The sequence below is a fragment of the Micromonospora sp. WMMD712 genome (assembly GCF_029581295.1).
Taxonomy (GTDB): Bacteria; Actinomycetota; Actinomycetes; order Mycobacteriales; family Micromonosporaceae; genus Micromonospora; species Micromonospora carbonacea.
Genome location: NZ_CP120743.1, coordinates 4,465,602 through 4,520,513, shown reverse-complemented (window position 1 = coordinate 4,520,513; position 54,912 = coordinate 4,465,602). Strand labels below are relative to the sequence as shown.

General features: G+C 72.4%; 56 protein-coding genes, 2 tRNA genes and 1 riboswitch (1 of these 59 cut by a window edge). Of the genes, 23 read left to right on the top strand and 35 right to left on the bottom strand.

The genetic code is table 11. The features are described from left to right. Positions 1-777 precede the first annotated feature (777 nt). On the bottom strand, positions 778-933 hold the full coding sequence (locus O7633_RS19565; protein ID WP_282323458.1) for a hypothetical protein: 156 nt from the start codon (positions 931-933) through the stop codon (positions 778-780). A gap of 70 nt (positions 934-1,003) precedes the next feature. Here O7633_RS19565 and O7633_RS19560 point away from each other — a divergent pair, with 70 nt between their 5' ends. After that, positions 1,004-1,465, top strand: a complete 462-nt coding sequence (locus O7633_RS19560; RefSeq protein WP_282323457.1) for a hypothetical protein — start codon at positions 1,004-1,006, stop codon at positions 1,463-1,465. Positions 1,466-1,964: 499 nt separating this feature from the next. After that, positions 1,965-3,797: an NHL domain-containing thioredoxin family protein gene (locus O7633_RS19555; RefSeq protein ID WP_282323456.1), complete on the top strand. Its 1,833-nt coding sequence runs from the start codon at positions 1,965-1,967 to the stop codon at positions 3,795-3,797. 95 nt (positions 3,798-3,892) lie between these two features. On the opposite strand, the gene O7633_RS19550 is transcribed toward O7633_RS19555, so the two are convergent. The 3 genes from O7633_RS19550 to O7633_RS19540 are packed head-to-tail and all read right to left on the bottom strand — an operon-like array spanning position 3,893 to position 6,256. Then, complete coding sequence (locus O7633_RS19550; RefSeq protein WP_282323455.1) at positions 3,893-4,642, bottom strand: 5-oxoprolinase subunit PxpA; 750 nt, start codon at positions 4,640-4,642, stop codon at positions 3,893-3,895. Continuing rightward, the gene (locus O7633_RS19545; RefSeq protein ID WP_282323454.1) at positions 4,626-5,597 is read right to left on the bottom strand and encodes a biotin-dependent carboxyltransferase family protein; all 972 of its coding nucleotides are present in this window, start codon (positions 5,595-5,597) and stop codon (positions 4,626-4,628) included. Before O7633_RS19545 ends, O7633_RS19550 begins: the two co-directional genes overlap by 17 nt. Next, the gene (locus tag O7633_RS19540) at positions 5,594-6,256 is read right to left on the bottom strand and encodes an allophanate hydrolase subunit 1 (protein WP_282323453.1); all 663 of its coding nucleotides are present in this window, start codon (positions 6,254-6,256) and stop codon (positions 5,594-5,596) included. Before O7633_RS19540 ends, O7633_RS19545 begins: the two co-directional genes overlap by 4 nt. 106 nt (positions 6,257-6,362) lie before the next feature. Here O7633_RS19540 and O7633_RS19535 point away from each other — a divergent pair, with 106 nt between their 5' ends. Next, on the top strand, positions 6,363-7,040 hold the full coding sequence (locus O7633_RS19535; RefSeq protein WP_282323452.1) for a hemolysin III family protein: 678 nt from the start codon (positions 6,363-6,365) through the stop codon (positions 7,038-7,040). A gap of 114 nt (positions 7,041-7,154) precedes the next feature. On the opposite strand, the gene O7633_RS19530 is transcribed toward O7633_RS19535, so the two are convergent. Beyond that, positions 7,155-7,442, bottom strand: a complete 288-nt coding sequence (locus tag O7633_RS19530) for a DUF6458 family protein (RefSeq protein ID WP_282323451.1) — start codon at positions 7,440-7,442, stop codon at positions 7,155-7,157. A gap of 116 nt (positions 7,443-7,558) precedes the next feature. On the opposite strand from O7633_RS19530, the gene O7633_RS19525 reads away from it, so the two are divergent. Beyond that, positions 7,559-8,089 (top strand): histidine phosphatase family protein, encoded by a 531-nt coding sequence (locus O7633_RS19525; protein ID WP_282323450.1) that lies wholly within the window; start codon positions 7,559-7,561, stop codon positions 8,087-8,089. A 138-nt stretch (positions 8,090-8,227) separates the two neighbouring features. Here the strand turns inward: O7633_RS19525 and O7633_RS19520 are convergent, their stop codons facing one another. The 4 genes from O7633_RS19520 to O7633_RS19505 form a co-directional block, all read right to left on the bottom strand. Next, complete coding sequence (locus O7633_RS19520; protein ID WP_043961115.1) at positions 8,228-8,497, bottom strand: DUF6458 family protein; 270 nt, start codon at positions 8,495-8,497, stop codon at positions 8,228-8,230. 287 nt (positions 8,498-8,784) lie between these two features. Then, entirely contained in the window at positions 8,785-10,641 is a 1,857-nt protein-coding gene (locus tag O7633_RS19515) for an acyl-CoA dehydrogenase (protein ID WP_282323449.1), read from the bottom strand. 194 nt (positions 10,642-10,835) lie between these two features. Further along, a complete protein-coding gene (locus tag O7633_RS19510; RefSeq protein WP_282323448.1) occupies positions 10,836-11,963 on the bottom strand; it encodes a PP2C family protein-serine/threonine phosphatase in 1,128 nt (375 codons plus the stop codon). A gap of 122 nt (positions 11,964-12,085) precedes the next feature. Next, a complete protein-coding gene (locus O7633_RS19505) occupies positions 12,086-12,742 on the bottom strand; it encodes a septal ring lytic transglycosylase RlpA family protein (RefSeq protein WP_282323447.1) in 657 nt (218 codons plus the stop codon). 229 nt (positions 12,743-12,971) lie between these two features. Between O7633_RS19505 and O7633_RS19500 the strand changes: the two genes are divergently transcribed. Next, positions 12,972-13,532 carry a phosphoribosyltransferase family protein gene (locus tag O7633_RS19500; protein ID WP_282323446.1) on the top strand — a complete coding sequence of 187 codons (561 nt, stop codon included), beginning with the start codon at positions 12,972-12,974 and terminating at the stop codon, positions 13,530-13,532. A gap of 34 nt (positions 13,533-13,566) precedes the next feature. Continuing rightward, positions 13,567-14,628, top strand: a complete 1,062-nt coding sequence (locus tag O7633_RS19495) for a questin oxidase family protein (RefSeq protein ID WP_282323445.1) — start codon at positions 13,567-13,569, stop codon at positions 14,626-14,628. Positions 14,629-14,638: 10 nt separating this feature from the next. Here O7633_RS19495 and O7633_RS19490 read toward each other — a convergent pair whose 3' ends face one another. Continuing rightward, complete coding sequence (locus tag O7633_RS19490) at positions 14,639-15,172, bottom strand: alpha/beta hydrolase (RefSeq protein ID WP_282323444.1); 534 nt, start codon at positions 15,170-15,172, stop codon at positions 14,639-14,641. A gap of 287 nt (positions 15,173-15,459) precedes the next feature. On the opposite strand from O7633_RS19490, the gene O7633_RS19485 reads away from it, so the two are divergent. Further along, entirely contained in the window at positions 15,460-15,849 is a 390-nt protein-coding gene (locus tag O7633_RS19485; RefSeq protein ID WP_282323443.1) for an ASCH domain-containing protein, read from the top strand. Between the two features lie 71 nt (positions 15,850-15,920). Here the strand turns inward: O7633_RS19485 and O7633_RS19480 are convergent, their stop codons facing one another. After that, positions 15,921-16,817 carry an LLM class flavin-dependent oxidoreductase gene (locus O7633_RS19480; protein ID WP_282323442.1) on the bottom strand — a complete coding sequence of 299 codons (897 nt, stop codon included), beginning with the start codon at positions 16,815-16,817 and terminating at the stop codon, positions 15,921-15,923. Positions 16,818-16,908: 91 nt separating this feature from the next. On the opposite strand from O7633_RS19480, the gene O7633_RS19475 reads away from it, so the two are divergent. Further along, the gene (locus O7633_RS19475; protein ID WP_282323441.1) at positions 16,909-17,553 is read left to right on the top strand and encodes an SAM-dependent methyltransferase; all 645 of its coding nucleotides are present in this window, start codon (positions 16,909-16,911) and stop codon (positions 17,551-17,553) included. A 286-nt stretch (positions 17,554-17,839) separates the two neighbouring features. Here O7633_RS19475 and O7633_RS19470 read toward each other — a convergent pair whose 3' ends face one another. Continuing rightward, positions 17,840-18,160 (bottom strand): hypothetical protein, encoded by a 321-nt coding sequence (locus O7633_RS19470; RefSeq protein ID WP_282323440.1) that lies wholly within the window; start codon positions 18,158-18,160, stop codon positions 17,840-17,842. A 423-nt stretch (positions 18,161-18,583) separates the two neighbouring features. On the opposite strand from O7633_RS19470, the gene O7633_RS19465 reads away from it, so the two are divergent. Together O7633_RS19465 and O7633_RS19460 are read left to right on the top strand one after the other, a co-directional pair. Next, on the top strand, positions 18,584-20,890 hold the full coding sequence (locus tag O7633_RS19465; protein ID WP_282323439.1) for a P-loop NTPase fold protein: 2,307 nt from the start codon (positions 18,584-18,586) through the stop codon (positions 20,888-20,890). A gap of 151 nt (positions 20,891-21,041) precedes the next feature. After that, a complete protein-coding gene (locus tag O7633_RS19460) occupies positions 21,042-21,401 on the top strand; it encodes a tyrosine-type recombinase/integrase (protein WP_282323438.1) in 360 nt (119 codons plus the stop codon). Positions 21,402-21,408: 7 nt separating this feature from the next. Here O7633_RS19460 and O7633_RS19455 read toward each other — a convergent pair whose 3' ends face one another. Then, positions 21,409-21,663 carry a hypothetical protein gene (locus O7633_RS19455; RefSeq protein WP_282323437.1) on the bottom strand — a complete coding sequence of 85 codons (255 nt, stop codon included), beginning with the start codon at positions 21,661-21,663 and terminating at the stop codon, positions 21,409-21,411. 67 nt (positions 21,664-21,730) lie between these two features. Beyond that, positions 21,731-21,804: transfer RNA gene (locus O7633_RS19450), tRNA-Gly, on the bottom strand. Between the two features lie 243 nt (positions 21,805-22,047). On the opposite strand from O7633_RS19450, the gene O7633_RS19445 reads away from it, so the two are divergent. Next, positions 22,048-23,031 (top strand): zinc metalloprotease, encoded by a 984-nt coding sequence (locus tag O7633_RS19445; RefSeq protein WP_074475662.1) that lies wholly within the window; start codon positions 22,048-22,050, stop codon positions 23,029-23,031. Positions 23,032-23,102: 71 nt separating this feature from the next. Here the strand turns inward: O7633_RS19445 and O7633_RS19440 are convergent, their stop codons facing one another. Continuing rightward, complete coding sequence (locus O7633_RS19440) at positions 23,103-23,708, bottom strand: pyridoxamine 5'-phosphate oxidase family protein (RefSeq protein ID WP_278130541.1); 606 nt, start codon at positions 23,706-23,708, stop codon at positions 23,103-23,105. A 126-nt stretch (positions 23,709-23,834) separates the two neighbouring features. Between O7633_RS19440 and dcd the strand changes: the two genes are divergently transcribed. Further along, positions 23,835-24,413, top strand: coding sequence for a dCTP deaminase (gene dcd, locus O7633_RS19435; protein WP_074475664.1), 579 nt, complete (start codon positions 23,835-23,837; stop codon positions 24,411-24,413). 129 nt (positions 24,414-24,542) lie between these two features. Here dcd and O7633_RS19430 read toward each other — a convergent pair whose 3' ends face one another. The 6 genes from O7633_RS19430 to O7633_RS19405 form a co-directional block, all read right to left on the bottom strand. Next, positions 24,543-25,583 carry an NlpC/P60 family protein gene (locus O7633_RS19430; RefSeq protein ID WP_282323436.1) on the bottom strand — a complete coding sequence of 347 codons (1,041 nt, stop codon included), beginning with the start codon at positions 25,581-25,583 and terminating at the stop codon, positions 24,543-24,545. A gap of 12 nt (positions 25,584-25,595) precedes the next feature. Beyond that, positions 25,596-25,736, bottom strand: a riboswitch (cyclic di-AMP (ydaO/yuaA leader). 215 nt (positions 25,737-25,951) lie between these two features. Next, on the bottom strand, positions 25,952-26,968 hold the full coding sequence (locus tag O7633_RS19425; protein ID WP_282323435.1) for a C40 family peptidase: 1,017 nt from the start codon (positions 26,966-26,968) through the stop codon (positions 25,952-25,954). Between the two features lie 209 nt (positions 26,969-27,177). Further along, a complete protein-coding gene (locus O7633_RS19420; protein ID WP_074475666.1) occupies positions 27,178-28,179 on the bottom strand; it encodes a hemolysin family protein in 1,002 nt (333 codons plus the stop codon). After that, the gene (locus O7633_RS19415) at positions 28,172-29,482 is read right to left on the bottom strand and encodes a hemolysin family protein (RefSeq protein ID WP_074475757.1); all 1,311 of its coding nucleotides are present in this window, start codon (positions 29,480-29,482) and stop codon (positions 28,172-28,174) included. Before O7633_RS19415 ends, O7633_RS19420 begins: the two co-directional genes overlap by 8 nt. A 104-nt stretch (positions 29,483-29,586) precedes the next feature. Then, positions 29,587-31,782, bottom strand: coding sequence for a (Fe-S)-binding protein (locus O7633_RS19410; protein ID WP_282323434.1), 2,196 nt, complete (start codon positions 31,780-31,782; stop codon positions 29,587-29,589). Between the two features lie 319 nt (positions 31,783-32,101). Then, positions 32,102-32,365 carry a cell division protein CrgA gene (locus O7633_RS19405; RefSeq protein WP_178062765.1) on the bottom strand — a complete coding sequence of 88 codons (264 nt, stop codon included), beginning with the start codon at positions 32,363-32,365 and terminating at the stop codon, positions 32,102-32,104. A 228-nt stretch (positions 32,366-32,593) separates the two neighbouring features. Here O7633_RS19405 and O7633_RS19400 point away from each other — a divergent pair, with 228 nt between their 5' ends. The 4 genes from O7633_RS19400 to O7633_RS19385 are packed head-to-tail and all read left to right on the top strand — an operon-like array spanning position 32,594 to position 36,094. Further along, positions 32,594-33,400 carry a DUF881 domain-containing protein gene (locus O7633_RS19400; RefSeq protein ID WP_074475669.1) on the top strand — a complete coding sequence of 269 codons (807 nt, stop codon included), beginning with the start codon at positions 32,594-32,596 and terminating at the stop codon, positions 33,398-33,400. Then, entirely contained in the window at positions 33,397-35,160 is a 1,764-nt protein-coding gene (locus tag O7633_RS19395; protein ID WP_282323433.1) for a class E sortase, read from the top strand. Before O7633_RS19400 ends, O7633_RS19395 begins: the two co-directional genes overlap by 4 nt. A gap of 2 nt (positions 35,161-35,162) precedes the next feature. Next, a complete protein-coding gene (locus tag O7633_RS19390; protein ID WP_074475670.1) occupies positions 35,163-35,441 on the top strand; it encodes a hypothetical protein in 279 nt (92 codons plus the stop codon). Between the two features lie 2 nt (positions 35,442-35,443). Beyond that, positions 35,444-36,094, top strand: a complete 651-nt coding sequence (locus tag O7633_RS19385) for an aminodeoxychorismate/anthranilate synthase component II (protein ID WP_282323432.1) — start codon at positions 35,444-35,446, stop codon at positions 36,092-36,094. Positions 36,095-36,115: 21 nt separating this feature from the next. Here the strand turns inward: O7633_RS19385 and O7633_RS19380 are convergent, their stop codons facing one another. The 8 genes from O7633_RS19380 to O7633_RS19345 are packed head-to-tail and all read right to left on the bottom strand — an operon-like array spanning position 36,116 to position 45,532. Continuing rightward, positions 36,116-36,457 (bottom strand): hypothetical protein, encoded by a 342-nt coding sequence (locus O7633_RS19380; RefSeq protein ID WP_282323431.1) that lies wholly within the window; start codon positions 36,455-36,457, stop codon positions 36,116-36,118. Positions 36,458-36,489: 32 nt separating this feature from the next. Then, positions 36,490-38,307, bottom strand: coding sequence for a Stk1 family PASTA domain-containing Ser/Thr kinase (gene pknB / locus O7633_RS19375; RefSeq protein WP_282323430.1), 1,818 nt, complete (start codon positions 38,305-38,307; stop codon positions 36,490-36,492). Continuing rightward, complete coding sequence (locus O7633_RS19370) at positions 38,304-39,779, bottom strand: serine/threonine-protein kinase (protein WP_282323429.1); 1,476 nt, start codon at positions 39,777-39,779, stop codon at positions 38,304-38,306. Before O7633_RS19370 ends, pknB begins: the two co-directional genes overlap by 4 nt. A gap of 1 nt (position 39,780) precedes the next feature. After that, positions 39,781-41,286, bottom strand: a complete 1,506-nt coding sequence (locus O7633_RS19365) for a penicillin-binding transpeptidase domain-containing protein (RefSeq protein ID WP_282323428.1) — start codon at positions 41,284-41,286, stop codon at positions 39,781-39,783. After that, complete coding sequence (locus tag O7633_RS19360) at positions 41,283-42,776, bottom strand: FtsW/RodA/SpoVE family cell cycle protein (RefSeq protein WP_282323427.1); 1,494 nt, start codon at positions 42,774-42,776, stop codon at positions 41,283-41,285. The genes O7633_RS19365 and O7633_RS19360 overlap by 4 nt, the downstream gene beginning before the upstream one ends. A gap of 30 nt (positions 42,777-42,806) precedes the next feature. Next, entirely contained in the window at positions 42,807-44,240 is a 1,434-nt protein-coding gene (locus O7633_RS19355) for a PP2C family serine/threonine-protein phosphatase (protein WP_282323426.1), read from the bottom strand. Beyond that, complete coding sequence (locus O7633_RS19350) at positions 44,237-44,725, bottom strand: FHA domain-containing protein (RefSeq protein ID WP_074475676.1); 489 nt, start codon at positions 44,723-44,725, stop codon at positions 44,237-44,239. Before O7633_RS19350 ends, O7633_RS19355 begins: the two co-directional genes overlap by 4 nt. Before the next feature lie 6 nt (positions 44,726-44,731). Further along, a complete protein-coding gene (locus O7633_RS19345; RefSeq protein WP_043961072.1) occupies positions 44,732-45,532 on the bottom strand; it encodes a DUF3662 and FHA domain-containing protein in 801 nt (266 codons plus the stop codon). Between the two features lie 207 nt (positions 45,533-45,739). Here O7633_RS19345 and O7633_RS19340 point away from each other — a divergent pair. The 4 genes from O7633_RS19340 to O7633_RS19325 all read left to right on the top strand — a co-directional run bounded on the left by O7633_RS19340 (position 45,740) and on the right by O7633_RS19325 (position 48,525). After that, positions 45,740-45,825, top strand: a tRNA-Leu gene (locus tag O7633_RS19340). Between the two features lie 127 nt (positions 45,826-45,952). Then, complete coding sequence (locus O7633_RS19335) at positions 45,953-47,026, top strand: NAD-dependent epimerase/dehydratase family protein (RefSeq protein ID WP_278130528.1); 1,074 nt, start codon at positions 45,953-45,955, stop codon at positions 47,024-47,026. Beyond that, the gene (locus O7633_RS19330; RefSeq protein ID WP_074475759.1) at positions 47,023-47,829 is read left to right on the top strand and encodes a WecB/TagA/CpsF family glycosyltransferase; all 807 of its coding nucleotides are present in this window, start codon (positions 47,023-47,025) and stop codon (positions 47,827-47,829) included. Before O7633_RS19335 ends, O7633_RS19330 begins: the two co-directional genes overlap by 4 nt. A 93-nt stretch (positions 47,830-47,922) precedes the next feature. Next, positions 47,923-48,525 carry a hypothetical protein gene (locus O7633_RS19325; RefSeq protein ID WP_282323425.1) on the top strand — a complete coding sequence of 201 codons (603 nt, stop codon included), beginning with the start codon at positions 47,923-47,925 and terminating at the stop codon, positions 48,523-48,525. Here the strand turns inward: O7633_RS19325 and O7633_RS19320 are convergent. The 3 genes from O7633_RS19320 to O7633_RS19310 form a co-directional block, all read right to left on the bottom strand. After that, the gene (locus tag O7633_RS19320) at positions 48,490-48,906 is read right to left on the bottom strand and encodes a hypothetical protein (RefSeq protein ID WP_178062755.1); all 417 of its coding nucleotides are present in this window, start codon (positions 48,904-48,906) and stop codon (positions 48,490-48,492) included. The two genes, O7633_RS19325 and O7633_RS19320, sit on opposite strands and share 36 nt — an antisense overlap. A 194-nt stretch (positions 48,907-49,100) precedes the next feature. Then, the gene (locus tag O7633_RS19315; protein WP_043961068.1) at positions 49,101-49,322 is read right to left on the bottom strand and encodes a DUF397 domain-containing protein; all 222 of its coding nucleotides are present in this window, start codon (positions 49,320-49,322) and stop codon (positions 49,101-49,103) included. Continuing rightward, positions 49,292-50,173: a helix-turn-helix transcriptional regulator gene (locus tag O7633_RS19310; protein ID WP_074475679.1), complete on the bottom strand. Its 882-nt coding sequence runs from the start codon at positions 50,171-50,173 to the stop codon at positions 49,292-49,294. The genes O7633_RS19315 and O7633_RS19310 overlap by 31 nt, the downstream gene beginning before the upstream one ends. Before the next feature lie 634 nt (positions 50,174-50,807). On the opposite strand from O7633_RS19310, the gene O7633_RS19305 reads away from it, so the two are divergent. After that, positions 50,808-51,098 carry a hypothetical protein gene (locus O7633_RS19305; RefSeq protein ID WP_074475680.1) on the top strand — a complete coding sequence of 97 codons (291 nt, stop codon included), beginning with the start codon at positions 50,808-50,810 and terminating at the stop codon, positions 51,096-51,098. Positions 51,099-51,199: 101 nt separating this feature from the next. Further along, complete coding sequence (locus tag O7633_RS19300; protein ID WP_282323424.1) at positions 51,200-51,658, top strand: hypothetical protein; 459 nt, start codon at positions 51,200-51,202, stop codon at positions 51,656-51,658. 12 nt (positions 51,659-51,670) lie between these two features. Here the strand turns inward: O7633_RS19300 and O7633_RS19295 are convergent, their stop codons facing one another. Both O7633_RS19295 and O7633_RS19290 read right to left on the bottom strand, forming a co-directional pair. Continuing rightward, positions 51,671-52,345, bottom strand: coding sequence for a PASTA domain-containing protein (locus tag O7633_RS19295; protein ID WP_282323423.1), 675 nt, complete (start codon positions 52,343-52,345; stop codon positions 51,671-51,673). 96 nt (positions 52,346-52,441) lie between these two features. After that, entirely contained in the window at positions 52,442-53,134 is a 693-nt protein-coding gene (locus tag O7633_RS19290; RefSeq protein ID WP_282323422.1) for a PASTA domain-containing protein, read from the bottom strand. Positions 53,135-53,245: 111 nt separating this feature from the next. Between O7633_RS19290 and O7633_RS19285 the strand changes: the two genes are divergently transcribed. Further along, entirely contained in the window at positions 53,246-54,592 is a 1,347-nt protein-coding gene (locus O7633_RS19285) for a hypothetical protein (protein WP_282323421.1), read from the top strand. Between the two features lie 87 nt (positions 54,593-54,679). Here the strand turns inward: O7633_RS19285 and O7633_RS19280 are convergent, their stop codons facing one another. Further along, positions 54,680-54,912: the 3' portion of a glutamate--cysteine ligase gene (locus O7633_RS19280; protein WP_282323420.1), read on the bottom strand. It continues 1,246 nt past the right edge of the window; 233 of the gene's 1,479 nt are visible here — the last part of the coding sequence; the start codon falls outside the window, past its right edge — the gene reads right to left on this strand; its stop codon occupies positions 54,680-54,682.

The window sequence follows — 54,912 nt, the reverse complement described above, 5'->3', positions numbered from 1 at the left end:
GCGCCGACAGCAAAGCGCCCGCCCGATGAGGGGACGGGCGCTCCCGCGCGTCTGCGATCGGTTAGCTCCGAATTCGGAACAGGTCGGCCAGCGCCCGCAGGACAGCCGGCAACCTTTCTGGCGGGACCTTGAACAACGCGACCAAGGCGACGATAAGGCGAGGCACTGCGTAGGCGACCAGGACAGCGATTAGGGCCCATGGTCCAGCGTTGGTGAAGAGCTCTAGTGCGGGCACGGCGAAGCAACCCCCCTCGGGGTCATCCTCGCGGCGGCCAAGGCGCGCGAGTCAGGTTCGCCGATCCCGGTCAGGCATCATGTTTTGCGGTCAGAGTACCGCAGCACGGCAACCTACTCGGCGACGCGCGCCCAGGTCGGAGCGCCGAGGGGAACCTGGCGAATGACGCCGATGTCGGGCAACAGCAAAAGGCCCGTGCGGCAGCGCGAGCAAACGGCTACTGCCGAATAGGCAACGTCGCCCGGACGGCGCGGGAGAGGAACGGCGCGGGGAGGGCGCCGCCCCGGCTCGATCGGGCCGCTAGAGGGCTGGCCGGGACGGTTCACGGGCCCTCGGCCGCTAGGCGTCCAGAGCCAGACCTGGCCGCCCTCCCCGGCGTATAGGACGGCGATGGTGGTGTGCGGCCGAGAACAATCACAGCTCAACCGATCAAGCTCCCGGTACTGGTCCGGGTTGGCTTTGATCGCGGCGGCCTGCGCCTCGAAGGCGTCCACGTCCAGACCCTACCGCGACGGCGGCTAGCTAGTCAGATTCCTCGTCAGTCAGGCGCCGGCCGCGCCGATCGCGGCGGGTGCGGTCACCGCCGGCGCGATCGAGGCCGGCGCGATCGACGGCCAGGACATCACCGGCGCGACGATCATCGGCGGCACGATCCGCACCGCAGCGACCGGAAACCGGCTAGAGATCGGCGAAGCCATCTACACGCCGACGGGCGAACCCGCGGTCCGCTGGGTCCTCTGAGGCGCGGACGCGGATAACCCCCTCGTCGTGGGCGGGAGCACCGATGCAGAGCGCAATGTGTACCTCCGCGGCGGTAACAGCCCCGCCGGGTTTACCACCGTCCGCCTCGGCGAAGTGGCCGTGACCATCGAGGCGCGTGGCGCGGGCGCGGCGACGTCCCGCGTCCGGCTGGCCCCGACCGGCGGCATCGAGATCGTCGGCCCGCTCACGGTCGACGCCGCGGGGACCGGCGCGGGGCGAAGCGTTGCCACCGGCACAGGTAGCCGCGTCCACTGGCAGACCTCCACCATGACCACCAACGCGAGCGGCCTCGCCACGTTCCTGCACACCGCGCCGTTCACCCCTACACACGCGATCGTCGGCCAGAGCGGCGCCTGGCTCGACGGCGGTGAACGTGCTCGCCGTCAGCGGATCTTTCACAAGATGATGAACAACGGCGCCGTCTTCGCGAACGGCACCGTAGGCGTGAACGCCCTCCTTTGCGGTTGACCCGCGCCCTCGGCGGCCCGGCCGCCTGACCCCGCACGACAGAAGGCGCCCCGACCCGGTCCGCGCCTGGGTCGGAGCGTTCTTGCGTTCACACGCTCGCGCCGCCGGGCGATTGTCGTCCACGCTGGCTACCTTGTCGCCTATGCCTTTCGCGGTTCAGGTTTCCGCCCCGACGCACTCGCGCCCCGTTGTCGGCTCCCCCGCGACGATCGTCGTCGGCGACGACGCGTACCCGGCGGTTGTGGTCAGGGCCAGTCTCACGGCCGTAACCGTCCGCCGTGTCGAGTCCGGCGAGGCTCGCCGGAACCAAGACCACACCGCCCTAGTTGCAGCCGGTAACCTGTCGCGGCCCGTTGGCCCGCCCGAGGTCTACCGCCTGCGGGACGGCCGTTACCGGACGGCGTCCGCCGTGTTGACCTTCGGCGAGGCGCTATCGCGTACGCCTCTCCCGCCGCCCCGTCGCGCTGGCTGGTCGCCCCTGGTGAGGCAGGATGGGCCCATGAGTGCACGCGTGCGCGCGCCCGAACTGCGGGGCCGGCAGTGGCTGAACACGGGCGGCAAGGTCCTCCGCTTGGAGGATCTGCGAGGTCGTATAACCGTCTTAGATTTCTGGACCTTCTGCTGCATCAACTGCCTGCACGTGCTCGACGAGTTGCGCCCCCTGGAGGAGAAGTACGCCGACGTGCTGGTCGTCGTCGGCATCCACTCGCCGAAGTTCGAGCACGAGAAGGACCCGGCCGCCGTCGCCGCCGCCGTCGAGCGGTACGGCGTGCACCACCCCGTCCTCGACGACCCCGAGCTGGACATGTGGCAGCAGTACGCGGCCCGCGCCTGGCCGACCCTCGCCGTGATCGATCCCGAGGGGTACGTGGTGGCCACCATGGCCGGCGAGGGCCACGCCGAGGGGCTGGCGCGGCTGGTCGACGAGTTGGTCGCCACCCACGAGGCGAAGGGCACCCTGCACCGGGGCGACGGCCCGTACGTGCCACCCGCCGAGCCGGAGACGGCCCTGCGCTTTCCCGGCAAGGCCCTCGCGGTCGACGGCGGGAACCTGCTCGTGTCGGACTCGGCCCGGCACTCCCTGGTCGAGCTGGCCCCCGACGGCGAGACGCTGGTGCGCCGGATCGGCGCGGGCGTCCGGGGGCGCGCGGACGGGCCGCCCGGCGTCGCCACCTTCTCCGAGCCGCAGGGGCTCTGCCGGCTGCCGGAGCACGTGGCCGAGGTGGCCGGTTACGACGTGGTCATCGCCGACACCGTCAACCACCTGCTGCGCGGGGTGCGGCTGGCCACCGGCGAGGTGGTGACCGTCGCCGGCACCGGCCGGCAGTGGCGCTCCACGGTGGACGACCACGCGCACGACTCGCTCTCGGTCGACCTCTCCTCCCCCTGGGACCTGGCCTGGTACGACGACCGGGTGATCGTCGCGATGGCGGGCATCCACCAGCTCTGGTGGTTCGACCCGGTCCGCCGCACGGCGGGCATGTACGCCGGCACGACGGTCGAGGCGCTGCGGGACGGGCCGCTGGCCGAGGCGTGGCTGGCCCAGCCGTCCGGCCTCTCGGTCTCGGCCGACGGCAGCCGGCTCTGGGTCGCCGACAGCGAGACCAGCGCCATCCGGTACGTCGAGAACGGCGTCCTGGGCACCGCCGTCGGGCAGGGCCTGTTCGACTTCGGCCACGTCGACGGCCCGGCCGACCGGGCGCTGCTCCAGCACCCGCTGGGGGTGTGCGCGCTGCCGGACGGCTCGGTGCTGGTCGCCGACACCTACAACGGGGCGGTCCGCCGCTTCGACCCGGCCACGGGTCAGGTGTCGACGGTCGCCGACGGGCTCGCCGAGCCGAGCGACGTGGTGCTGACCGCCGACGGCGGGGTGCTGGTGGTCGAGTCGGCGGCGCACCGGCTGACCCGGCTGGCCCCGGGCGCGTTGTCGGCCGTGGGGGCGAGCACGGTCGACGGCCCGCGGCACCGCACGGAGCGGAAGCCGATGGAGGTGGCGGCGGGCGAGGTGACGCTTGAGGTGGTCTTCACCCCGGCACCGGGGCAGAAGCTGGACGAGACGTACGGGCCGTCGACGCGGCTGGTGGTCTCGGCGTCGCCGCCGGAGCTGCTGGTGGCGGGGGCGGGCACCGGCACGGAGCTGTCCCGCCGGTTGGTGGTCGACGGGTCGGTGGCCGGCGGGGTGCTCCAGGTGACCGCGCAGGCGGCGACGTGCGACGCCGACGTGGAGCACGCGGCCTGCCACCTGACCCGGCAGGACTGGGGGGTGCCGGTGCGGGTCGTCGAGGGCGGCCCGGCGCGGCTCCCGCTGGTCCTGCGCGGCCTGGACGCCTGACAGCCTGCGCCCCGCCGGCCGCCCGCGCGCCGGCGCTGGGTGCGTTAGGAAGGGGCCCTTCCTATACAGAAGGCGTTAACAAGGTGCCCCTCCTTTCACGCGAACGGAGTGAGCGTGACCCCCGCGTCGAGGAGCGCGGCCCGCACCAGCTCGGCGGACGCCACCGCGCCCGGCGTGTCGCCGTGCAGGCAGATGGACTCGACGGGGCAGGGCACGACGGTGCCGTCGACGGCCACCACCGTCTGCTCGGTGGCCATCCGGACGGCCCGGGCGGCCACCTGCTCGGGGTCGGTGACCAGCGCGCCGGGGGCGGTGCGGGGCACCAGCGTGCCGTTGGGCAGGTAGCCCCGGTCGGCGAAGCCCTCGGCGACCACCCGCAGGCCGGCGCCGGTGGCGAGCTGGGCGAGCACCGAGCCGGGGGCGCAGAGCACCGGCAGGTCGCGGTCGTAGTCGTCGACGGCGGCGATCAGGGCGGCGGCCTGCGACTCGTCGGCCGACACGGCGTGGTAGAGCGCCCCGTGCGGCTTGAGGTAGCGGACCCGGGTGCGGTAGACCCGGCAGAACGCGTCGAGCGCGCCGAGCTGGTAGGTGGTCTCGTCGCGCAGGTCCCCGAACGCGTACGCGATGTGTCGGCGGCCGAAGCCGGCGAGGTCGCGGTAGCCGACCTGCGCCCCGACGGCGACCCCGCGCTCGGCGGCGGCGGCGCAGACCCGGCGCATGGTGGACGGGTCGCCGCCGTGGAAGCCGCAGGCGACGTTGGCCGAGGTGATCAGGTCGAGCAGCGCCTCGTCGTCGCCGAGCCGCCAGATGCCGAATCCCTCGCCGAGGTCAGCGTTGAGGTCCATGGAACGTCACCGTAGTCCCCGGGCGGGCCTGCGCGAGCGGCGTCACGTCGTCCACCACCCCGACGACGGGGTAGCCGCCGGTGGTGGGATGGTCGGCGAGGAAGATCAGCGGCTGGCCGTCGGCGGGCACCTGCACCGCGCCGAGCACGAGGCCCTCGCTGGGCAGCTCCCCGGCGATCGCGCGGGGCAGCGGCGCGCCGGTCAGTCGCGCGCCGACCCGGTTGCTGACCGGGCTCACCGTGTAAGGCGTGCCGAGCAGCCGGTCGAGCGCGGCGGGGGTGAACCAGTCGTCGCGGGGCCCGAGGCGCAGCGGGAGCCGCAGCAGCGGCGGGGCGGGCCGCCCGACGGTCACGTCGACGGGGGCGGGGTCGCCGGCCGGGTCGCCGAGGGGCAGCACGTCGCCGTCGCGCAGTGGGGGCGGGCCGAGGCCGGAGAGGGTGTCGGTGGACCGGCTGCCGAGCACCGGTGGCACGGCGATCCCGCCCGCGACGGCGAGCCAGGTGCGCAGTCCGGTGCGGGCCGGGCCGATCCGCACGGTCGCCCCGGCGGGCACGGCCAGGGGGCGGCCGACGTCTCCGGGCCGGTCGCCGGGGCGCGGGCCGGTCCGCCGCGCGTCGCCGGTGTTCGGGTCGCCGGTGTGCCCGCCGCCCAGCCGTCCATCGACCAGCCGTCCGCGGCCGATCCACACGTCGGCGTCCGCGCCGGTGAGCGCGACCGTGCCGGCCCGGGTGAGGCGCAGCGTGCAGCCGGTGAGGGTGATCTCCAGGCCGGCGGCGTCCTCCGGGTTGCCGACGAGGCGGTTGGCCAGCCGCAGGGCGGCCGGGTCGAGCGCCCCCGACCGGGGGACGCCGAGGTGCGCCCAGCCGGGCCGGCCCTGGTCCTGCACGGTGGTGAGCGCCCCGGCCCGGAGCACCTCCAGCCGGCGCGCCGGGCCGGGACCGGGCGGGCGGGTCACGCGGTCGCCGCCAGGCGTACCCGGGTGCCGGGGACGAGCCGGGCCGGCGGGTCGACGGTCACGTCGAACAGGGTGAGCCCGGTGCGCCCGACGAGCAGCCAGCCGCCGGGCGACGCGCCGGGGTAGATTCCGGCGTACGGGCCGGCGAGCGCGACCGAGCCGGCGGGGACCCGGGGGCGGGGGGTGGCGAGCCGGGGCACCGCCCACTCCGGCGGCAGCCCGGTCAGGTACGCGAAACCGGGCGCGAACCCGCAGAAGGCCACCCGGAACGGGGTGCCGGTGAGGCGGGCGATCACCTCGGGCACGTCCACGCCCCAGTGGCCGGCGACGACGGGCAGGTCCGCTCCGTCGTACGTGACGGGGACCTCGACCTCGGCGGGCGGGGTGCCGCCGGTCGGCGTCGTGCCGGCGGCGGGGGTGGCGCCGGCGGGTCCCGCCGGGTCGGCGGGGTAGGGCGTCCAGTGGGCCACGAGCGTGGCGGCCCGGTCGGGGTCGGGCACCCCGTCGAGCAGCACCGTACGGGCCGCCGGGACGATCTCGACCGCGGTCAGCTCGCCGGCGACGCGGCGGCGCGTCAGCTCGGCGCGCCACGCCTCCACCTGGTCGGTGTCGTCGCAGTCGAGCAGCAGGGCGTGCGCGCCGACGGGCCGGATCCGCATCCCGCCATGATTCCCGACGGGTGGCTCCGGCAGGGCCACCGGACCCCTGGATCCGGTGACGATCGGCACTACTTGACGGTAACCTACGGTGCCGTAACCTGGGTGCGTGACGACCTCCGCACCGCTTCGACTCAAGCCGGTCGACATCGGGAAGCCGCGGATGCGCGGCTGGCTGCACACCTACGCGTTCTTCGCCGCGCTCGTCTGCGGCATCGTGCTCTGCGCCATCGCCGCCGGCCGCCCCGGCTGGTCCCCCCTGGCCAGTTGCCTCGTCTACAGCCTGACGGTCTGCGGCCTCTTCGGCACCAGCGCGCTCTACCACCGTCGGGTGTGGTCCGAGCGCGGCTACCAGATCATGCGCCGGATGGACCATTCGATGATCTTCGTGTTCATCGCCGGCACGTACACCCCGTTCTGCGTCCTGCTGCTGGACGCCCGGCAGGCGACCACCATGCTCGCCCTGGTCTGGGGCGGCGCGCTCGGCGGGGTGGCCGTGAAACTGGTCTGGCCGCACGCGCCGCGCTGGGTCTCCGCACCGCTCTACCTGGCGCTCGGCTGGGTGTCGGTGGCGATGCTGCCGCAGATCCTGCACTCCGGCGGCGTGACCGCGCTGGTGCTGCTCGCCGTCGGCGGCGCGATCTACAGCGTCGGCGCCGTCTTCTACGCGTTGCGCCGGCCCAACCCGTGGCCCACCGTCTTCGGTCACCACGAGTTCTTCCACGCCTGCACGCTGGTGGCGGCGATCTGCCACCACATCGCGATCTACTTCGCCCTGTTCGCCTGAGCCCGCACCCTGGTTCCACCTGGTCCCCTGCCCCGGGCATGCGCCGGGGGCCCCGCGCCGTTGCGGGGCCCCCGGAGTCCTTGGCGTTCGCGGCCCGTGCGGGCCGGCGACCGGTCAGACCGTGCGACCCGGGCGGCGCACCTCGCGGTACTCCTGGACCACGGGCTCGCCCTGCACCGGCACGACCCGGTCGGCGACCACGCGGCTCTGCCGCACCGGGGCGGCGACCACCGTCCGGCGGCCCCGGTTCCAGAAGTAGAGCGTCGTGAGCAGGCTGACGACCCCGGCGAGCATCAGCACCCAGCCGACGACGCCGAGGTTCAGCCACCCCAGGTCGGCCTGCACGGCGAACGCGAAGATCGCACCCAGCGCGATGAGGAAGATACTGGCACCAATGCCCATTTTCGTCGCCTCCTTGGCTGTCAGCTGGCGCTGCTACCCGCCGCGGCCATGGATGAGGTTGCGGCACCCATCGACATACCCAGGCGCTCCGATCGTCAATCGGGCAAGCTGGGCCCATGACGGACGCCGGAGGGACGGAACGGACACTGGTGCTGCTGCGGCACGCCAAGGCGGAGGCGCCGGCGAACGGCCCGGACGTCCAGCGACCGCTGACCGCGCGGGGGCACGCCGACTCGGCCGCCGCCGGAGCCTGGCTGGCCCGGCACGACCTGCTGCCCGACGTAGTGCTCTGCTCGGCCGCGCGGCGCACCCGGCAGACCTGGCACGGCGTGCAGCTGGGCATGACCGGCTCGGCGGACGAGGCGGGGCCGGCCGGCCCCGCGCCGCAGGTGCGCTACGAGCCGGGCGCGTACGAGGCACGCCCGGCGGAGCTGCTGGCGCTGGTCCGGTCGGCACCGGCGGAGGCGGCGACGGTGCTGCTGGTCGCCCACAACCCGGGCATCTCGCTGCTCTCGGCGCTGCTCGACCCGGAACGCGCGGACCAGGAGGGGCTGCGCACCACCGACCTGGTGGTGCACCGCGCACCGGTCCCGTGGGCCGAGCTGCGCCGCGCGGACATCGTGGCCCGCCACACCGCCCGCGCCTGAGGCGCAAGGAAGGGCCCCCTGTTAACGCATTCCGTTGTACAGGGGACCCCTGTTAACACCTGCGAACGCCCGAGGTGCGACCGCCCACGCCGGCCGGCCCGGGCGGGCGGGCCGGCGTGGGCGGGCGGGCGGCGGGCCTCAGGAGGGCGGTGCCGTGGGCGGCGGTGGATCGGGCGGAGGCGGCATCATGGCGGTCGGATGCGACAGCCTGTTCTCCTCCACGATCAGGGTGCGCGCCCGCTTGCGCCGGTCCTGCCAGAACCAGAGCGTGGTGAGCAGCACGGCCAACCCGGCCAGGATGAAGACCCAGCCGACCGCGCGCAGATCCACCCACCAGACGTTGGCCCGGATGGCGAAGGTCAGGATCGCGCCGATGGCGATGAGGAAGATTCCACTACCAATGCCCATGTGCGCTGCACCCCCACGTGCGGTGGCTCTGGGCGTTCACTGACGACGTCCGGGCCTCGGTTACCCGCCCGGCCCGGCAAGTACCCGGGATGCGACCGGCGATAGGGGACACACGGGACCGTTCGGCACGGGTCACCGAAGCGGGGCAGGACGGCGACGGCCGGCGGGGCGGGACGGGACGGGGCGGGGCGGGGCGGCGACGGCCGGCGAGACGGGGCGGAACGGCGACGGCCGGCGAGTTGGGGGACTCGCCGGCCGTCTGGAGGCCGCTGTGGTGCGTCAGCGGCTCAGAACGCCTCCTCCGGGAGGTCCATCAGCTCCAGGTCGGTGTTCTCGATGATCCGCCGGTCGGCGCCGAGGCGGGGCAGCACCTCGCGGGCGAAGAACTTCGCGGCGGCCACCTTGCCGGTGTAGAACGCCTTGTCGGCGGCGGAGACCTCGCCGGCGAGGGCGCGCAGGGCGACGTCGGCCTGCCGCTGGAGCAGCCAGCCGACGACCAGGTCGCCGATCGCCAGCAGGAACCGGCGGCTGCCGAGGCCCACCTTGTAGAGCGCCCGGGCGTCGCCGCCCTGCGCCTCGCCCAGCCAGCCGGTCAGCACGCCGAGGATGGTCTGCACCTCGGCGAGCGCCTTGCCGAGCGCCTGCCGTTCCTGCTTGAGCTGGCCGTTGCCGCCCTCGGAGGTGATGAACTCCTGGATCTCGCCGGCGACCGTCATGAGGGCCTTGCCGTTGTCCCGGACGATCTTGCGGAAGATCAGGTCGAGGCTCTGGATCGCGGTGGTGCCCTCGTACAGGGTGTCGATCTTGGCGTCCCGGACGTACTGCTCCAGCGGGTAGTCCTGAAGGAAGCCGGAGCCGCCGAAGGTCTGTAGCGCCTCGTGACCCAGCATCTCGTACGCCCGCTCGGAGCCGACGCCCTTGACCAGCGGCAGCAGCAGGTCGTTGACCCGCTTGGCGATCTTCGTCGCCTGCTCGTCGCCGGCCGCCTCGGCGATGGCGACCTGGTCCTGCCAGGAGGCGGTGTAGCAGACCAGGGCGCGCAGGCCCTCGGCGTACGACTTCTGGAGCATCAGCGAGCGGCGCACGTCGGGGTGGTGGGTGATGGTGACCCGGGGCGCGGTCTTGTCGGCCTGCTGGACGAGGTCGGCGCCCTGGACGCGGTTCTTGGCGTATTCGAGGGCGTTGAGGTAGCCGGTGGAGAGGGTGGCGATGGCCTTGGTGCCGACCATCATCCGGGCGTACTCAATGATCATGAACATCTGCCGGATGCCGTCGTGCTTGTCGCCGAGCAGCCAGCCCTTCGCCGGCACGCCGTGCTCGCCGAAGGTCATCTCGCAGGTGTTGGAGACCTTGATGCCCATCTTGTGCTCGACGTTGGTGGCGTAGACGCCGTTGCGCTCGCCCAGCTCGCCGGTCTCCGGGTCGAAGTGGAACTTCGGCACGACGAAGAGCGACAGGCCCTTGGTGCCGGGGCCGCCGACGCCCTCGACGCCGACCGGGCGGGCCAGCACGTAGTGCACGATGTTGTCGCTGAGGTCGTGCTCGCCGGAGGTGATGAAGCGCTTCACGCCCTCGATGTGCCACGAGCCGTCCGGCTGCGGGATCGCCCGGGTGCGGCCGGCGCCCACGTCGGAGCCCGCGTCGGGCTCGGTGAGCACCATCGTGGAGCCCCACTGCTTGTCGATGAAGAGCTTGGCCCACTTCTTCTGGCTCTCGGTGCCCTCGACGTGCAGCACGTGCGCGAAGGACGGGCCGGAGGCGTACATCCAGACGGGGGCGTTCGCGCCGAGCACCAGCTCGGCGAGGGACCACCAGAGGGCGCGCGGGGCGTTGGTGCCGTCGAGCGCCGGCGGGAGGTCGAGCCGCCAGAACTCGGACTCCATGAACGCCCGGTACGACTTCTTGAACGGCTCCGGCAGCGGCGCGGTGTGCGTGGCCGGGTCGAAGACCGGGGGGTTGCGGTCGCTGTCCGAGTAGCTCGCCGCGAGGTCCTGGCGGGCGAGGCGGTCCACCTCGACGAGGAAGCTGCGCGCGGTGTCGACGTCAAGATCCGAGTACGGCTCCTGGCCGAACGCCCGGTCCGCCCCGAAGACCTCGAAGAGGTTGAACTCAAGGTCCCGGAGGTTGCTCTTGTAGTGGGTCATGCTCGCTGGCCCCGCTTCCCGGACAGGTGTTACCGATCAGTAACCCCGACTGTATTACTCGCGGGTAGGCAGCGACAAGCTCAACATGGAAGTGACGGCGATTACACACCCGCGCTTCGGCCGTCCCGGGCCTTCGGCGGGAGCGGGCCGGAAGCGGCGGGGCGCGGGCGGTACGGAGCGGCGGGGAGGTCGGCTCAGCCCTCGGCCGCGCCGACCTCCCAGCTCGGCACGGGGGCGGTCACTCCGCCGCTGTGGCCGGCGTACTCCATCAGGACCAGGGCGATGTCGTCGTCGAGCCGGCCGTGCACCCACTCGACCAGGGCGGTCTCCAGCGAGGCCAGCCCGTCGCCGACCGTGCCGTGGCCGAGCAGCCGCCAGGCCCGGTCGGCCGTCGGGAAGAACTCGCCGTCCCGGCGCGCCTCGCCGAGGCCGTCGGTGAACAGCAGCAGCCGGTCGCCCGGCTCCAGGCGCTCGACCCGGGGCCGCACGACCGGCATGAAGCCCAGCGGCGGCGCGGGCGCGGGCGGTTCGAGGGGGATCACCGCGCCCCGGCGCAGCAGCAGCGGCGACGGGTGGCCGCAGTTGACGATGGTGAGGGTGCCGCCCCGCTCCTCGACCAGGGCGGCGGTGACGAAGTCCTCGTCGCCGACGTTGCGGGCCACCGCCCGGTCCAGGTCGGCGACCACCGCCCGCAGGTCGGCCCGCTCGTACGCGACGTGCCGGTACGAGCCCAGCACGATGCTCGCCAGCCGCACGGCGTCCAGCCCCTTGCCGCGCACGTCACCGATGATCATGCGGACGCCGTACGGGGTGTCGATCGCCTCGTACAGGTCGCCGCCGATCTCGGCCGTCGCCGTCGAGGAGATGTAGCGCCCCGCCACCGCCAGGGTCCCCACCTGCGGGCCGAGCGGACGCAGCACCGCCTGCTGGGCCACCGCCGCCAGCTTGGACAGCTCGGCGATCTGCTCGGCCTGCCGCTGCCGCACGGCGGCCACCGCCGCCGCGATGCCGGTGGCGAGCGCGATGCCGGCCACGTTGACGGCGGTGACCAGCGACGTCCTCGGCTCGGCGAGGGCGAAGGCGGACCCGATCGCGGTCGCGGCGGCGCCCACCCCCAGCACCACCCGCCAGGAGGCGAGCGCCGCGGCGAGGAACGGGGCGGCGACCATCAGCGCCACGTAGTGCGCCCAGCGGCCGTCCGCCAGCTCGACGCCGGAGATGATCGCGAGCAGGACGAGGGCCGCGCCGAGGCCGGCGCGGGATCCGGGGCTCAGCGGGCCACGGCCCGACTGGAAGGCATGCATGCGTACGTGGGACAGCATGCCTGATGGACGTGAACCGGTGAATGAGCCTGGCCCGTCGGCCGAGGATGTTCTGCCCGGCCGGGTCGGTGCGGCGGCCGGTCCGGCCCCGGTCGCGCCGCCCCCCGCCCGAGGTCATCGGCTCAGCCCAGGACCTCGTACCGCACGGTCAGCGCCCCGACGTCGACGGAGGCGACGGCCGCGAACGCGGCCCGGGACAGGTCGAGGCAGCGGCCGTCGATGAAGGGTCCCCGGTCGTTGATCCGGACGGTGACCGACTTGCCGTTGGCCGGGTTGGTCACCCGGACCATGGTGTCGAACGGCAGGGTCTTGTGGGCGGCGGTCATGGCGCTCGGGTCGAAGCTCTCCCCGTTGGCGGTGAGCTGACCCTCGTCGTAGAAGGACGCCCCGCACGAGCCGCTGTCGACGACGTTGCTGGTCGGGGTGGGCTTCTTGGTGGCGGTCGCCTTCGTGGCGGCCGGCTTCGGCGCGGCGGTGCGCGGCCTGCTCCGCGAGGCGGCCTGACTCCGGGTGGCCTTCGGGCTGGCCGTGACCGTCGGCGACGGGCTGGGGCTGGGCGGGACGCTGGCGCTCGGGCTGGGCGACGCCGAGGGCGTGGCCGCGGTGGTGGGGGCGCTCGCCGGGACGTCGGCGACGGTCGGCTGCGGGGCCGCCTCGCCGGAGGTCAGGCTCACCGCGCCGACGGTGCCACCGACGGCGAGCGCGACGCCGACCGCCGCGGTGGCCGCGATCCCGGCCGGCGAGGAGAACAATCGGGTACGGGAGTGCCTACCAACCACGGGCCCGGTCCTTTCGTCGTGGCTAACGAAGTCGTTGTTCAGAACGAAGTCCTGGAGAACAAACCGGCCCGGACCGTAACGAGAGAAGCACTTCCGAAGTCAACGTGATCATGGCGCTATGGTGGCATTTGAGCGCATACGTGTGGCCGATCATCCGAGGCGGCGTGGCCCGCTCGGCCCCGGGTGGGCCGGACGACACCGGGCGTCGATCTGACGCAGGATGGTCGGCATGCCCGCTGAGCTGAGCGAACGCCTCGTCGAGCTGTTCCGGTGGATCGACCCCGGCCCACAGAGCACCCACCTGGTCAGCGACGTCTCCGGCTGGTGGCGCGACCCGGCGGTGCTGGCGGAGCTCGGGCCCGCCCTGGCCGCCCCGTTCCGGGACGCCCGACCGACCGTGGTGCTCGCCCCCGCCGTGACCGGGCTGCTGCTCGGCCCGCTCGCCGCGACCGCCCTCGGGGTCGGCTTCGCGCCCGCGCACAAGGCGGGGGACGGGAGGCTGCCCGCCGGGGCGACGACCTGGGCGCAGAGCCCGCCGGACTTCCGGGGCCGCCGGGTCGACCTGGGCGTCCGGGACCGGCACCTCGGCCCCGGCGACCGGGTGCTGGTCGTCGACGACTGGGTGGCCACCGCCGCCCAACTGCACGCCCTGTACGCGATCTGCGCCGCCCGGGGCGCCGAGGTCCTCGGCACCTCCGCCGTGGTGCTCGACTGCCCGCCCACGCTCGCCGCCGAGCTGCGGATACACGGCCTGGTCGAGGGCGACCGGCTGACCCCAGCCGAGGGTTGACCTCAAGCATGCTTCAAGTCGCACGATCGGAGGCATGGACGACGGAATCCTGGACGAGGCGTACCGGCGGTTGCACCGCACCGGCCCGGAGTTCGAGGGCTGGCTCTCCAACCACGGCCCGATGGCGGTCGAGGCGCTGGCCCGGCACGGGCACGACGCCAAGGTGCACCGCTGGCTGGACGCCTACCTGCGGCGGCTCGACGAGCTGCCGCGCGGCCTCCGGCCGATCGACGACTGGCGGGCCGCCCTCGGCGACCCGAAGCGGGCCGGCGACTGGCTCGCCCACTTCGACCGGGAGCTGCGCGAACGGCCCTGGCGGGACATCCTCGGCACCTGGTGGCCCCGGCTGCTGCCGGGCATCGCCGCCGGGGCCACCCACGGCGTCATCCGGGTCGGGCACGCGGTGCGGGCGCTGCGGGCCGACGAGACCAGCCCGGACCGGCGCACCGAACTCGGCCAGGCCCTCGCCTACTGGGCCGCGCGCTGGCAGCCGGTACCGGGCGCATCCCTGCCGCCGGCGGCACCTCCCGTCGGGAAGAGCGGGCAGAGCGGGGAGAACGGCGAGACCGGGGTGGCCGCCGCGCTGGCCGGGCTGCCCCGCATCGCCGACCGCACCGGCGGCATCCGCGAGCGGCTGGGCCGGTTGCCGGACGTACCCGAATGGGGGTCGTCGCTCGCGGCGCTGCGCCCCGCGCGGACCCCGGCGGAGGCGCAGCGAGGGCTCGCCGAGCTGGTGCACCGGGCGAGCCTCGACTACCTCCGGTACGGGCAGGCGGAACCCGTCATGCTGGTGCACGCGGTGACCGCGCCGACGGCGGTGCTGCGTACGCTGCCGGAGCTGGACCCCGGGCTCTGGGCGCCGAGCCTCGCCGCGGCCTGGTCCGCGACGGCGGCCGTCACCGCCGTCTACGCCTCCCCGACCGGCGTCGCCCCACCGGCCGTCGCCACCGGCACCCCGGCGGAGGTCTTCGCCCGCGCGGCCCGGCACGGCGACGAGCACGTGGTGAAGCTCGCCGACGCGGTGCTGGACGCCCACGCGGCGACGGGGGACGAGCGGGTGCTCGCCGCGGCCGGCTACGCGGCGCAGCTCATCTGAACGGGGCGGCTCAGTCGCCGGAGCCGGCTCCGCCGAGGAACTCCTCCACGGCGGTGCAGACCATGCCCAGCACCTCCGCCGAGCGGGCCAGCGGGCCGGGCACCAGCAACGAGTGGTCGGCCCCGTCGACCTCCAGCACGTGCGGGCTGAGCCGGCGGGCCTGGGTGCCGTCCCACATGGCATCGGCGGTGCCGCCGACCAGCAGGAACGGCGCGGTCGCGCGGGCCAGTGCCTCGGTCACGTCGGCGCGACGCAGCAGCGGGGTGAGCCACACCGCCGGCAGCCCCAGGTCGGCCGCGAACGGGGCGGCGAAGCTGCCCAGCGACTTGCCGACCAGCAGGTTCGCCGGCTCCGCCAGCGCCGGGGCGACCTGCTCGGCCACCCAGGCCCCCGCCCGGTCCAGATCCAGGTCCGCCGGTGGCCGCCAGCTGATCTCGTCGACGTCGAAGCCGATCCGGCGCAGGGCCTCACCGCCGTACGCGAACAGTGGCCCCCGGGTGTCGTAGCCCTGCCCCGGAATCAGCACCGCACGCCGGTCCGCCATCACCCGATCCCTTCGCCAGCCCACCTGCCCGCCACCGTAACGCCCCGGACACGCCGGGCAGTCGCACCGCTCCGACACGGATGCGCCGGGCGGGCCGGAGCGGGCGCGAACGGGCCGGAGCGGGGCAGGGCGGGCCGGGCCGGAGCGGGACAGGGCGGGCCGCACGCGGACGGGCGGGCCGCACGCGGACGGGCGGGGTGCGCCGGGGCGGGGCAGGTCGCCGGTGCCGCGCGCCCCGCGCCCGAATCCGGCGGCGGGACGCGGCCGGGCCGCGTAGCCTCGGCGGGATGTGGCCCCGGATCGACGGACTGCGCAGCCTCGCCCTCGGCACCCCCGGCGAGCTGCGGGCGAGACTCAACTCCCTGGTGCTGGCCGGGGCCAAGACGGCGACCGCCGGCCTGACCGACGAGTACGCCGAGGAGGGCGAGGAACTGGAGCACGTCGGCGAGCGGCTCGCCCTCGTCGACGACCACGACGCGCCCGTCGGAACCGTCGAGGTGACCGGCGTCGACGTGGTGCGCTTCGCCGACGTGCCGTGGGACTTCGCCCGCGCCGAAGGGGAGGGCGACCGGTCGATCGAGGAGTGGAGGGCCGGGCACGCCGCCTACTGGGCGCGGGTCGGCACCCCCGTCACCGACGACAGCCGGATCGTCTGCGTGCGCTTCCGCCTCGGGTAAGGAAGGGCCCCCTGTTAACGCATACGGTCGAGAAGGGTCCCCTTCTCACACCCTCACACCCCGGCGACGGGTTAGCGGCCAGCCGGCGTCAGGCGGCGCAGCTCCGGCAGGAGGCGGGTGGCCGCGTCCACCAGGACGGCCTCGTCCCCGGCGTACCAGCTGCTGGCCCGGGGCCAGTGCGTCACCACGTCGGTGAAGCCGAGCGCGGCGGCCCGCCCGACCTGCTCGGCGAAGAAGTCCGCGCTGCGCAGCGAGAACGCCGGGGCGGAGTCGAGCGACAGGTAGCGGTCCAGAGTGGCCGGGTCGCGGCCGGCCTCGACCAGCGCCCGGTCCATCCGGGCGGCGAGGTCGGCCACCGTGCCCCACCACTGCTCCACGTCGTCGCCGCCCGTGCCGGTGGTGACCCAGCCCTGCCCGAACCGGGCCACCAGCCGCATCGAGCGGGGGCCGTTGGCGGCCATCACGAACGGCACCCGGGGAGACTGCACGCAGCCGGGGTTGTTGCGGGCGTCCACGGCGGCGAACCAGTCGCCACGCCAGGTGGTGCCGTCCTCGCGCAGGATCAGGTCGAGCAGCTCGACGAACTCGGCGAGCCGGTCGACGCGCTGGCGGGGCGGCAGCGTCTCCCCGCCCAGCACGGCCGAGTCGAAACCGACTCCGCCCGCGCCGACGCCGAGCAGGAGCCGGCCGCCGGAGACGTCGTCGAGGGCGGTGACCTGCCGGGCGAAGGCCGCCGGGTGGCGGAAGTTCGGCGAGGCCACGAGGGTGCCGAGCCCGATCCGGGAGGTCACGCATGCGGCGGCGGTCAGCGTGGTCATCGAGTCGAACCAGGGCCCGTCGACCAGGTCCCGCCAGCCCAGGTGGTCGTACGTCCAGGCGTGGTCGAAGCCCCACTCCTCCGCCTGCCGCCAGCGACGCTGCGACTGCGCCCAACGCTGGTCCGGAAGGATCACGATGCCAATCCGCATGAACGTCAGCGTACGACCCGACCGGCCGCGGACGTCGCGCCCCGGCGAGCGCCTGCTGCCGACCGGGCGGCAGGCTGGCAGGCTCGACGGCATGACGACCGGGACCGACTGGCGGGCGTGGCACGAGCCGTACGCCGACGAGGACTCGCCGCTGTCCCGCCGGCTGCGGCTGGTGCGCGGGGCGATCACCTCATGGCTGGACGAGCGGCCCGGCGAGTCGCTGAGGGTCGTCAGCGCCTGTGCGGGCCAGGGACACGACCTGGTCGGTGCGCTGGCTGGCCGGGCCGATGCGGGCCGCGTCCGCGCCACGCTCCTGGAGTACGACCCGGGCAACGTCGCCGTCGCCCGGGCAGCCGTCGCCCGGGCCGGCCTCGCAAACGTCACCGTCCGGCGGGCGGACGCGGGCCGACTCTCGTCGTACGCGGGCTCGGTGCCCGCCGACCTGGTGCTGATGGCGGGCGTCTTCGGCAACATCGACGACCATGACGTACGCCGAACCGTGGCCGCCCTGCCGCAGCTCTGCGCGGCCGGTGCCACGGTGATCTGGACGCGGACCCGGCGCGCCCCCGACCTGACCCCGGCGCTGCGGGGCTGGCTGCGGGACTCCGGTTTCGCCGAGCGGGCGTTCCACGCGCCGGACGGGGTGCTCTTCTCGGTCGGCGTGCACCGGTTCACGGGCACGCCCCGACCGCTGGCCGCCGCAGCGACGCTGTTCACGTTCGTCCGGCAACCATGATCGACTTCATGTCGGCGATGTGGCGGTGTCCCGGTGGCCCGGACACAGCGATGTCGCCGACATGAAGTCGATGTTGCCGCCGGAACGTCGAAGGCCCCGGCTCGGGACTTGCGTCCTGACCAGGGCCTTCGTGCGTGGAGCGGGTGACGGGAATCGAACCCGCACTGTCAGCTTGGGAATTGACGATGGGCGGCAGGTCGTGGGGCCGGCGGCCTGGTCGCGGCGGTCCCGGGTGGCCTGGGTTGACCCCGGCTGTCCTGCCTTAATGGCACGCGAATGGCACGGGCTACCCGTCCTCGAACGGCTCGTCATGCCACCGGAACCCGGCCTCGTCGTCTTCAATGCTCAGCAGGAACTCGGCCACCGGACGGCCGTCCGGGTGGGTCATCGTGAGGGCGGCCCGGATCTCGTCGTCGATCCGGATCATGGCCTCGTCGTCGTTCGCGTCGAGGGCGGCGCTCCGGGCGACGAAGAGCGGGCGTAGTGGCTCGAACCCCGACAGGAGACGGAACCGGCCGTACGTCCATGGGAAGTCGTGACTCTGCTCGTCGATCTCGCCGACCAGCTCGCCCCGGTGATACAACCGCCACACCCTGCCCGCGTCCACCGCGCCAGCGTAGGCGGACCCGGTGTGGTCGGCTCCAGCGCGACGCGGGTGACCAGAGAGGGCCGAGGGCAAGCCGGCGAAGCCGGCGCGGCAGCCGATCGCCAGAAGCTCGACGGCGACCGGCCACGCTGGCGATCGTCACGGCCTGGTCGTGGTCGTCATCCGGATTCGGGACGCTGCGGGCGCGGCAGCCCGTCGGCTGTCGGCGGCTTCCCGCCCCGGCGTCGCAGACGACCGGGGCGGCTTGCCGCCGGACGGGGCCACCGCGCCCGCACCGCGCGCAGCGCGGTGCCTTGATCCAGAACAGAAGAAATCGGCAGTGGCTTCGGGAAGCAACTGTCCTCATTCCTGGCGGCTGTCGGCAGCGTGTCAGCTTGTTGACTGAACGCTCGGGGCTGGGGTCTGATGCTGTAGGCAAAGTCAATGCCTAGCGATCACCCAAACAAACTTTCGGAAGATCGAACCGAGGAATTGTCGCCAGAAGATGACGGACCTTCAAGAGATGGCGCGAAACGCTCAGACCAACTAAAGATAGCGAGTCTAGCTGCCATCTATATTCTCATCATATCAATCCAATGGCTGGCACGATCAGCCATTGAACTGGCACGACATCTGGAAGCCGAGAACGAGAAGCGTCGCTCAAATAGCAGTGAGAGGTGGACGAGAAACGTTATTGCCGCCATCCTTTCCGAGCCAGAGTTCTCTCATTCGGCGAGAATCTCTGGATCCATCACGTTTGTCCTGGCACACCTTAAAGATAACGAAGAGTGGATCGTTCGAAGATTCATAAAGTTAAGGAAGGGCCTTAAGGACCGGACGCAGCTTGCGGCTGTGATCGTGGCCGCAGTCGCATACCTTCTCTTGTTAATAGTTAATGGCATCCCGAACAAATGGCGTGACAATGATTCAAAGCGTCTTTCGGAGTTTCCGTCTACAAAGTGGATGCATGAGACTCTAGCACCGCTAGGACGTGAAGGCTCTGTTGCGCTAGGAATCGTGTTATCCGGCTTGATGGCAGCTGCTGTTTACGGGATTTGGATAGAGGTTCGAAAGCACTATCGCGATTATGTTCAATTGAAGCTGAAGGCTAAGGAGGAAATGCTCCCTTACGTGCGTGTAGCTTTTAATGAGATGTCAGAAGAGCAGTCTCCGACTGATCTCAGATTCGACAGAGCCCCAGCCTTAAGCTCTACAACGGATCGCCTATATGTTATCGACAGAGTGGAAGTGGATAGAATTGCTACTCTGATCCACGAGCTAGGCGCTTCAGCTGTGGCAATTAGCGGACCACGCGGGGCCGGCAAGAGCACATTGCTCCACAGCATCGCTACAAGCCATAGATTGAGTTCTAGCCTTTGCATCTCGCTGGCAGCTCCAGCTTCATATGAGCCAAAGGAATTCGTTATAACCTTGTATCGCCAGTTGTGTGAATACGTTATCAGAAGAGTCTCCGTAATGACTGCTTCGCGGCCCAAAAGGGCGGCGAGAGTCATTCTCACGACCCTCAGAGCTATAATTATTCTGTCCGCTGCGCTAGTCGCTCTCACGCAGTGGCGGCCAGCAAGGGCAGTTATTGAATCCTACGGGGGCGCCCGTCTGATCCCACTGAATATCTGGCAGGCTGGCAGCTACCTAGCTTTGCTTGCTGTGCTCTACGTCTTGCTCGGGGCGCTGCGGCCCTATAAACGCGTGCCGGGCGCAGGTGGAATAGTTGACCGCGCTGTACGAGACGAGGAACGTCTCCGCTTCTTACAGAACGTGGCGATCGAGCGTAGCGGAGGAATCAAGGCGAAGGTAGGTCTTGAGCTGGGCCGGAAGCGGACTAGACAGCTGATGGAACAGCCGGCCTCGCTCCCCGACCTCGTTCATTCATATAGGTCGTTTGTCGATTATTCCCTATCATGGTGGCGTCAGTTCTGGCCCTCGGGCCACCTTGTCGTTATTATCGACGAATTGGATCGAGTGACTGAGGTTGAAGCAGCCGAGCGATTCATAAACGATATTAAAGGAATATTCGGAATCCCGCACTGCACTTACCTAGTTACGGTCTCGGAGGATGCCCTCTCCCAATTTGAGAGAAGAATGGTAGGAATTCGCCCCGTCCTCGACAGTACGTTTGACGAGGTGGTCAGACTTTCAGTTCTAGACTTTGATCAGGCCAAAGAGATGCTGGCGCGGCGGCTTGTGGGATTTCCCCAAGCATTCATAGCCCTATGCCATTCGCTCAGCGGCGGGATCCCCCGCGAGTTGATTCGCACCGCCCGTGCGCTCATCGATATCCGGCGCACAAATAAGCAGAACGACTTGTTGTTTTTGCTATATGAGATTGTACTTCAAGAAGTCAGACGCCTTAAGTCCGGCTTGATCGGACGTGTCAATAACGAGCTGACCGGCTTGGAGGCTTTCGGTTTACTGAAGATGCTAGCCGACCCAGAGTGGCCCGAAAGGGATGCGTTTTCCGTACTGCGAGCCGCTTCTGATCTCGTCGAAGAAGGAGAAACCGGCAGGGGTGGCCGGATTTCGATGGAGCTAGGGGTGGCGCTATTTTACTACGGCACCATCCTGCAGGTGTTTACGCAATTCTGGCATGAGGAAGTGAAGGATGTTGAGGGATTGGCGGAATCCGCACAGGCGCTAGCTGTAGCGCGAAGCGTCATGCCCGCCAGCGTCGAGTTGGCCTTGGTCCACATTCAGAGACTTCGCGAAGAGGAACGCCTGACTATCGGCTGAAGGGCGAAACTCTAAGACGACTCCGCTTTGCGACGAGCTTCCGACCATTCAGCCAACCTTGTCTTGGCTAAATGATTATTCAGGCCCCACGGATGCTGCCTTCAGTCGATAGCACCTCGTAACGGAATCGACCCTGTCGCCGATTCGCGCAATGGTCTGGTACTCGATCAGTTCTGTCCCGACCTCCACGTTGAACAGCTTCGCCAACTCCGTGTTTGCGGCGGCCTTCACCACCGAGAGCGGGCGTCCGATCTGGCGGGGCAACCTCAACAAGATCATCGCTTGGAAGGGGAGCGTGTCCCAGATCGGACAGCCGAACCTGCACTTCCACGATCTGCGACACACCGGGAACACCCTCGCCGCCCGGACCGGGGCGAGCACCCGCGACCTGATGGCTCGGATGGGTCACGACTCGCCGCAGGCCGCGCTGATCTACCAGCACGCGACGTCGGAGGCAGACCAAGCCATTGCCCAAGCGCTGGATGCTCAGATCACCGTCACTCGACCGTAGGGCTAGGTCAGAGGCCCTCAATGCACTTGATCAGATCTTCAAGCTTGATCTTGATGCCGTTACCGTCGCGCGTGCGCCCCTTCATCCACTCGACGGTCGCCTTCCCGATCCGGAGGTCACCCACATGCTTGCCCTGATTGTCCGAGATCTTGAGGAGTATGCCTTTGTTCCCCAGCCCGATGGATACGTCATCGAGCTTGAGCTTGACCTCCACGTACAGCCCTTCGTCTGACGGTAATGGCACGCCGATGGCACGCCGCATGATCGTTGACCTTGAAACCTCGAAGGCCCCGGCTCGGGACTTACGTCCTGACCAGGGCCTTCGTGCGTGGAGCGGGTGACGGGAATCGAACCCGCACTGTCAGCTTGGGAAGCTGATGTTCTGCCATTGAACTACACCCGCAGGCGGACCCACTGTACCCGACGCCGTCGCCGCCTGCACCCAGGCACCCCCTCACGTGCTCCACCATCCCGACCACGCCGACACCCCGGCGACCAAGATCCGCAGGCCATCGACGGTGCGCAGGATTTTCATCGCCGCAACATATGCCCATTCTCAAATCTCTCGATCGGTTGTAACGTCTCCCGCACGTTCAAGCCACGGCGCGACACACCCCCTGCCGCGCCGCCAGAAAGAGGTGGGCCCATGGGACTCCGTCCCAACCTGCTGACCCGGCGCACCGCCGGCGTCGCGTCGACGACCCTCGCGCTCCTGCTCAGCACCGCCGCCGTGGGTGTCGTCCCGGCCGCTTCGGCGTTCTCCGCCGCACCGGCCGACGCGTGCGCCGAGCCGGCCGACGTCCACTCGGACGCCCGGGTGAAGGCCGGCGCGCACGCCAAGCAGGAGCCGAACGAACTGACCGCCAAGGAGACCCGCGAGCGGGAGGCCGACCTCGCCGCCGCCCTGCGTGAGCGGGCCAACTTCCGGACCGGTGCCGGTGCCGCCGCGCTCGCCGCCGTGACCATCCCGGTCGTCGTGCACGTCATCCAGGAGGACGGCACCCGGGCCGGCGGCAACATCCCCGACTCGATGATCAACTCGCAGATCAGCGTGTTGAACGAGGCCTACAGCGGTGGCACCGGCGGCGCGGCCACCGCCTTCAGCTTCCAGCTCCAGAAGATCAACCGGGTCACCAACCCGGCGTGGTACCCGATCGTGCAGGGCTCCTCGGCCGAGCGTTCGATGAAGACCTCGCTGCGCGAGGGCGGCAAGAACACGCTCAACGTCTACCTCGGCGAGCTGAGCGACGACCTGCTCGGCTGGGCCACCTTCCCGAAGCGCCGGCTGGACAGCATGGACGGCGTCGTCGTGCTGACCGAGTCGCTGCCGGGCGGCACCGCCACCAACTACAACCAGGGCGACACCGGCACCCACGAGGTCGGCCACTGGCTGAACCTCTACCACACCTTCCAGGGCGGCTGCCGGGGCTCCGGCGACGGCGTGAGCGACACCCCGGCCGAGGCCGAGCCGGCGTACCAGTGCCCGACCGGGCGGGACACCTGCACCGCGGCCGGGCTGGACCCGATCACCAACTTCATGGACTACACCTACGACACGTGCATGTACCAGTTCACCGCCGGCCAGGCGGAGCGGATGCTGACCGCGTGGAACGCGTACCGCGCGGCCTGACGTACCCCTGCTGCTGATCGCCCCGGTGCCGGCTCCGTCTCCCGACGGGCCGGCGCCGGCGTCTGTGGGGGTCAGGCCGCCGCACGATGGGCACCGCGCCCGTCGAGGGCCGACCGCCGATCCGGTACGCCGACCGCGCCCCCGCCCGGGGCGGCGCTCGCGGCGTCGGTGGTGGTGGTAGTGCCGGCGCTCGCAGCTCCGGCGGCTCCGGGGTCGAGCCAGACCTGCACGGCGGGCCGGTCGGTCGCCTCGCCGGGGCGGACGGCGCCGACGTCGCCGCGCCGGGCCAGCATCGCCACGTCGACGGTGAACTCGAAGAGCCGCCAGTCCACCTGCGGCGCGGCCCGCCCGATCTCGGCGAGCCGGGCAACCCGGGCCTGGTCGGTCACCGGCCGGGCGTGCCCGGCCACGTACGCCTCGTCGTCGCTGTCCTCCGGCGGGAAGGAGTGCAGCGCGTAGCGGCCGTCGCGTTCGAGGTCGCGCCGCTTCGGCGAGTCGACGACGAAGCAGAAGAGCCCCTCGTCGGTGATCACCGGGGAGACCGGGTGCACCCGGGGCCCGCCGTCGGCGCGGACGGTGGCCAGGTAGCCGAAGCCCGGCCCGTACTGCTGCATGAGATGACGGATCCCGTCGGCGAGTCGTGGCTCGTCAGCGGCGAATTCGGACCAGGAAGCCATGCCCGCATTCTATCGAACACCTGTACGACACGCGAAGCGCGACGCGCGGGTCGGGCGCCCGATTCGCAGGCCCGCTGACCAGCCCCGCTGACCGGTCCTACCCACGCACCTCGCTATGGTGTTGCGATGCTGCTTTCCGACCGCGACCTCGTCGCCGAGCTGAAGGCCGGCACGCTCGCGCTGGAGCCGTTCGAGCCGACCCTGGTGCAGCCGTCGAGCATCGACGTACGCCTCGACAAGCTCTTCCGGGTCTTCAACAACCACCTCTACACGCACATCGACCCGTCCGTGCAGCAGGACGACCTGACCTCCATGATCGAGGTGCCCGACGGCGAGCCGTTCGTGCTGCACCCCGGCGAGTTCGTGCTCGCCTCCACGCTGGAGGTGATCTCGCTCGGCGATCAGCTCGCCGGCCGGCTGGAGGGCAAGAGCTCGCTGGGCCGGCTGGGGCTGCTCACCCACTCCACGGCCGGCTTCATCGACCCGGGCTTCACCGGCCACGTCACGCTGGAGCTGTCCAACGTGGCGAACCTGCCGATCACGCTCTGGCCGGGCATGAAGATCGGCCAGCTCTGCATCTTCCGGCTGTCGTCGCCGGCCGAGCACCCGTACGGTTCGGCGGTCTACGGCTCGCGCTACCAGGGCCAGCGCGGCCCGACCCCGAGCCGCTCCTGGCGCAACTGGCGCACCTGGCCGCCCCGCTGACGCCGCCCCGCCGACCCTCCCGCTGCGGCTGCGGCTGCGGGCGGCGGCGCGCCACGCCGCCCTCGCCAGGGTGTGAGAAGGGGCCCCTTCTCGACCGTATGCGTTAAGAAGGGGCCCTTCCTTGCCTCCTCAGGAGGGGCGGCCGTAGCTGTGGATCGGGCCGTCGTCGACGCGCTTCATCTTCACCGGGACGCCGGCCCGGGAGGCGTGCACCACCCAGCCCCCGCCCACGTACATGCCGACGTGGTGCAGGTCGGAGTAGTAGAAGACCAGGTCGCCGGGGCGCAGGTCGGCGCGGCTGACGCGGGCGGTCACCGACCGCTGCTGGGCCGCGTTGTGCGGCAGCGAGACGCCGGCCTTCGCCCACGAGGCCAGCATCAGCCCCGAGCAGTCGTACGAGTTCGGGCCCTCGGCACCCCAGACGTAGGGCTTGCCGATCTGGGCGCAGGCGAACTTCACCGCCGTCCCCGCGCCGCCGCCCGGGTAGGACGCCGGGCAGGGGGCGGGCTTCAGGGGGCCGCCGCCTCCGTTGCCGTAGACCTTCAGCCGCAGCTTCTGCAGGCGGTCGATCTCGGCGTTGATCTGCTTCTTCTTCGCGGCGAGCTGGGCCTCGGTGCGGGTGAGCTGAACGACCATCTCGTCGAGGGGCTGCTTCTTCGCGGCCAGTTCGTCGCGGAGGTCGACGACCGCCTGGACGTCGTGCTGCTGGCGCTGGGCGAACCGGTCGAGCAGCTCCAGTTGCCCCATCATCTGACTGGGCGTGCGGCTGCCGAGCAGGGCGTTGACCACCGACAGGTTGTCGCCCTTGTACGCCTCGGCGGCGAGGCCGCCGACCTTCTTCAACGCCTCGTCCACCTGGCGCTGGAGGGGCCCGATCTGCGCGGCGAGCGCGTCGGCCTGCTTGCGCTTGGCGGCGAGGTCCTGCCGGGTGGCGTTGTGCCGCTCGATGATCGGTTCGAGCTTGTTCCAGTCCTCGTCGATCTGCCGCTCGATCTCGGCGACCGAGGGGTCGGCGTGGGCCACGGTCGGTGCGCCGGTCAGGACGACGGCGACGCCGACCAGTGCGGCGAGGACGGTGGTGCAGCGTGACCAGCGGGGACGCGGCGCGGCCGGCGTCCGGTCGGCGTCGGCCGACCGGCGTGACGGGCGCCGCGGAGCATGGTGTGCCACCGGGCTCCGTTCTCCTTCTTCCTCTACCGCCTACCGGGTTAGCTGACGGGTTCGGGCGGGAAGGGAGAGCGCCCTACCGCAGCGCCGCTGCGGATTCACCCCGGCGTACCTGGGTCCCCGGCTCGCCCGGAGGCGACTCGGCGGTGTCGCACCGTCACCACCCGGCTGGGCGGTGCAGCTACCGGCCGACAATTGGCCAGAGTAGAGACGATCGCCGTCGATCCGCAACCCGACCGGCCGTGACACACCGTACAGGCCCGTGGCCGGCGTCGATGTCCGCCGCGCGTCGAAGGCCCCCGGTCTGGTGAGACCGGGGGCCTTCGGGCGGTGCTGCGCGGCGCGGCCTTCGCGGGGGCCGGGCTCGGTGATCAGGCGATTCGGCGGAAGCCGGCGATCGGCATGGTGTTGATGCTGCTCACGTTGACCGGCTTGCCGGCCCGGGGCGCGTGCACCATCATGCCGTTGCCGATGTAGAGGCCGACGTGGTGCAGGTCGCTGAAGAAAAAGACCAGGTCACCGGGCTGGGCCTCGGAGCGCGAAACCAGCTTGCCCTTCTTCCACTGGTCGCCGGTGAAGTGCGGCAGATAGATCCCGGCGGCCTTGTAGGCGTACTGGGTCAGGCCGGAGCAGTCGAACGTGTCCGGTCCGGCGGTGTTGAAGACGTACGGGTCGCCGACCTGGGCGCAGGCGGTCTTGATGGCGGTGCGGGCATCCGAATTCATCACGCCGGTGATGGTCGGGCATCCCTGGACGGACACCACGGTCTTCGGCATCGACGCCTGGAGCCGCTTGATCTCGGCGTTGATCTGCTTCTTCTTCGCCGCCAGTTCCTTGGTCTGCTTTTCCTGGGTGGCAATGAGCGTGTCGAGCTTCTGCTTCTCGGTGTCGTACTTCGCCCGGACGGCGAGCACGCCCTCGACCTGCTTGCGCTCCTGCGCGGCCAGCCGGTCCAGGATGGTCAGCTGCTCGGCGAGGGTGCCCGGCTTGGTGCTGACCAGCAGCGCGCCGATGTCCTGCGAGGGGCCGGAGATGTAGTAGCGGGAGGCGAGGTCGCCGACACGGTCCATCGCCAGCTCGGTCTCAAGCGCCAGCGGCTGGATCTTCTTCTCCAGCGCCTTCGCCTTCTCCCGATTCGTCTTCAGCTGCACAGACACCTTGTTGTACTGCTCGATGGTGGGCTCAAGCTGCTCCCACTGCTTGTCGATCTGCGCCTCGATCTCGTCCACCGACGGCTCGGCGTACGCGGGCGCGGTCAGTGTCCCGGCGCCGACGGCGACCGCCGCGACCAGGGTGAGCAGGCGGCGTGCGAAACGGCGGGCACCACCCGGGCGAGCGGGTGACCGTTCCGGGGCATGACGATGAGGGGGCATGGTTGCCACCGGCACCGACTCCTTCGCAACCGACCGCCGGGCGCCTCGCGAGAGGGAAGATCGAGGCAGACGACCCACAGCGGTCAGCGCCTCACATTAGGGGAGTCCCGCGCGAGGAATCAAGGCGGGTCCGCACACCGTGACGCCCCGCAAACCGTTCCTGCACAACGGGTGTGGGCCGCACTGCGGCGACGGAGACGACGGGCACGGTGGCGGCCCGGCCGTCAGCCGACGATGGCGGTCAGCACGTCGTCGAGGGTCACCACCCCGAGCGGGCGGCGGCCGTCGCTCACCAGCACCATGTGCCGCCGCTCGCGGCGCATCGACAGCAGCAGGTCGGCCAGCGTACGGTCCGGCGGCACCACGGCCAGCGGATGGTAGACCCCGGCCGGCACGGGGGCGCGGCGCTCCGCGCCCGCGTACCCGAGGACGTCCTTGACGTGCACGAAGCCGAGCACCCGGCGGGTGGCCCGCTGCACCACCGGGAACCGGGACCGGCCGGTGCGGGTCGCCAGCACCTCCAGCGAGGCCGGTGAGACGTCCTCGGCCACTGTGGTCACCGTCGACCAGGGTTGCAGGGCGTCCGCCGCCGTGCGGGTGTGCAGCGCGAGCGCCCCGGTGATCCGGGCGTGCTCCTCGGCGTCGAGCAGGCCCTCCGTCCGCGCCTGCGACACGAGACCGGCCAGTTCCTCGGCGGTGAACACCGTCTTGACCGCGTCCGTCGCCTCGACCCGCCAGATCCGCAGCACCTGCCGCGACGCCCACTTCATCGCCAGCAGCAGCGGTTTGGTCGCCGTGCAGAACGCCAGCATCGCCGGCCCCAGCCAGAGCGCCGACGGCTCCGGCCCGGCCAGGGTGATGTTCTTCGGCACCATCTCGCCGACCACGGTGTGCAGGAAGACCACCACGCCGAGGGCGATCAGGAACGCCACCGGGTGCACGGCGCCGTCGGGCAGGCCCAGCGCGTGGAACAGCGGCTCGATCAGGTGGGCCAGCGCCGGTTCGGCGATCGCGCCGAGGCCCAGCGAGCAGATGGTGATGCCGAGCTGCGCCCCGGCGATCATCAGCGGGATCTGGTTCATCGCCGACAGCGCCCAGCGGGCCCGCTTCGAGCCGGCCGCCAGCGGTTCGATCACCGTCCGCCGGGAGGCGATCAGCGCGAACTCGCTGCCGACGAAGAACGCGTTGCCGAGCAGCAGCAGCACGGTGACCAGCAGTTCAGGCATCGTCCCCGGGCTCCTCCGGGCGCAGCACCCGCACCTGTTCGATCCGGTGCCGTTCCACCTCGACCACGGTGAACTCGTACCCGCCCTCCTCGACCGTCTCGCCGGCCACCGGGATGTGCCCGAGCCGGGCCATCAGGAAGCCGCCGAGCGTCTCGTAGGGGCCCTCGGGCAGCCGGAAGCCCGTCTGCTCGACCAGCTCGTCCTCGCGGAGCACGCCGTCGACCAGGACGGTCCGCTCGCCGCCGGGCACGGTCAGCTCGACCGGCCCGCCGTCGTCGACCGCGTCCGGGTCGAACTCGTCGGCGATCTCCCCGACCAGCTCCTCCACCAGGTCCTCCACGGTCACCACGCCGTCGGTGCCGCCGTACTCGTCGACGACGATGGCCAGGTCCGCGCCGGCCGCCTTGAGGGCGGCCAGGACGCCGTCGAGGTCCAGGCTCTCCGGCACGTACACGGGCTCGCGGGCGACCGACGCGACGGTCGTCCTGGCCCGGTTGGCCAGCGGCACGCCCAGCGCGTCCGGCACCGCCGCGACGCCGGTGACCAGGTCGAGGGTCTCCTCGAAGACGGGGAACCTGGTCCGGCCGGTGTGCTGGGCGAGGGTCAGCAGCTCGGCGACGCTCGCCGTGGCGCGCAGCGCGATCACGTCCACCCGGGGGGTCATCGCCTCGGCCGCCCGCTTGTCGCCGAAGCGGATGGTGCGCCGCAGCAGCATCGCGGTGTCCGGCGGGAGCGCGCCGGCACGGGCCGAGATCGCCGCCAGCAGGCCCAGTTCCTCGGGGGACCGGGCGCTGGCCAGCTCCTCCTGCGGTTCCACCCCGAGCCGGCGGACCAGCGTGTTCGCCGAGTTGTTCAGCCCCCGGATCAGCCACCCGAAGGCCCGGGAGAAGCCGCGCATGCCCCGGGCGGTGGCCAGCGCGGCGGGCATCGGCCGGGCCAGCGCCAGGTTCTTCGGCACCAGCTCGCCGAAGAGCATGGACAGCAGGGTCGCCAGGGCCAGGGCGAGGAACGGGGTGAACCGGTCAGCCGCCGGCCCCAGCGGGTGCAGCGCCGGGGCGAACAGCCGGGCCAGCGCCGGCTCGGCCAGGTATCCGGTGAGCAGGGCGGTGATGGTGATGCCGAGCTGCGCGCCGGAGAGCTGGAAGGACAGCTCGTGCAGTGCGCGGCGGACCGTCCTGGCCGCGCCGTCGCCGGCGGCGGCCCGTCGGTCGATCTCCGGCCGGTCCACCGTGACCAGGGCGAACTCGGCCGCTACGAAGAACGCGTTGCCCGCGGTCAGCAGCACGAAGCCGGCCAGGGGCAACACCGTGGCAACCAGAAGACTGTCGATGATCGGTTCACCTCGGCAGGATTGTTCCACGACGGGCCGGGCCGCACATCACTACGCGCGGCACCGGCCTCGTCGGGTCAGCTGCCGGAGGTGGCGGTCTCCTTCTCGCCGGCGGCGTCGGCCGGCTTGAGCGAGCGGAGCAGCACGCTGGCGACGTCGACCACCTCGACCTGCTCGCCGGCCCCCTTGCCGTTGACCCCGTCGTTGAGCATCGTCGAGCAGAACGGGCAGCCGACGGCGATGGTCCGCGCCCCGGTGGACATGGCCTCCTCGACCCGGTCCACGTTGATCCGCTTGCCGATCTTCTCCTCCATCCACATCCGGGCACCGCCGGCGCCGCAGCAGAAGGAGCGCTCGCTGTTGCGCGGCATCTCGGTGATCCCGCCCGCGACGGACTCGCCGAGCACCTCGCGTGGGGCGGCGAAGACCCGGTTGTGCCGGCCCAGGTAGCACGGGTCGTGGTAGGTGAGGCCGCCGTCGACCGGCTGCACCGGGGTGAGCCTGCCGGTGCTGACCAGGTGGGCCAGGAGCTGCGTGTGGTGGACCACCTCGAACTCTCCGCCGAGCTGCCCGTATTCGTTGCCGAGGGTGTTGAAGCAGTGCGGGCAGGTCGCGACGATCTTGCGCTTGCTCTGCTCCCGGCCGTCGAACGCCTCGTTCAGCGTCTCGACGTTCTGCTGGGCGAGCATCTGGAAGACGAACTCGTTGCCGATCCGGCGGGCCGGGTCGCCGGTGCAGGTCTCGCCCTCGCCGAGGATGGCGAAGGAGACGCCGGCCTCGTTGAGCAGCGTGGCGACCGCCCGGGTGGTCTTCTTGGCCCGGTCCTCGAACGCGCCGGCACAGCCGACCCAGAAGAGGTATTCGAAGTCGTCGACCTCGCCGACGCGCGGCACCTCGAAGCCGAGGCCCTTGGTCCAGTCCTCGCGGGTGTTCTGCGGGGCACCCCAGGGGTTGCCCTTGTTCTCCAGGTTGCGCAGCATGACGCCGGCCTCGGACGGGAAGCTCGACTCGATCAGCACCTGGTAGCGGCGCATGTCGACGATGTGGTCGACGTGCTCGATGTCGACGGGGCACTGCTCGACGCACGCGCCGCAGGTGGTGCAGGACCAGAGCACGTCCGGGTCGATGACGCCGCCGTCGGAGGCACCGCCGATCAGCGGCTTCTCGGCCTCGGCGAGCGCCAGCACGTCCATGTGGGCGAGCTGGGCGGCGGTGGCCTTCTCCTCGCCGGTGAGGTCCTTGCCGCCGCCGGCCAGCAGGTACGGGGCCTTGGCGTACGCGTGGTCGCGCAGGCTGAGCACGAGCAGCTTCGGCGACAGCGGCTTGCCGGTGTTCCAGGCCGGGCACTGCGACTGGCACCGCCCGCACTCGGTGCAGGTGCTGAAGTCGAGCAGGCCCTTCCAGGTGAACTGCTCGACCTGGGCGACACCGAACTGGTCCTTCTCGGGGTCGGCCTCCTCGAAGTCGAGGGGCTTGCCCTGGCTCATCATGGGCCGCAGCGCGCCGAGCCCGGAGCCGGCCCGGCCCGGGTCGCGCTTGAAGAAGATGTTGAAGAAGGCGAGGAACCGGTGCCAGGCGACGCCCATGGTCACGTTGAGCGCGATGACGATCAGCCAGGTCATCGAGATGGCGATCTTGATGAGGGCGGCGATGCTGACGCCGGCCGACCAGTCGGGCAGCAGCGCGCCGACGGCGTGACTGACCGGGGTGGCCCACGCCGGGTACTCGAAGTGGTCGGTGGCCACCTTGAAGCCCCGGATCACGAAGCCCATGATCAGCACGGCGAGGACGACGGCCTCGACGAAGTAGCCCTGCCACATGGTCGAGCCGGTGAACCGGGACCGGCCGCCCGGCCGGGTGGGCCGGTTGCGGACCCGGATCGCGATCAGCACCACGATGCCGACCGTGCCGAGCACCGCGATCAGCTCGGTGACCAGGCCGTAGACCGCCAGGCCGCCGATCAGCGGCAGGCCGCCGGTCGGGGAGACGACCTCGAAGTACGCCTCCAGGACCAGCAGCGACAGCACGATGAAGCCGACCATGACGAACCAGTGCGCCGCGCCGACCACGCTCCAGCGCAGCATCCTGGTGTGACCGGCGGTCTCGGCCAGCATCGTCTTCGTGCGGGTGCCCCGGTCGCCGAACCGTTCCGGGTCGGGCTGACCCAGCCGGACGACTGCCACGATCTTCATGACCGCGCGTACCGCGAGCCACACCGCCACGGCGGTGATGGCGGCCGCGAGGATCGTGGTGACGATCTGGACGCTGCCCATCGAGTTGGCCTCCCGGTCTGCTGCCTGTCGAGCGGCTCGGCGGCCGGGCCGGGTCAGGGACGCGACCGGCGCTGCGCCTTCGTCGCACCCCGACCGGACCGGTCGATGACCTCGCTCCGCTCGGTCATGCAGTGCAGCCTACGCGAGAGTTACCCAGCAGTAACGTGAGTCATCTCGCAGCCGAGCCGCGCCGCCCTGCGGACACCATAGGGTGCCCGACGCCGAAACGCCGGGCAGGGGCTCGGCGGGGTGACGTGGAGCGCGCCACAAGGGCAGGCCGGGCGGCTCGAACGCCGCCCGGCCGGCAGGTGACGGCCGGTCAGCGCCAGCGGGAGAGCAGGACCAGGGAGGCGACCATCGCGCCGAAGCCCACCGCGAGGTTCCAGTAACCCCACGACATCACCGGGTATTCCTGCTCGGAGAGGTAGTAGACCACCAGCCAGGCGATGCCGCTCACGATCAGCGCGACCGCCGTGACCGGCAGCCAGACCGGGCTAGGCTTGCGCGTCGCCGCCGTCGCCGTCGGACGCACGTCCGTCGGCGGGGTGTACACCTTCTTCTTGCGGACCTGAGACTTGGGCACGACGCTCTCCAGAGGGGTGACGACCTCGTCCGGCCTGACAACCGGGCGCGGGGGCGACGGTCCATGGCCAATAATGTTCGACAGCTAGCGTAGTCCGGATGACCCGTTCAGGCCATGAATGGGGTCAGGCCGATGCACGGAGTGACCGAAAAAGGCGGGACTGTTCGGGTCGCCGCACCGGCCCGCGTCGTCGCGGGCCGACACGAGACGACGCGGAAGGAGCGCTCGGTGGAGTACACGTCAGGCGCGGCCTCCTGGCAGAAGGTCCTCCGCCGGGCGGTCGCCGGCCTCCTGCCCCGGCGTCCCCGGCAGCGGCGGCCGGGCTGGTCGATCGGCGTGCCGCTGATCGCCGCCGCGGCCGGGCTGCTGTTCACCACCACCGCGACGACCGCCGGCGGCACCGCGCTGCGTGAGGACCGCCGGCCCCAGCTCACCCAGCTCATCGAGGACCGCCGCACGCAGGTCGCCGCGAGCGAGCGCCGGGCCGCCCAGCTCCGGGCCGAGGTCGAGGACGAGACGGCCACCCTGGCCGATTCCGACGGCCCGATCAGGGAGCAGCGGGACCGCGCCGCCGCCAGCCGGCAGGACGCCGGGTTCACCGCGCTCACCGGCGTGGGCGTCACGGTCGAGCTGAACGACGCCGTCCGGCGGGCGGACCAGGAGCTGCCCGACGGGGCCACCAACGACGACCTGGTCGTCCACCAGCAGGACGTGCAGGCCGTCGTGAACGCGCTCTGGGCCGGCGGCGCGGAGGCGATGTCAATCATGAACGTCCGCGTCCTCGCCACCAGCGCGGTACGCTGCGTAGGTAACACCCTGCTGCTCCATGGGCGGGTGTACTCCCCTCCATTCAAGATCGTTGCAATCGGCGACCCCGCTGCGCTCCGGCAGGCCCTCGCCGCGTCTGAGGGAGTGCAGATGTTCAAGGGCGCGGTCAACGACTTCCAGCTGGGCTACCGGGAGACCGTCTCGACGGTCACGGTGCCGGCGTTCGAGGACTCGACAGCCCTACGCTCGGCGACGGTGCCCCGGTGACCCGTAGGCCGGACGACGGCTGGGACGGCCGGCACCAGGACCGGCAGGGGGATGACACCGCCTTCCTCCCCAGGCTCGACCGCGCCGGTCCGGCCGACCCGGGCGCCGCCATCCGTCACCAGGCCGCCCCCGGCCCGGCGACCCCCGGCCCGGCGACCGCCGATCCTGCGGGCCCGGTCCACGCGGAGCGGCCCGGCCCGACCGGCCCCTGGCCCACCCCGGTGCTGACGCCCCGCCCGGCGACGCCCCACGCCCACCGGCCGACGCCCCATGCCCACCAGCCGGCGACGGCCGACCGGGTGCCCACCGAGGCGGCTCCGCCCCTGGCCGGGCCCCGCACCGCCCAGGAGCGGCCCGCGCCGGCAGCGGACCCCGGGCCCGCCCCCGACTGGTTCGCCAGCACCCCGCAACGACCCGCGTCCGGGCCACCGGCCCCGGCACCTCCCCCGATCGGCACGCCCCCGCAGGCCACGCCCGCCCGGCCACCCGTGGACGTCCCGGCCCGCCGGCCGGCCGAGTTCGGGCCGCCACCCCGCCCGGCGCACGACGCCGACGGTCCGACGGCCTTCCTCCCCCCCGTCGAGGCACGCGCCGCCGACCGGTCCGGGGCACCCCGTGTGGCCGGCTTCCCGGGCACCGTGCCGCCCGACGCGGTCCACCGCACCCCTGCCGACCGTCGCCCCGGCCCGGTGCCGACCGCCACGGGCCACCCCGGCACCCCGCCCACGGGCCCCCGCCCCGGCGTTCCGCCGACCGGCCCGGCCGACCGGCCCGGCCCGGTGTCGCCCGCTCCGGTGCCCCCCGGCGCGGGACGTCCGGTCCCGCCGGGCGGCACCGGTCACCCCGCCGACCCGGCGGCCACCGCCGTCATCCCGGCCGTGCCCCCTCGGCCCCCGGCCCCCGACGCGACCGCGCTGATGGGCGCGGTGCCGCGCCTACCCGACAGCGGCGACGAGGCCGCCACCGGCGCGGAGCCGGCCGAGCCGCCCCGCCCACGCCGGGGCGAGCGGGTGGTCCAGCTCCGGGCCGAGCAGACCGACGAGGGCTACAAGAGCGTCTACTCCGACCTGACCCGGCCGACGTTCTGGAGCCGGCTGCGCACCGGGGTCCGGTTCACCGGCGAGCTGCTGATCACCTTCGGCCTGGTGGTGCTCCTCTTCGCCGGCTACGAGGTGTGGGGCAAGTCGGCCATCGTCGACGCCCACCAGAACGACCTCAGCAACCAGCTCGCCCAGGCGTGGGGCCCCACCGGCGATCCGACCGTGGCACCCAGCGCCAGCGCGTCGACGAAGGCCAAGCCGCCGGCGCACGGCAAGCCGCTCGCCGGGCTCTACATCCCGAAGCTCGACAAGAACTGGGTCGTGGTCGAGGGGGTCACCCAGCAGGACATCCGGTACGCCCCGGGCCACTACCCGGACAGCGCGATGCCCGGCGAGGTGGGCAACTTCTCCGTCGCCGGCCACCGCAACCGGGCGACCTTCTGGCGGCTCGACGAGCTCGACCCCGGCGACGCGATCGTCGTCGAGGGCAAGACCGAGTGGTACGTCTACCAGGTCTACAAGTCGCGCATCGTCAAGCCCAACCAGGTCGAGGTCGTCGCCCCGGTGCCGATGGAGCCGGACGCGAAGCCGACGAAGAAGGTGCTCACCCTGACCACCTGCAATCCGAAGTTCGACAACTACCAGCGCCTGATCGTGCACGCCGAGCTGACCCGTACGCAGCCCAAGTCGGCGGGCCGACCGGCGGAGCTGGGGGGCTGACGATGTATGCCTGGATCTGGCGCAAGCTGCCGCTGGGCGTGCCCGGCAAGCTGATCGGCTCGCTGCTGCTCGCCACCGCCACGGTGGCCCTGCTCTGGTACGTGGTCTTCCCGTGGGCGGAGCCGCTGCTCCCCTTCGACGACGTCCAGGTCACCCAGGACTCCGGGGTGCCGGGCGGCGGCTCGGGCGTGGACGGCGACGCCCCGCCGGCCGGCGACGAGCACGACCTGCCGTACGACACCGAGCAGAACAACACCCCGCCCCCCTCTCCGAGCAGGTGACGATGCGCGTCCTGGTGATCGACAACTACGACTCGTTCGTGTTCAACCTGGTGCAGTACCTGGGTCAGCTCGGGGTGGACTGCGAGGTGCGGCGCAACGACGAGATCGACGTCGCGGACGTGGGGCGGGTCGGCGCGGCCGGCGTCCTGCTCTCCCCGGGGCCGGGCAGCCCCGACCGCGCCGGCATCTGCCTCGACGTCATCCGCCGGTACGGGGGCGAGCTGCCGATCTTCGGCGTCTGCCTGGGCCACCAGGCCATCGGCGAGGCGTTCGGGGCCACCGTGACCCGCGCCCCCGAGCTGCTGCACGGCAAGACCTCCGAGGTCAGCCACCACGGCGTCGGGGTGCTCGCCGGCCTGCCGGACCCGTTCACCGCCACCCGCTACCACTCCCTCGCCGTGCTGCCCGAGACCCTGCCCGAGGAGCTGGAGGTCACCGGCTGGACGGGCTCCGGGGTGGTCATGGCGATGCGGCACCGCACCCTGCCGATCGAGGGCGTCCAGTTCCACCCGGAGTCGGTGCTGACCGAGGGCGGTCACCTGATGCTGGCGAACTGGCTCGCCGCGTGTGGCCACCCGGCGGCGCTGGAACGCGCCCCGGCGCTGGCCGCCGAGGTGGACGCGCGCCGCCGAGCCGCCTTCGCCCCGGTGTGACGGGCCTCGTGGGTCGTGCCGTCAGTGCTCGTCGCCCCGCCGACGGGCACGGGCGGTCAACAGGGTGACGGCCAGGACCGTCAACGAGACGACGCCGACGGCCTGGCCGATCCGGTCGATGCGCTCCGAGTTGCAGGCCCGGTACGCCTTCTCCCAGTAGTCCCCGTCCGAGGGGCCCCGCCAGCGGTCCAGGTCGGTCTGTAGCGTGTTGCCGCAGCTCTGCCGCTCGTGGTCACCCGGGCCGAGGATGCGGATCGGCACGATCAGCAGGAGCGCCACCGCTGCCGCCCCGAGCCACGCGACCCGGGTGGGCGTCACCCAGGTGCGCGCCCTCGATCCGCTCCGTGTGCTTCCGATCTCCATCGGCCAGATGGTAGGACACCCGTCGGCCGGCGTCAGTCCTGGTTGGGGCGCACCGGCGGGGTCGGGAAGGGGAAGCCGCCGCCGTTGCCACCGCCGTCCTCGGTCGGGGTGGGCGTGGGCGTGGGCGGGCCGCCCGTCGGCTCGGTCGGGTCGGGGGTGGGCTCGGGGATGTCGACCTCGATGGTGACCCGCTTGCCCCGCTCCAGCTCCGTGCCGCCGCGGGGGTTCTGGCCGGACACCTTGCCGGCCTGGTCGGCGGGGACCTCGTCGCCGTCGACGATCTGCACCACGTAACCGGCCTGCTCCAGCTCGCGCTTGGCGTCGTTGGCCGAGGAGCCGACGACGTTCGGCACCTGCCGGACGTTGCCCCGGGAGACCTCCAGGGTCACGGTGCTCTCCTCCGCGACCTTGGTGCCGGACTTCGGGGAGACGCTCGTGACGATCCCCTCCGGCGAGGAGCTGCTGACCTCCTTCTTGACCACCTTCAGGTTGAGGGCCTTGAGCTGCGGCTCGACGTTGTCGAACTGGGAGCCGACCAGCCCGTTGGGGATCGTCACCTCCGGCTTGCCGGAGCAGATCTGGATGGTGACGCCCCGGCCCTTCTCCAGCTGGGTGGTCGGCGGCGGCTGCTGCGCCGCGACGGTGTCCTTCTTGCAGGTGCTGTTGGCGACCGGGTCGCCGACGGCGGGGACGAGGCCGGCCTGTTCGAGCTGGGCCACCGCCGCCGCCTGGGTCTGCCCCGTCAGGTCGGGGACGGCGATCTTCTCGGTGCCGCTCCCGTTCATCAGGAAGGCGGTGATCAGGGCGATGATCGCGAGCACGCCGAGCGCGGCGAAGGTGGCGATCACCCAGGAGGAGGCGCGGCGCTGGCGCGGGTCGCCGACCCGGGCGGGCGGCTGCTGCCGGGTGGCCGCGCCACCGACGACCTGGGTCGGGTAGCCCGACCCGGCGGCCGACATCGGCGCGGTCTCGGCCTCCCGCATCACCGGGGTGGCGAGCACCGGCCGGCCCGCCGCCGCGCGGAGCAGGTCGGCCCGCATCTCGCCGGCGCTCTGGTAGCGGTTGAGGGGGTTCTTCGACAGCGCCTTGAGCACGATCGCGTCGACCGCGGGGTTGACGTCGGGGTTGATGTCGCTCGGCGTCGGCGGGGCCTCCCGCACGTGCTGGTACGCCACGCTGACCGGGCTGTCCCCGACGAACGGCGGGTGGCCGCAGAGCAGCTCGAACAGCACGCAGCCGCCGGCGTACACGTCGGAGCGGGCGTCGACCGCCTCGCCGCGCGCCTGCTCGGGTGAGAGGTATTGCGCCGTGCCGATGACCGCGCTGGTCTGCGTCATCGTGGTCGCGCCGGACGCCAGGGCCCGCGCGATGCCGAAGTCCATCACCTTGACCTGGCCTGTCTGGGTGAGCATCACGTTGCCGGGCTTGATGTCGCGGTGGATGATCCCGTGCCGGTGGCTGAACTCCAGCGCGGCGCACATGTCGGCGCAGATCTCCAGCGCCCGGCGCGGCTGGAGCCGCCCCTCGACGCCGAGCACCTCCTTGAGGGTCCGCCCGTTGACGAACTCCATCACGATGAACGGCAGCGTCTCGCCGGTGGGCCCCGTCTCCTCGCCGGTGTCGTAGACCGCGACGATGGCCGGGTGGTTGAGCGAGGCGGCGTTCTGCGCCTCGCGGCGGAACCGCATCTGGAAGGTGGCGTCGCGGGCCAGGTCGGCCCGGAGCATCTTGATCGCGACGTCCCGACCGAGCCGGAGGTCACGGCCGCGGTGCACCTCGGCCATGCCGCCGTAGCCGAGCAGCTCGCCGACCTGATACCTGCCACCGAGCAGGCGGGCCTGCGCTGTCATCGCGTCTGTCGTCCTTCGCTCGTGGTCGTCTCGCCGCCGCCCGGCAGGAGTGGTCGTTCCACCCGACGGTACGGCGTCCCGGACGGATCGTCGCCCCCACCGGCCTGCACCGCGCCGGACGCCACGACCCGGGTGCCGGACCCGCCGGGGTCCCCGGCGGCAGCGTTCTTCCGCAGGTTGTAGGAAATCACGCCGGAGCAGAGCAGGACCAGGGTGGCCACCAGGATGAACAGCCAGACCGCCCCTGCCCTGGACTGCTGCGGCGGGGCCGGGGGCGGGCCGGGCGGGCGGGCGTACGCGAGGGGGTTGGCCTGGCGGACCGGGACCGGCGGCGGCACGGTCGCCGCGCCGCGCGGGTAGGCCGGCGGGTTGGCCACCGGCGGGTGGGGCGGCTGGTGCACCACCGGCGGGCGGGGCTGGTGGGTGACCGGGGGTCGGGGCGCCGCCACGGGGGGCCGCTGCTGCGGCGGGGCCGACGCCGGGACCGGACGCTGCTGCGGCGGGCCGGAGGTCGGCACCGGGCGCTGCGCCACCGCGGGCGGCCGGGGCTGCTGCCGGGAGGCGGGGGGCACCTGGGCGCGCGCCTGCGGGCCGGCCGGGGACGCCGGTGCGGCGGAGACCTGCCCGACGTGGCCGCCGCCCCGGGACTGCTGCCCGAGCGCGAGCTTCGCCTGCCGGGCCACCCCGGCGAGCGCGGCGGCGCTGGGCCAGCGGGCGGCCGGGTCCTTCGCCATGGCCCGCTCGACGATCGCCCGGACCGGGGGCGGGATGTCCGCCGGCAACGGCCGGGGGGTGTCCCGGACGTGCTTCATGGCGATCTCCAGCGGGTTGTCGCCCTCGAACGGCCGCCGCCCGGCGAGGCACTGGTAGGCGACCACGCCCAGGGCGTAGACGTCGGAGGCGGGCGTGGCCACCGCGCCGGTGGCCTGCTCGGGGGAGATGTAGGAGGCGGTGCCGAGCACCGAGCCGGCGGCGGTGAGCTGGGCGACCAGCTCCGACCGGGCGATGCCGAAGTCGGTCAGCACGAGGGTGCCGTTGGGCCGGACCAGCAGGTTTCCGGGCTTCACGTCGCGGTGCACGATGCCCTTGCAGTGCGCCGCGTGCAGCGCGTCGGCGGCCTGGGCGAGCAGGGCCATGGTGCGCGCCGGGGTGAGCCGGCCGACCCGCCCCAGCGTCGAGGAGAGCGCGTCGCCCTCGATGTATTCCATCACCAGGAAGGCGATCTGCTGGTCGTGGCCGAAGTCGTAGACGTCGACCACGCCGGGGTGGTTGATCGTGGCCATGGTGCGGGCCTCGCCGCGGAAGCGCTCGGCGAAGTCGGGGTCGTCGAGCAGCGCAGGGAGCAGGCTCTTCACGGCGACCGTGCGACCGAGCACCTGGTCGGTGCCGCGCCACACGTCGCCCATGCCGCCGCTGGCGATCCGCTCGTCGAGTCGGTAGCGGTTGCCGAGCTGGACCCCGGGGCTGAGCATGTCAGCGCCCCCCGGAGTCGGCGGCCGCCGCCTGCATGATCTTGCCGGCGATCCGGGCCGCCTCGGCGCTGCCGCCGCTGCCCGCCTCCTCCAGCACCACACACACGGCGGAGACCGGGGTGCCCTTCGAATCCAGGGCGAAGCCGATGAACCAGCCGTGGTCGGGGGTCTGCGGGCCCGACTGGGCCGTGCCGGTCTTGCCGCCGACGGTGTAGCCGTTGAACTTCGCGTTGCGGCCGGTGCCGTTGTCCACCACGCTCACCATCATGTCGCGCAGGTCCGACGAGACCTGCCCGCTGACCGGCTGGCGCAGCTCGCGCGGCTTGGCCGTGTAGTAGCTGGTGGTGCGGTCCGGCGCGAGGAGCTGCCGCACCAGGTAGGGGCGCATCTGGCTGCCGCCGTTGGCGACCGCCCCGGCGATCAGGGCCCCCTGGAGCGGGGTCATCTTGACGTCGCGCTGGCCGATGGAGGACTGGGCCAGCGCGGCCGGGTCGGTGCTGCCGTCGGGGCCCTGCATGGCCCCGGTGCGGCTGGCCGCCACCGGCAGCCCGTCCTCGCCGAGCTGGCCGACGGTCAGGTCGTCCTGCTCGAACCCGAACTGCCGGGCCTTCTCCTTCACCTTGTCCGCGCCGAGCTCCACGCCGAGCTTGGCGAAGCCCGTGTTGCAGGACTCGGTGACCGCGCTGATCAGGGTCACCTCGGACTCGGGGCAGATCGACGGCACCGCGTTGCGGATCGGGGTGCCCGACGTCGGCGGGGTGTAGCTGGGGCCGGCCGGGATCTGGGTGTTCTTGCCGATGCCGTTCTCCAGCGCGGCGGCGGCCACCACGATCTTGAAGGTGGAGCCCGGGGGCAGCACCTCCGACAGCGCCCGGTTCTTCAGCGGGCCGCCCTCCGCGCTCTCCAGCTTGTTGTACGCCGCCGTCGCCTCGTCCGTGTCGTGGCTGGCCAGCGGGTTCGGGTCGAAGCTGGGCATGGAGACCAGCGCCTGCACCGCCCCGGTACGCGGGTCGAACGCGATCGCCGCGCCCTTCTTCGCCCCGACCTGGTTGTTGGACAGGCCGTTGAACGCGGCGTCCTGGGCCCGCTTGGAGAGGGTCAGCAGCACGTTGCCGCCGCCGGTCTCGTCGCCGGTGAACATGTCCTTGATCCGGTTGGCGATCAGCGCGTCGCTGGTGCCGGCGAGGAAGTCGTTCTCGACCCGCTCGATGCCGGTGTCGCCGAGGTTGACCGGCTTGTAGCCGAGGACGTGCGCGTATTTCTCCCCGCCGGGGTAGGTGCGCAGGAACCGCAGCTTGCCGCCGGTCTCCTTGCTGGTGGCGAGCGCCGTGCCGCCGGCCTCGATGTTGCCGCGCTTGCGCTCGTACTCGGCCACCTGGACCCGGCCGTTGTAGTCGCTGTTGCGGTATTCGTCGGCCTTGTAGGCCTGGATCCAGTTCAGGTTCGCGAAGAGCAGGCCGAACAGGACCATCGCGACGACACCGACGCGGCGCAGGGGTGCGTTCACGGCCGGATCACCTCCGTGGGGGCACCGTGCAACTGCTCGGGTGGGCCGCCCCCGGGTCGGGCCGCCGGGCCGCCGCCACCGGTCACCGGGCGGCGGGCCGCGTCGGAGACCCGCAGCAGCACCGCGATGAGCAGCCAGTTCGCCATCAGCGACGAGCCACCGGCGGAGAGGAACGGGGTGGTCTGACCGGTCAGCGGGATGAGCTTGCTGATCCCGCCGACGATCACGAAGACCTGGAGGCCGAGGGTGAAGGCGAGGCCGCCGGCGAGCAGCTTGCCGAACGAGTCCCGCACGGCGAGCGCGGCCCGCAGGCCCCGCTCCACGATGAGCAGGTAGACCACCAGCAGCGCGGAGAGGCCGAACAGCCCGATCTCCTCGCCGATGCCGGCGAAGATGAAGTCGTTCTGCACCTCGGGGATCTCCAGCGGCTCGCCGCCGCCCGGCCCCGCGCCGAACAGGCCGCCGCTGCCCAGCGCCAGCAGGCCCTGGACGAGCTGGTAGCCGTCCTGGTAGGGGTCGGCGAACGGGTCCAGCCAGATCTGCGCCCGCAGGTGGAAGTTGGCGAACGGCCCGCCGACGACGCCGCCCAGCACGTACGCGAGGTAGGCGCCGCCGAAGAACAGGATCAGGCCGATGAGCAGCCAGCTCACCCGTTCGGTGGCGATGTAGAGCGTCACCACGAACATGCCGAAGTAGAGCAGCGAGGTGCCCAGGTCCTTCTCGAAGACGAGGACCAGCACGCTCAGCGCCCAGACCGCGAGCACCGGCCCCAGGTCCCGCCCGCGCGGGAAGTCGATGCCGAGGAACCGGTGGCTGGCCAGCGACAGCACCTCGCGCTTGCGGACCAGGTAGTAGGCGAAGAAGGCGAGCAGCGCGAGCTTGGCGAACTCACCCGGCTGGATCTGCCCCACCCCGGGCACGATGATCCAGAGCTTCGCGCCGTAGATCTCCGAGTATCTCGCCGGCAGCACCGCCGGGATCATCACCAGCACGATGCCGGCGAGGCCCAGGGTGTACGCGTAGCGGGAGACCGACCGGTGGTCGCGCATGAGCGCCAGCAGGCCGGCGGCGAGCATCACCGACGCCAGCGTCCAGGCGAACTGCCGGCCGCCGTTGCCGGCGAAGATCGCCAGCGACTCCCGGTCGGCGGGGGCGGCCCGGGCCAGGTCGAGCCGGCGCAGGAAGCCCACCCCGATGCCGTTGAGCAGCGCCACCGCCGGCAGCAGGGCCGGGTCGGCGTAGGGGGCCAGGAACCGGATGACGACGTGCAGGGCGAGGAAGACGCCCGCCAGCACGGCGGTGGGGACCCAGAAGTCCGGGGTGACCGTGTCGAGCACGGTCGCCTCCACCGTCGCGCCGTACGCGGCGACGATCACCAGGGCCAGCAGCAGCAACGACAGTTCGGCGTTGCGCCGCGACCGGGCCAGGCGTACGCCGGGCTGCTCGCCCGTCGTCGCGGGCGAGGCGGCCGGTGCGGCGGCTGCGGTCACGGAGATGTCCTCGGTTTTCTCAGTCGACGCTCACTCCGGCGACCGGCACCCGGCCGGGTCGGCCGGCGGAACCGTGTCGGAGGGCAGCACGTCGGGCGTCTCGGTGGGCGAGGGGGTCGGGGTGGCGACGGGCCGAGGGCTGCCGGAGGCCGTGCGGGTCGCCCCCGGCCGGTCCGGGGACCTCGTGGGCTCCGGCGTCGGCGTCAGGGTCGGCGTCGGCGTCGGCGTCGGGGTCGGCTGGCAGATCGGCTTGAGGTTGGGGTTCAGCGGGTCGTCGCTGGTCAGCTCGGCCAGCCGGCGCTCGGCGTCGGGTTCGTCGCGGGCCGGGATGCCCTGCTTGACCTGCTCCTGCGCGGCGAGGGTGAGGTCGTCGAGCCGGGCGGGGCTGACGGAGTGCTCGGCGGAGAGGTCGAGCCCGGCGATCTGCCCCTGCACGCCCCGGAACACGGCCACCCGGCCGTCCTCGGTCGCGCCGACGTAGTACTGCCGCTGCGTGTACGTCCAGCCGCCGACGAGCGCGCCGCCGAGGATGACCAGCAGGGCGAGGGTCATCGCCACGGTGCGCAGCGGGCGGCGCTTCGGGCGGTCGTCGTCGCCGTCGTCGTCGGCCGGCTCCTCGGGGGCGGGCGGCCGGGGGGCGGAGAGCGCGGAGGCGCGCGCGGCGGGGGTGGAGACGTCGGCGGAGGTGGCCATGCCCCGGTCCCGGGCGGCGGCGCCGCCGACGATCGGGCTCGCCTCGACGATGTCCCGGTCGGTGGCGTCGGCGATGATCACCGTGATGTTGTCCGGGCCGCCGCCGCGCAGCGCGAGCTGGACGAGCCGCTCGACGCACTGCTGCGGGTCGGTGTATTCCCGCATGGTGTCGGCGATGGTCTCGGCGCTCACCACGCCGGAGAGGCCGTCGCTACAGATCAGGTAGCGGTCGCCGGGGAGCACCTGCCGGACGCTGTATTCCGGGTCGATGTCGCGGCCGTCGAGCGCCCGGGTGAGCAGCGAGCGCTGGGGGTGGCTGCTCGCCTCCTCGGCGCTGATCCGGCCCTCGTCGACGAGCATCTGGACGTAGGTGTCGTCTTTGGTGATCTGCGCGAACTCGCCGTTGCGCAGGAGATAGGCCCGCGAGTCGCCGATGTGGACCATGCCGAGCTTGGTGCCGGAGAAGAGGGTCGCGGTCAGCGTGGTGCCCATCCCCTCCAGCTGCGGGTTGGCGTCCACGGTGTCGCGGAGCTGCTGGTTGGCGGTGCCCACGGCCGAACGCAGCGCGTCGACCAGGGCGTCACCGGGGACGTCCTCGTCGAGCGGCGCCATGGCACCGATGACGATGTTGCTGGCGACGTCACCGGCGGCCATGCCGCCCATGCCGTCGGCTACGGCGAGAAGCCGCGGCCCGGCGTAGACGGAATCCTGGTTACCGTCTCGGATCAGACCGCGGTCGCTGTGGGCCGCATAGCGCAGGGTCAGAGTCATGGCCGTAATTCGAGAGAGGTGCGCCCGATGCGGATCGGCACGCCGAGGGGGACGGGGGTCGGTCCGGTGACCTTAGCGCGATCGAGGTAGGTGCCGTTAGTCGATCCGAGGTCCTCGACGAACCACTGCCCGTCGCGGGGCACGAGCCGGGCGTGTCGCGCCGAGGCGTAGTCGTCGGTGATGACGAGGGTCGAATCCTCGGCCCGGCCGATGGTGATCTGCGCCTCGCCCAGGGTGATCCGGGTGCCGGCGAGCTGACCGGCGGTCACCACCAGCTGGTGCGCGGCCCTGCCCCGCTTCGCCTTGGCCGGCTTGGCCTGCGGCTGGCCGGTCGAGGCGCCCACGGCCCGGGGCGCGGCCACCAGCCGGCCCGACCGGGCGCCGGCGAACAGGTCCCGGCGGATGACGCCGACCACCGTGAACACGAAGATCCACAGCAGGATCAGGAACCCGAACCGGGCGACGGTGATGACGAGTTCCGGCAAGGCGGATCAGCCGTCCACGCGGAAGGTCAGGGTGGTCGTGCCGAGCTGGATCATGTCGCCGGGGTTGAGCGCGACGGCGGAGACCCGCTGGCCGTTGACCATCGTGCCGTTCGTCGAGCCGAGGTCGGTCAGCACGACCTGACCACCGTCGAAGTCCAGCCGGGCGTGTCGGCGGGAGATCCCGACGTCGGGCAGGCGCAGGTTGGCCTGGTCGCCCCGGCCGATCACGGTCGAGCCCATCTGGAGCGGGTAGGTGCGGCCGTCGCCGGAGACCAGCCGGACGTTGCGCCCGCCGCCGTGCCCCGGCGGGGGGCCGTAGCCGCCGCCCTGGTCGTACGCCGGGTAGGCGGGGCCGGCGTCGTAGCCGCCCTGGTCGTAGCCCGGCGCGGAGACCGGCGCCACGTCGCCGCCGGTGTAGACCTCGGCGGTGACCCGGAACATGCCGGTGTCGAGGCCCTCGCCGCGCTCGATCTCGACGATCACGTCGCCGTAGACCGTCCAGGCCTGCTCGCCGATGAACTCCGCCTGCGACTGGGCCAGCTCCTGGGCCAGCGCGGCGGCGTAGGGCGCCAGGCGGTTGTGGTCGTAGGGCGAGAGATCGATCACGTAGCGGTTGGGCACCAACGTGCGCCCGCCGGCCAGGATCGCCTTGTGCGCCTCGGCCTCCCGCTGCATGGCGTTGAGGATCTCCACGGGGTGCACCACCCCTTTGAAGACCTTGGCGAAGGCTCCCTCCACCAGGCCTTCCAGACGCTTCTCGAAGCGTTGCAGCACGCTCACCGGCTCCTCCTCGGGTCCCGAGGACATGATGGTATCCGGCCGGCGCGCGCGCAGCTCACACGCCGCTCGGCCGGCCGTCGCCGGCCCGTTCGAACGGGCTCTTTCCCGCGTGCTACAGTTTCGTCCGCCACGAACGGTAACCGGTCGCGGCGCAGGCCAGAGACACCGTAGGATGTGCCGGGCCGCTGGGGACAGCGGGTCCGGGGCAGGCTAAAGTGTTCCCGGTCAAGCCACGGGGAAGTGGCGGAATGGCAGACGCGCACGGTTCAGGTCCGTGTGCCCGAAAGGGCGTGGGGGTTCAACTCCCCCCTTCCCCACCAGAGCGAGGGCTCCGCACGACGCGGGGCCCTTTCGCCGTTCCATGGGCCCGGCGTCCCATCCGGCGGGTGCCGGACGTCACGCTATGCTCCGATCGTTTCCCTGCCTCTGATGGACCAGGAGTGGCGTGTGAGTGTCGCGTTGGTGACCGGGTCGGGCGGCCTGATCGGTTCCGAGGCGGTCCGGCACTTCGCCGGCCTCGGTCTCGACGTCGTCGGCATCGACAACGACATGCGGCAGGAGTTCTTCGGCGCCGAGGCGTCGACCGCGTGGAACGTCCGGCGGCTGGCCGAGGAGCTCGGCGGGGCGTACGCGCACCACAGCATCGACATCCGCGACCGCGACTCGCTGGCGAAGCTCTTCACCCGGTACGGCCGCGACATCGCCGTGGTGATCCACACCGCCGCGCAGCCGTCGCACGACTGGGCGGTGCGGGACCCGTTCACCGACTTCGACGTCAACGCCGGCGGCACCCTCAACGTGTTGCAGAACGTGCGCGAGCACTGCATCGAGGCGCCGGTGATCCACTGCTCGACCAACAAGGTCTACGGCGACCGCCCCAACAGCCTCCCGCTTGTCGAGCTGGAGTCCCGCTGGGAGATCGAGCCGGGGCACCCGTACGCGCAGGGCATCCGCGAGGACATGTCGATCGACGCCTGCCTGCACTCGGTCTTCGGCGCGTCGAAGGTCGCCGCCGACGTGATGGTGCAGGAATACGGCCGCTACTTCGGCATGCGCACCGCCTGCTTCCGGGGCGGCACGCTGACCGGCCCGGCGCACTCGGCGACCGAGCTGCACGGCTTCCTCGGGTACGTGATGCGCGCCAACATGGAGCGCCGCACCTACAAGATCTTCGGCTACCAGGGCAAGCAGGTCCGGGACGCGATCCACAGCTCGGACGTGGTGTCGGCCTTCGAGGCGTTCTTCCGCGACCCGCGCTCGGCGGCCGTCTACAACCTGGGCGGCGGCCGGCACTCCAACACCTCCAACCGGGAGGCGTTCGCCCTGGCCGAGCAGATCACCGGCCAGGAGATGATCACCGAGTACGTCGAGGCGAACCGGATCGGCGACCACAAGTGGTGGATCGGCTCCAACGAGGCGTTCCAGGCCGACTACCCGGGCTGGAAGCAGGTCTACGACGTGCCGATGATCATGCGTGAGATCTACGAGGCCAACGTGGACAAGTGGGTGCCCGGGGCATGACCGACGGCAGCAAGCGCAACGTTCTCGGCGTCCTCGTCGACGCCACCGACTACGCCACCGCGACCGAGCGGGTGGTGGCGGCGGCGCACGAGCGGCGTCCGCTGGCGCTCACCGCGCTCGCCGTGCACGGGGTGATGACCGGGGTGCTCGACCCGGCCCACAACGCCCGGCTCAACTCGTTCGACGTGGTCACCCCGGACGGGCAGCCGGTGCGCTGGGCGCTCAACCTGCTGCACCACGCCAACCTGGCCGACCGGGTCTACGGCCCGCTGCTGACCCTGCACGTGCTGCGCCGCTTCGCCGAGGAGGGCCTTCCGGTCTACCTGTACGGCTCGACGGAGGAGACGCTGGCGCGGCTGATCCCCGCCCTGGAGCGGATGTTCCCGGCGCTGAAGATCGCCGGGGTGGAGCCGTCGAAGTTCCGCGCCGTGCAGCCCGGCGAGGACGCCGAGATCGCCGACCGGATCCGGTCCAGCGGGGCCAGGCTCGTCCTGGTCGGGCTCGGCTGCCCCCGGCAGGAGGTCTTCACCTACGCGATGCGTCCGCTGCTGGACATGCCGATGATGGCCGTCGGGGCGGCCTTCGACTACCACGCGGGGCTGCTGCGCAACCCGCCGCCGTGGATGCAGCGGGCCGGCCTGGAGTGGTTCTGGCGGCTCGGCCTGGAGCCGAAGCGCCTGTGGCGGCGGTACGTCGTCCTCAACCCGGCGTACCTGGCCCGGCTGGCGGCGCAGAAGACCGGCCTGTGGAAGGCGAAGCCGCCCACTCCGGCCACCGAGCGCCCCGCCACCTTCGCCGTCTAGACCGCACCGCGCCACCCCTACGGGGCGGGGCTGCGGGACGAACAGGGGGCCGACCCGGATTCGGCGGGCGTCGAACTGGGCAAGGCTGACGGCATGGACGGGCATCTCATCGTGCTGTTGCCGATCGCCGGCGTGTGGCTGGCCGCGGGTCTCCTCGCGGAGCGGCTGCCCCGGCCGCACCGCGCCCGCCCGCTGCGCCGGCGTACCGGATGGTTGCTCGCCCTGACGGCGACCGGCCTCGGCCTGACGGCGGCCGTGCTCGCCGCCGGGCTGACCAGCGCCGGCACCGGCACGGTCGACCGGGCCGCAGCCGGCCTGGCCCTGGCGGCCACCCCCGCACTGCTGGTGGCGGCCGTCACCGCCCGCCGGGTGCGCCGGCTCTGGGCCGCCGCGGGGGCGCTCGCCGCCGCGCCGGAGACGCCGGCCCCGCACGGGCTGCGCGCCGCCGCGGCGCACCCGCTGATCGGCCTGCCGCTCCAGGTCACCGGCCTGGCCACCGTGCCGGCGGTGCTGTCGGCCAGCGGCCTCGACCTCTTCGCCGGGCCCGGCGCCACCGGCGCCGCCGTCACCGTGGCCGCGCTGGGCGTCGCCGCGATCGGGGTACGCCACGCGCTGCGCCACAGCCGCCTCGCCGAGCGGTCGCTGACCCGCCGCCCCGGGTCAGCGCGAGCGGCCAGCGCTGCCCTGCACGTATAGCAGCTCCAGAATCGACCGGGTGGCCTCGAACCAGCGGTCGAGCCAGCCGGGCGGCGGCACGCTGCCCCGGGGGGGCAGCTCCAGCAGCAGCCCGCGCAGCAGCGGGTGGTCGACCAGGGAGTCGGTGCCCGAGGAGCCGGTCGACCAGCCCGACGGCGGGAACGACGGCTCGGTCAGCGGGTTCGGGTCCAGCGACGGCAGCGACAGCGGCGGGCCGACCTGGTCGAGGGCGGTCGAGCCGTCGTCCCGGGCGCCGATCTCGGAATCGGTGGAGACCACCTCCGTCAGGACGGTGTCCCGGCGGGCCCCGCGGTATTTCCCGCCGAACCGCTCCGGCTTGCCCGGACCGTTGGTGAGGTTCTCTGAACCGATCGTCGTCATCGTCTCGCCCTGCCTCGCTCGGGTGCCGATCCGGGTGGCCGTTGCCGATCCGGTAGCTGGTCCGGGGTCGTCGACCAGCGCCGTCCCGACGGGTTCAACGACCAGGGCCGACGGTGGAAACGCGACGGGCGCGACCCCGCCCCGGCCACGTTGCCGGAAGAAGGGTCGCGCCCGTCGTGTCTAGGGGTCAGCGATCAGTCCCGGAGGAACGCGCCGTCCCTGGCCCCGGCGACGAAGGCGTGCCAGCCCGCCGGAGCGAAGACCAGGTTGGGACCGCTCTTGTCCTTCGAGTCCCGTACCCCGACCGCCCCGGTCACGTACGCCACCTCCACGCAGTTGTCACAGTTCGGCCCGCTCTTCGAGCTCTTGAACCACGTCGCCCGCGTCAGGTCCCCACGGAACCCCTTGGTCGCCATTTCCACAACGGCTCCTCTGCCAGTTTTGCGATTTGTGCGATGGATTCCTCCGGGCGAATGGCCGCTGCTCGAACATGATCGAAGATGAAGCTGTACTTCTGTAGCTCGTCGCTCTTCTCCAGGAAGAGCCCACCCGTGGCGTTCTCCGCGTACACGACATCCGGATCATTGGCTTCTGGGAAGCTGAGGATGGTGAAGGTGCCGTCCATGCCGGCGTGCGCCCCGACCGAGAACGGCAGGATCTGAAGCGTCACGTTCGGCAACTCCGCCACCTCCACCAGCCGCTTGAGCTGAGCACGCATCACTGCGTCGCCGCCCACCGGCCGGCTCAGCACCGCCTCATCGAGCACCACCCACAGATCGACCGGATCGTCCTGGGTCAACAACGACTGACGATCCAATCGGACACGCACCCGTTGCTGAACCTGTTCGGTGGTGAAGTCCGGGCGGGCGGCCCGGATCATCGCCGAGGCGTACTCCTCGGTCTCCAGCAGGCCCGGGACGACCTGCTGCTCGTACTGCCGGATGGAGCTGGCCGCCGACTCCAGGCCGACGTACGCGCCCACCAGCACCGTGCTGTAGGGGTGCCACCACCCCTTCTGCCGGGCCTCCCGGGCGATCTGCACCAGCTCGTCGCTCTCCGCGCCGGACACCCCGTAGATCAGCAGCATGTCGCGGACGTCGCGCGGGGTGGCCGTGGTGTGGCCGGTCTCGATCCTGGAGATCTTCGACGCCGAGCACTCCAGCCGCTCGGCCACCACCTCGATGGTGATGCGCGCGGCGTCGCGGTGCCGGCGCAGTTCGGCTCCGAGCCGGCGACGGCGGATGGTCGGGCTGCGCCGCTCGCTCACGACGCCCCCCGGCGACCCGTCGGGTCGAATCGCTCGCTGCTCGCCCTCACCCGGTTACCTCCGGTCGATCGCGCCAGGGGTCGACGCCCGCCGGGGGCGCGACCGTCGAAACGGCGGGCGAGCGTTCGCGGCAGGGGTGATGGTGCCGGTCGTCGACCGGCCGCGACGGGCGAAACCGGCGTCCAGTGTGCCGGTCCGGGGACAGCGGCATCAAGCGTCTATTTCCGCGAGCCGCTCACGTATCGGCAAAAGTCGACATGCAACTTGCATGAGGCACGCCACTCATGCAATCTGTCCGTAGGGCTCGAATCACTCAGCGTTCCGGTCGGCCGCCGGGGCGGGACGACCCACCGACGGGTGGGGCGTCCGGTCGAGGGATACCAGCCCGGCACCGCACGACAGGTCCGCTCCGGGCGAGAGCCCCGCTGCCGCACGTCAGGTTGACTGCGACGGCGGGCGCGGCGACCGGGAGCGGCGGGGTGCTGGTCGGGTCGTGGCACGCCACCAACGCGCCCGGCCCGACCAGCACCACCAGCGCCGCCGGTTCACGAGGCACAACCCCGTCACCAGGCGAGACATCCCCCGAAACACCAGCCACCGGCATGCCCGCCGGCCGATCTCCCAGGAGACCTCTGTGCTTCCCCGCTCAGGTGACGTGCTGCACGTGACGCGCGCGGCGAGTGTCCAGTTCCTCAAACCGATCATGTTCCGCGTGATCCGGGTGCTCGACTGGCCCACCTACGACGGATGGATGTGGCTCGACGGCTACGAGCTGAACGCGGCGGGGGACGCGGTCAGCAGGCGCTCGATCTACGTGCAGGCCGAGGGGCTGCGCCAGCTCCGGGTCGCCGCCCAACCCCGGCAGCGCACCGTCCCCGTCCGGCCGCGCCGGCCCGTGGTGCGTACCCCGGCCCGGGTCGGCTGACCAGCCGAAACCCGTCCCGGTGGGCGTGCCGCCGCCATAGAATCGGTACGCCCACCCCGGCGATCGTCTCCACCCCGCGCGTCCCGGACCCTGAACCTGGGATGGTCATGGTCATATTGCCCGCCGCGCGGCGGCACCACAGGTCCCGTACCGTCTACGCCTTCGGGCTGCTGGCGCTCCTCGGCGCCGCCACCACCCTCGGGGTGGTGGTCCGCTACCCGGCCCTGTCGGCCACCGAGCTGGCCACGCCGGTCCCGGCGCCGGAGATCACCGTCGTCGACGGGGAGCCCGAGCCGGACTGGGCCGACCCCGTGGATCCACCTGCCGTGCCGGGCCCGATCGGCGCGGAAGCGGGCGCGCCGGGCGTGCCGACCGGTCCACCGGCCGGCGCGGGGGCCGGCGTCGGAACGGACCCGGTGGTCGAGGCCGGGCGGGCCCCCGCCGGGCCCACTTCCCTGCGGGACGAGACGAGCCGCTCGCTGTTCTGGTCCGGCCTCCTCGGGCTCGCCATCTCCCTGGCCGGCCTGGGACTGGTCGGCACGAGACGCCGCAGGTGGTGACCGGCGTCGCCGTCAGGGGGTCGGGGTCGCCGTGGCCGTCGGGGCCGTCGCGCTGCTCGTCGGCGTCGGTGTCGCGGCGACCACCAGGGTGACCTGCGCGCCGGCCGGCACCAGCTCGCCCGCCGCCGGGTCCGTCTCCAGCACCGTGCCGGCCGGGCGGTCCGACTCGCGGGTCTCGACCCGGTGGTCGACCCCGATCCGGTCCAGGATCCGCTCGGCCGTCGCCCGGGGCAGCCCCACCAGCGGCGGCATCGGCACCCCGGCCGGGGTCGTCGCCGGTGGCGTCGTGGCCGGGGCGGAGGACGGCCCACCCGTCGTCGCCTCGGTCGTCGGCGCCCCGGTCGTCGGCGGCGCCGAGGTCGGGCCCGCCGACGGCGTCTGCCCGGGGTCGGTGTCGCCGCCGGTCGACAGGGTCAGCCAGAAGCCGACGCCCAGCAGGCCGAGCAGCAGCAGCGCCACGACACCCAGCAGGATCGGCGTCCACCAGCGCCGGCCGGGCTGCTCCTCGGCGTACCACTCGCCGGTCGGGGGCCCGTAGTCCGCCGGTCGGGGCGGCGGCACCCCGGCCCGACCGGACCACACCTCCCCGCCGGCCGGCTTCGGCCGGGCGTCGTCACCGGGCTGCGGCAGCGGCCGGGTCTGGTCACCGGCGTCGTCGGGGGGCGGGTCCTGGCGGTCGTCGCTCATGGCACGTCCTCTCCCACACCGGGCGGGTGGCTGGCCCTCCCATCCACGCTAACCGCTGTGGGCCAGCGCGGCCGGTACCGGCACGGCGAGCCGCCGTCACGGGGTGGGCGGCGGCTCCACACTCGGCTCACCGGGCTCCGCGCCGCAGGTCAGGGCCACCTTGTCGTTCCAGTGCGCCGTGCTGTCGGCCGCCGGCGCCTGGGCCGTGACGACGCCGGTCCGGCCCGTCGGATAGCCGGGGTAGAGGCCCTCCTCGACCAGGTCCTCGGCCGCGTCGTCGCAGTCGTCGCCGACCAGGTCAGGGACGCTGACCTCGGGTGCGGGCCCGGCGACGTACAACGCGACGGTCGTGCCCCGCGACACGGGGGAGCCGACGGGCGGGTCGGCGCTCCGCACGTCCCGCCCCGACCCGGTGCCGAAGACCAGCCGCCAGCCCAGCCGCAGGTCCCGCAGCTCGTCCCGCGCGTCCTCGAAGTCCGTGCCGACCACCGGCGGGACGGTCAGCCCGGTGGAGCGGGTGGGCGCGGTGGTCCGGGTCGCCGGCGCGGTCGTCCGGGCCGGCGACGCCGGGGCGTCGGACGGGGACGCCGTGGCCGAGACGCCGGGCTGCGCGGCCGACGGGCCGGGCGAGGCGTCGTCCTCCCCGGCCAGCAACCAGCCACCGGCCGCGCCGACCAGCGCGAGGAGCGCGACAGCCAGGCTGCCGCCCAGCACCTTGGCCGACCGGCCGGAGCGCGGCGGGTCGGCCTCGTCGGGGTACGCCTCCCCTGCGGTGTTCCCGTCCGTCATAGCGTCCACCACCTCATCACCGGCGACCGTACCCGCGTCGCGCCGGGTGCCCAGGCCCGAGTTCGGTGCCACGACTCGCCGGTCCGACCACGGGAGGTTACGCTGCCCGGCATGGCCAGACGGGGCTGGGGAGGATCGATCGCCACCGCGATCGGTGTCGCTGCCGGCGCGGGCGCCGCCCAACTGGGCTTCGGCTACGGGCTGGGCATCATCAACTGGTCGGCGTCGGGCGTCGGCGCGGGCGAGGCGGCGTGGGTGGCGAGCCTCGCCTGGGCGACCTGGATCTCGGCCACCTCGACGATCACGGGGGCGGTCTGCGCCCAGCGGCTGCGGCGTCCCGTCGCCCGGGGCGAGGACCCGGCCGCGACCGGCCCGGCCGACGCCCCGACCGACGCGGCCCCGACCGGCGACCCCACGGCCACCGACCCCACGACCACCGACCCCACGACCACCGACGACGCCCCCACCGACGACCCCGCAACTGGCGACCCCACGATCGACGCGGGGCCCGCCGCCGAGCCGGATCCGGCGGCCCCGGGGCCGGACGTGGCCGACGCCGCCGACCGGGCCGCCGGCCCGGAGCCGACCGACCCGCCCCGCCCGGCGGGAGCGGTCGCGCTGGCGCTGGCCGCCGCGGTCGGCGCGCTGGTCACCGTGCTGCTGGTCGCCGTGCCGGCGCGGATGGCGGAGGTGCCCGGCGTCGCCGCGCCGCAGGCCATGGCCGCCGGGTACGCCGGGATGGGCCTGTTCCTCGGGCTGCTGGTGGCGGTCTGGGCGCTGCGCTCGCCCGCTGCGGCGGCCAACGTGATCGCCACGGTCGGCTGGCTCTGGCTCCTCGCCGTGGTCGCCGTGGTGGACGGGGTGCTCGCCGGACGCGGGCTGACCACCGCCCAGCTCGGGATCTGGCAGCTCAGCGCCGACCGGCCCGGCTTCTGGATCCGGGACTGGTTCTACTGGCCCGGCGCGGCGCTGGCGCTCGGCTCGGCGCTGCTGATCGGGGCGCTGGCCGCGCGGCGCGCGGCCCGGTCGGTGGAGCAGCGGCTCGGGGCGGCGGCCTCCGGCGGGGCCGGTCCGATCCTCGTCGCGCTGGCGTACCTGCTGGTCGTGCCCGGCCTGGGCACGCTCGGCCGGGAGCAGGTGTCGGCGCACCTCGTCGCCCCGTACGCCGTGGTGCTGGGCCTGGCCGGCTCGGTGCTGACGGCGGCGCTCGCCCAGCGCTCCGCGAACCGCCGCAGCGCCCGCCGCGACCGTGGCGGGCCGGCGGACGGTCCCGCGCGGCCGACGGCGGGCGGACGCGGCTCCGCCGGGCCGGCGGCGCTGCCCCGGCAGCGTTCCGCAGCGGCCGGGGAGCCGACGGCGACGACCGGGGAGCCGACAGCGACGACCGGAGAGGCGACGCCGACGACCGCTCCCGGGCCGGCCCGGCCGGCCGGCGCGGCGGCCGACCAGCCGGCGTGACCGACCCGGCGCGGCGGCCGACCAGCCGACCGACCCGGTGCGGCGGCCCGGCGTCGTGCTCCGGGCCGCCCGCCGGGGTGGGACCCGTCAGTCGACCGGCCAGGTGTGCACCGGTTCGTTCTTCCGCTGCAACTCCGCGTAGCGCTGCACCATGTGGTGCAGGGCCGTGTCGCGGTCCATGCCCCGGTGGCGTTCGGCCGCCCAGACCGTCTCGGTCTGCCAGACCGCGCCGTTGCGGCCGGTGCGGCAGCGCTGCTCGATGATGCCGAGCAGGCGGTCGCGCTCGGCGGGCGCGACGCCGAAGCGGTCCAGCCCGGTGG

Coding starts and splice junctions, on each gene's coding strand:
- O7633_RS19300 (WP_282323424.1), top strand. CDS start 51,200: ATGGTCATGGTCATATTGCCCGCCGCGCGGCGGCACCACAGGTCCCGT.
- pknB (WP_282323430.1), bottom strand. CDS start 38,307: ATGACAGCGCAGGCCCGCCTGCTCGGTGGCAGGTATCAGGTCGGCGAG.
- dcd (WP_074475664.1), top strand. CDS start 23,835: ATGCTGCTTTCCGACCGCGACCTCGTCGCCGAGCTGAAGGCCGGCACG.
- O7633_RS19370 (WP_282323429.1), bottom strand. CDS start 39,779: ATGCTCAGCCCCGGGGTCCAGCTCGGCAACCGCTACCGACTCGACGAG.
- O7633_RS19390 (WP_074475670.1), top strand. CDS start 35,163: ATGTATGCCTGGATCTGGCGCAAGCTGCCGCTGGGCGTGCCCGGCAAG.
- O7633_RS19480 (WP_282323442.1), bottom strand. CDS start 16,817: ATGCGGATTGGCATCGTGATCCTTCCGGACCAGCGTTGGGCGCAGTCG.
- O7633_RS19530 (WP_282323451.1), bottom strand. CDS start 7,442: ATGGGCATTGGTGCCAGTATCTTCCTCATCGCGCTGGGTGCGATCTTC.
- O7633_RS19345 (WP_043961072.1), bottom strand. CDS start 45,532: ATGTCCTCGGGACCCGAGGAGGAGCCGGTGAGCGTGCTGCAACGCTTC.
- O7633_RS19565 (WP_282323458.1), bottom strand. CDS start 933: ATGGCTTCGCCGATCTCTAGCCGGTTTCCGGTCGCTGCGGTGCGGATC.
- O7633_RS19510 (WP_282323448.1), bottom strand. CDS start 11,963: ATGCTGTCCCACGTACGCATGCATGCCTTCCAGTCGGGCCGTGGCCCG.
- O7633_RS19525 (WP_282323450.1), top strand. CDS start 7,559: ATGACGGACGCCGGAGGGACGGAACGGACACTGGTGCTGCTGCGGCAC.
- O7633_RS19355 (WP_282323426.1), bottom strand. CDS start 44,240: ATGACTCTGACCCTGCGCTATGCGGCCCACAGCGACCGCGGTCTGATC.
- O7633_RS19555 (WP_282323456.1), top strand. CDS start 1,965: ATGAGTGCACGCGTGCGCGCGCCCGAACTGCGGGGCCGGCAGTGGCTG.
- O7633_RS19445 (WP_074475662.1), top strand. CDS start 22,048: ATGGGACTCCGTCCCAACCTGCTGACCCGGCGCACCGCCGGCGTCGCG.
- O7633_RS19475 (WP_282323441.1), top strand. CDS start 16,909: ATGACGACCGGGACCGACTGGCGGGCGTGGCACGAGCCGTACGCCGAC.
- O7633_RS19325 (WP_282323425.1), top strand. CDS start 47,923: ATGGACGGGCATCTCATCGTGCTGTTGCCGATCGCCGGCGTGTGGCTG.
- O7633_RS19460 (WP_282323438.1), top strand. CDS start 21,042: ATGGTCTGGTACTCGATCAGTTCTGTCCCGACCTCCACGTTGAACAGC.
- O7633_RS19520 (WP_043961115.1), bottom strand. CDS start 8,497: ATGGGCATTGGTAGTGGAATCTTCCTCATCGCCATCGGCGCGATCCTG.
- O7633_RS19490 (WP_282323444.1), bottom strand. CDS start 15,172: ATGGCGGACCGGCGTGCGGTGCTGATTCCGGGGCAGGGCTACGACACC.
- O7633_RS19440 (WP_278130541.1), bottom strand. CDS start 23,708: ATGGCTTCCTGGTCCGAATTCGCCGCTGACGAGCCACGACTCGCCGAC.
- O7633_RS19420 (WP_074475666.1), bottom strand. CDS start 28,179: ATGCCTGAACTGCTGGTCACCGTGCTGCTGCTGCTCGGCAACGCGTTC.
- O7633_RS19330 (WP_074475759.1), top strand. CDS start 47,023: ATGACCGACGGCAGCAAGCGCAACGTTCTCGGCGTCCTCGTCGACGCC.
- O7633_RS19515 (WP_282323449.1), bottom strand. CDS start 10,641: ATGACCCACTACAAGAGCAACCTCCGGGACCTTGAGTTCAACCTCTTC.
- O7633_RS19285 (WP_282323421.1), top strand. CDS start 53,246: ATGGCCAGACGGGGCTGGGGAGGATCGATCGCCACCGCGATCGGTGTC.
- O7633_RS19295 (WP_282323423.1), bottom strand. CDS start 52,345: ATGAGCGACGACCGCCAGGACCCGCCCCCCGACGACGCCGGTGACCAG.
- O7633_RS19550 (WP_282323455.1), bottom strand. CDS start 4,642: ATGGACCTCAACGCTGACCTCGGCGAGGGATTCGGCATCTGGCGGCTC.
- O7633_RS19485 (WP_282323443.1), top strand. CDS start 15,460: ATGTGGCCCCGGATCGACGGACTGCGCAGCCTCGCCCTCGGCACCCCC.
- O7633_RS19410 (WP_282323434.1), bottom strand. CDS start 31,782: ATGGGCAGCGTCCAGATCGTCACCACGATCCTCGCGGCCGCCATCACC.
- O7633_RS19320 (WP_178062755.1), bottom strand. CDS start 48,906: ATGACGACGATCGGTTCAGAGAACCTCACCAACGGTCCGGGCAAGCCG.
- O7633_RS19500 (WP_282323446.1), top strand. CDS start 12,972: ATGCCCGCTGAGCTGAGCGAACGCCTCGTCGAGCTGTTCCGGTGGATC.
- O7633_RS19465 (WP_282323439.1), top strand. CDS start 18,584: ATGCCTAGCGATCACCCAAACAAACTTTCGGAAGATCGAACCGAGGAA.
- O7633_RS19385 (WP_282323432.1), top strand. CDS start 35,444: ATGCGCGTCCTGGTGATCGACAACTACGACTCGTTCGTGTTCAACCTG.
- O7633_RS19455 (WP_282323437.1), bottom strand. CDS start 21,663: ATGCGGCGTGCCATCGGCGTGCCATTACCGTCAGACGAAGGGCTGTAC.
- O7633_RS19380 (WP_282323431.1), bottom strand. CDS start 36,457: ATGGAGATCGGAAGCACACGGAGCGGATCGAGGGCGCGCACCTGGGTG.
- O7633_RS19290 (WP_282323422.1), bottom strand. CDS start 53,134: ATGACGGACGGGAACACCGCAGGGGAGGCGTACCCCGACGAGGCCGAC.
- O7633_RS19540 (WP_282323453.1), bottom strand. CDS start 6,256: ATGCGGATCCGGCCCGTCGGCGCGCACGCCCTGCTGCTCGACTGCGAC.
- O7633_RS19315 (WP_043961068.1), bottom strand. CDS start 49,322: ATGGCGACCAAGGGGTTCCGTGGGGACCTGACGCGGGCGACGTGGTTC.
- O7633_RS19495 (WP_282323445.1), top strand. CDS start 13,567: ATGGACGACGGAATCCTGGACGAGGCGTACCGGCGGTTGCACCGCACC.